Below are 43,789 nucleotides of genomic sequence, written 5' to 3'. Positions count from 1 at the left end.
CGCCATCGAGCTCAGCCCCGCTTATGTGGATGTCGCCATCCAACGCTGGCAGGCGTTCACAGGACAGGAGGCGAGGCTAGAGGGCAAGGCAGATGGAGAAGCGCTGACCTTTGCCGCTGTTGCCGCTGCCCGGGGCGTGACGCTGGCTGCCAATGCTAGCACTGTCCGCACCGCCCAGCAGGACAACCCCGCATGAGCGGTGGGACCGCCAGCTATACCGCCGAGGCGGGCCACCAGATGCAATATAGCTAGGCCTACTGCGTCCAGCTCATCCCGAGCGCACGACTGACGTCTGCACTGTGTGCAAAGCGGGGAGGTGGGCAAGCAACGATTCCACCGGCCGCACCGATGAACTCTGGCACTTTTGCAAGAGTGTGCTGCGATCACAGAAGTTGAGTATGGCATTTAGCTGTGAGGCTGTGGACGACGCTCTGATCAAAGCTAGGAACGCGATGTGATCGACTGCCTCCTCGGTAGCAGGCGGTCGTTCGAGCAGCATGCCGCCAAGCGAAGCCACGATCACATGCATTGCCTCGCCGTAACCTATGTCGCCCATAGGGCCATACGCAGAGCCAGCCAATTTCTACCCTGATCAGCGATCGGCCCTTAAGATACTCGCATGACGCGGACATCTTTCGATCGGGCATTGGGCCGCCCAAGGGTTACCTTCAGATCTGGCCGTCCGACATGCGGACGATTTCCGGGCGAATAGCACGTTGGCGCTGTCGTAGAGCTTTTCGGAATGCGCGCGGTGATTGTCCGAACTGGGCGGTGAAGGCGCGTGAAAAGACTGACGGGTAGGAAAAGCCACAGGCGACGGCAACCGCTTGGATTGGGCTTTCCTCGTAGAATAGCAAGTTGCGCGCTGCCTGAAGCCGAAGGCGCAAATAGAGCTGACCGGGTGACTGATTGAACTCGCGGACGCAGCAGCGTTCGAGTGTGCGGACCGAGATAGAGAGGATCGCGGCAATCTCGGAAGACGACAGCGGAAAGTCGAGATTGCTCTCCATCAAAGAGACGGTCCGCTGCGACAGCGACTGGTGGTCGCGTTCATCGTGCCCGTCATCCAATCTCTGCGGATGGATGTCTTCGCGCGGCGTGTGGACAAGCGCATTGGCGACCTCGCGCGCCAAAGCCTGGCCGGCGAGCCTGCCGATTAACGCTAGCACGAGATCGAGGGTAGCCACACCACCGGCGCAGAATGCGAGTTGCCCTTCGATGGAGAAAATCTGACTGCAGGTGCGCGCGCCTGGAAAGTGCTCCATGTAGGCAGGCACCGCCTCCCAATGGACCACCGCCTCGCGATTGCCCATCAGCCCGGCGGCTGCAATGGCGAAGGCGCCGGTATCAACGCCAACAATCATTGAGCCATGGCGGAACGCGTTGCGTAGCGCACCCCGGATCGCCGGCGACACATTCTGGGTAGGCAAGTTGCCTTCCAATACAACCAAGACATCGCAGCGGCGAAAATCGGCAAGCCCGTAGTCGGCTGGAACCCACATGCCGTTGCTTGCGCGCACCGGCCGCGCGGCATCCGAGATCATCTGCCATTCGAAGATCGTGCGACCACTATTCTGATTGGCGATGCGCAAGGCCTCAGTTGCCACGATCAGCGCGTTCATCGGAAATTCGGGCTGGAGCAAGAATCCGAAGCGGGGCTGGCGGCTATCGAGGTGATTTGAAACCGGAGCAGCCGTCATAGCAAGTCTTCAAATAAATTAAGCTTGACGCTGCATGATAAAAATCTGCCGCTTCAAGTCAATAATTGCCAAGGTATTTGGGGAACAATGCGTCAGAGCCGAGGTGGTCACCACGGCCCGCAGCATAATCAAAAACAGCTCGAACAGAGATGGTCGGCGCATGGCGGTGACCAATGGGAGATTGCTATGGTGATGAAACTGCTTGGAAATTCTGCGCCGCCGGTTAACCGACGCACGATGCTGAAATCGGCCGCCGCAACCGGCGCCGCCCTCGCTGTCCCATATTTTTGGACTGGGCGGGCCTCGGCCGCGGACCCACTGGAGATCGTACACTGGAGCTGGCTGTCAGCGTCCGATGGCGAAGTCTGGGCGAAGATGATCTCTAACTTCAACGATGCGCACAAGGACAAGGGCGTCCAGATACGCATGGAGGTTGTGCCTGAAGAGCAGTACGTCACCAAGGTTCTGGCAGCCTCTGCCACCGGCAAGGCCCCGGACTTCGGCTGGGGTACCGCGGGCAAGAGCGCTCAGCTGGCGCGCGACGAAGTCATCATTCCGCTTGACGACTTGATCCAGTCGTCCGGGCTTGATCTCGCAGACTTTAGCGAGAGTTCCATCACGGCGGCGCGTTACCCAAAATACGACAACAAGATCTTCATGATCCCGATGGATCTCATGAGCCTCCAGCCTGAGATCAACACCGATCACGTTAAGGAGGCCGGCCTAGACATCGGCAAGCCGCCAGCGGACGGCGCCACTCTAATGGAATGGGCGCGTGCCATGACCAAGCGCGAAGGCGACAAGGTCACGCGCTCGGGCATCATGATGACTGGGTCGGGCGTACAGCCGACCGTCACATGGGGCATCGTCGCCGAGCAGATGGGCTTCCAGCGTGCTAGCGATGACCTGAAGACGGCCTGCGTCAATCCTGAGGCTGGCAAGGCCGCTATGCAGTGGGTGCTCGACCTTTTCGACAAGGAGAAGGTTTCGACACGCGATGTCACCGATCGCTACAAGGCGTTCGGCACCGGACAGGGTTCGATCTTCTGGACCGGACCGTGGACGATAGCCGGCTACATCGGCCAGAACCTACCCTTCCAGACCACGCTGTTCCCCAAGATTGGCGACAAGAAGCACGCGACCTACTTCGAGGAAGGCGGCCTAGAGTTCTACAAACAGGCCGACACGGGTCGGCACGAAGCGACCATGCAGGCAGTTAAGTGGCTATCGGACAACAGTTTCCTGTGGACGACAGTTGGCCGCGGCGCCTCGCCTCGCAAATCGATCTTGGAGCGCCCGGACTACAAGACATCAGGCAGTCCGTGGGACAAGCGCGGTGCTTTCGTCGACGGTATGAGCATCGCCACCATCGGGGAAATCCCCGTCGTCAACGGACCCAACTTTACAATCTACTCGGGCGGCAACTTCCTGGCCAAGACGCTTGAAGGCGTGTGGAGCGGCCAGACCACGATCGACGCTGCCATGGAGCAAATCAAGACGCAGTGGCAGGCCGACCTCGACGAGGGTTGACCGAAGCTTCCCTTTTGACGGCATTCGCAGGACGGTGAGGCGCAGCCGAACGCGCGCAACCGTCTTGCAAATGTAACCGGGATACTTTCCATGACGATGGCTGCAATACGGACCGACGTCAGCATCAGCGCTGACATTGGACCCGAACGCTATGAGAGCGACCGCGCCGGCTATCTGCTGGTTGCATTCTTCGCAGTGCCGTTCTTCCTATTCAACATTCTGCCTGTGCTGTTTGGCATCTACATCTCGTTCACCCGCTGGAGCATTGTGGGTAAGCCGAAATGGGTGGGACTCGAGAACTTCACCCACGCCTTTTCTGATCAGTGGGTGGGCGCTGCGTTCCGCAACGTCTTCCTTTACGGGCTGATCATCGTGCCTTGCGTGACGGTGCTGGGCCTGCTCTTCGCGCTGTTTGTCAACAGCCGCTACCCGCTGGCGGGCCTGGCGCGGACACTATTCTTCGCGCCCACCGTCGTCTCGGCTACGGTGATCGGTCTGGTCTGGGTGTGGATGCTCGACACCCAGTACGGCGTGGTGAATTACTATCTTTCGTTCTTGGGTTTTAATGACATCCCGTGGCTGACCTCGACACGATTCTCGCTAATCGGTGTCAGTATCGCCTCCATCTGGTGGGATCTAGGCCTAGCGTTCGTGCTGTTCCTAGCCGCACTCCAAGACATCCCAGGTGAGATTATCGACGCGGCACGTGCCGATGGCGCAAACCGTATTCAACGCTTCAGGCATGTCGTGCTGCCGTATCTGCGCAATGTCATCAGCATGGTCGTGACGCTGCAGCTCATCGCAACGTTGCGAATCTTCAGCCAGGTTTATGTGATGACCAATGGCGGCCCGGCCAACTCCTCGGCCTCCCCGATCCACTACATCTATAACCTGGCCATCGTGCGCAACCTCTTTGGATACGCGTCGGCTGTGTCCCTACTGCTGTTCGCACTGATCTTGGCGATCACCGTCGTTCAGCGCTTCATCTTGAAGGAGCGTGGCTGATGGGCAGCTGGCTCGATGACAGGCTTGAGGCACGCGGCCTCGACCGCACCGATCTGTTCCTGTGGCCGCTCGGCATGGGCGTCGCGGTGCTCTGGGCGTTGCCCTTCATCTGGATGGTCTCGACGTCGCTGAAATATCCCGGCGACGTGATGACCCGCGATATCGAATGGCTGCCGCACCGCATAACTTTGGATAATTACATCAAGGTGTTCGACTATCCGGTTGTGCGCTGGGGCTTGAACAGCGTCATCCAAGCAACGGTTGCAACAGCGCTCTGTGTCCTGTTTGGAGCAATGGCGGGATATGCGCTAGCACGATTGCGTTTTCGCGGACGGGACACGCTATTTTACGTGTTCCTAGCGTCCTTGATGATTCCAGCGGAAGTCTCTGTCGTCCCATTGCTGCTCGGCTTTGTGAAACTTGGCTGGGCGAGCTCCTACCAAGCGCTGATCCTGCCATCGATCGGCAACGTCTTCAGCGTCTACATCTTCCGTCAGTTCTTCCTCGCCTTCCCCAAGGAATTAGAAGAGGCAGCCCGCATGGACGGCGCGGGTGTGTTCAACCTTTTCTTCCGCATTGCCTTGCCACTGGCGCGTGCCCCGGCCATCGCCGCCTCGGTCATCATCTTCACGCTGAACTGGAATAACTTCCTGTGGCCGCTGCTCGTCACTTTCGACGAGTCTATGAAGACGCTGCCAGTCGGCATAGCGGCCTTCACGCCAGTTGTCGGTACGCGCACACAGATCGAGGGCTACAGTGTCGCGATGGCGGCGGTGACCATCCTGTCGATCCCAAGCCTGCTGCTGTTCTGTTTCCTGCAGCGCTATTTCATCCAAGGTCTGTCGTCAGGGAGCGTCAAGCAATGACCACCTCTGGCCACGCACTTGTGGGTGTCACGGGTCCGCTCCCCAACGCGCATTTCATTAGCGGACACTGGTGTCCGGCAAGCGACGGTACCCGGTTCGAGACGATCGATCCGAGCACGGAGGCAGTGCTGGGCGAAGTGGCACGCGGCTCCGACGCCGACATTGATGCCGCAGTAGAGGCAGCGCATCACGCCTTCCACGGTGCCTGGCGGGCTATTTCGCCGGCCGATCGCGGCAAGCTCCTGCTGCGCGTTGCTGACCTGCTTGAAGCCGACATCGAGCGTTTCGCGACGATGGAAACGCTCGACGTTGGTAAGCCGCTCAAAGAATCGCGCAGCGATGTGCGGGGTGCCTGCGCTACGCTTCGCTACAATGCCGGTGCGGCTGACAAGATGGAAGGCGCGACTATCCCGCTCGGCCGCGATTTGGTCGATTTCACGATGCTCGAGCCCGTCGGTGTAACGGCGCATATCGTGCCATGGAACTATCCGCTCGGCATGGTGGCACGCTCGGTCGCGCCAGCGCTTGCCGCCGGCTGTACCGTGGTGGTGAAGCCTGCCGAACAGTCGCCGCTGACGGCATTGGCTTTTGCCGAACTTTGCCACCGTGCTGGCCTGCCCGACGGCGTCGTCAATGTGGTGACCGGCTACGGCCCCGAAGCTGGGGCGGCACTGGTCCGGCATCCGCTGGTGCGCGGTATTACTTTCACAGGTTCAGTCGAGACTGGCCGCAAGATCTATGCCGGTGCCGCCGCAGGGCTGAAACCTGTTGTCTTAGAACTCGGCGGCAAGAATCCGATGATCGTTTTCGAAGACGCCGATCTTGATCGTGCCGCGTTCGATGCACTCGACGGCGCATTCGGCAACAGCGGCCAAGTCTGCTCTTCCTCGTCGCGCTTCCTGCTGCACTGCTCGATTAGCGACGCATTCCTCGACAAGCTCGCGGCTGGGGCATCACGGTTGACGGTAGGAAAGGGCCTTGACGATCCAGATCTTGGTCCGCTCGTCTCGGCCGAGCAATACGACAAGGTGAGCGACTATCTTGAGGCCGGGCATGCGTCGGGCAGCCGGCTGGTGGTCGGCGGCGGCCGGCCGGAGGGGCTCGCTCGCGGCTACTTCGTGGCGCCAACGATCTTCGCCGACGTCGATGCAGTTCACCCGCTCGCCCGCGAGGAGATTTTCGGGCCCGTCGCTGTGTCGAGCACCTTCGACACAGCCAACGAGGCTTTGTCGCTGACCAACAGCCTTGGCTACGGCCTCGTCGCCGGCGTCTACACGCGCGATGTCTCGCGTGCACTCAGCATGGCGCGCGACATCGACGCCGGTTCAGTCTGGATCAACGGCTGGTTCATCGGTGGCGTGCAGGCGCCCACCGGCGGCATCAAAGACAGCGGCATCGGTCGCGAGCGCGGGCTGCCAGGTGTCCGCAACTATCTGTCCATGAAAAATATCGGCATTCGGCTCTAAGCCGCGCCGGCGCAAGTGTGAATGAAGGAACTTGGAATGACGACAATGATCAAGGACGTAGAACACTTTACGATCTTTCGGGACAAGGAGCATTGCGTCAACCAGATCGCGACGCGGCTATTGAAGAACGGCGACATTATCGCGGTCTTCAACGAAGAGCGCTTCCCCTTCCACCATGACAGCGGCCAGACGGTGATGACGCGCTCGAGCGATGGCGGAAAGACGTGGAGCGAGCCCAAGGTCGTGCTGCCCTGGTCGGAGACCACCGGCAATTGGGACTGCGGCATCTGCGAGACCAGCGATGGCACGCTAATCATCAACTATACTCTGACCGGCTTTTTCAAGCGCGGCCAACGTAACCTGCAGCCTTCCTGGTCCAGCGGTCCAATCACTAAGGAATGGGGCGACTGGAGCTGGGCGTTCAAAACCCAGGGATGGCTGGGCACGTATGTCATCAAGTCCAAGGACGGCGGCGAAACTTGGGGTCAGCCAATCCCAGTGAACGTGCGCCCGCTGAAACATGGCGGCTGTCGCTGCGGCGTTTGGGAATTACCAGACGGCGGCTTGTTGATGGGCCTTTATGGGCGCATCCGCGGATACGGCGAGGAAGGCGAAGGCGAATCTACCCGCTCGGCTTTGATGCGATCGGATGATGGTGGCGATAACTGGGAATATTACTCGACCCTTGGCTACGACCCGGCCAGCATCATCGACTATGAAGAACCGGGTCTGGTGCGGCTGAAGGACGGACGTCTCGTTTGCTTCATGCGGACCCACGTAAACCCGACCAGCGACGCCAAGAACATGGTGATGATCGTCTCGGAAGATGACGGATTTTCTTGGACGCCGCCGAAATGGACCAACATCTGGGGCTTTCCGCCCGAGCTGATCGCCCTGCAGGATGGGCGCTATCTGATGGTCTACGGGTATCGCAAGCCGCCTTACGGCACGCGAGGGATCATCTCAGAAGATGGGGTGACCTGGGACGTCAAGAACGAGTTCATCATCCGGGAGGGCGGGCTGCCGGACTATTCGGACAAGGCTAAGCCTGTTTCCAGCTTGGGCGGATCAGTCGGCGAACAGGGCTACGACGCGGGGCGGATCGACCCGAACCATCCTGGCATCTACCAGCACATCGGCTATCCCAGCGTGGTGCAGAACCATGACGGCTCGATTGCGTGCTCCTACCATGAGTGGACCGACGATCCGAAGCCGCTGCAATACCTGCGCTGCACGCGCTTCCGAGTTTGAGCGGACTGCCGTGCCGCAAATCGCGCTCAATACCGACGAGCAGGATCACGTCGTGATCTACAACGATGCGCATAGTTATTGTGCGCATCCTTACCTCACGGTCGCCGCCAATGGCGATTGGCTGATGGTGTTCACGCAATCGCGGTGCCGTGCGGGAGTTCTGCATCCGCCGCAGGACCCACTCTACTGCAATATGCTGATGCGATCGTCCGACGAGGGCCGCAGCTGGTCGGAGCCAAACCCTGTGCCAGGCTACGGCTGGCAAGGCGTCGAGTGCGCAGGACTAACGGTCCTGCAGTCGGGGACCATTCTCCTCAACCAATGGAAATTCGATTGGTATCCATTGGCCTATGCGGTCGCGCATCTGCCGTCCGGCAGCTACCTGACGTCGGATGACCTAATGGGACCGCAGGCAATGGCTGCTGAATTGTCCGACTGGTCGAGTGCGGCGTTAACGCTGGCAAAACGGTACCCTTGGGCGCGAAGCGGCGGTGAGACGTGGGTGCACCGTTCTGAAGATCACGGCGCGACGTTCACTCAATCGGTGCGCATCGACACCGCTCCTTTCAGTGGAGGCTACGGCATGCGCGGCGCGATCGAGATCGACGGCGCGATCGTGCTGCCGCTCTCGGATGTCCCGCACTATGCCAAGGTTTTCGTCGTGCGCTCCACAGACGGAGGTTTAACCTGGTCGATGCCGATCATGGTCGCGGCAGGCCAAGGCCACGAATTTGAAGAGCCGGCGCCGCTGCTCGCCGCGGATGGGGCAATCCTGATGCTGCTACGCGACAATGTCAGCCGCGACCTTCACTCGGTGCGCTCCACCGACGGCGGCCACTCGTGGAGCGATCCGACGGCGACCGGAATTGCCGACTATCCCGCACATTTGGTGCGGCTGGATAAGGGCCGTATCGCCGCAGTGACTGGGCGTCGTCGTGAGCCATTCGGCATCGCTCTGTATCTGTCAGAAGACGCTGGCGTAACCTGGAACGCAACGACTCCGCTCGTTGTCCGCTCCGACCTGCCAAATCGTGATCTCGGCTATCCCACCGCCGCGCTGCGGGCCGACGGCAGCCTGTTTGTTGCCTACTACGCTCAGGCCAGCGGCATCACTGGCCTCCATGCCACTGTAGTGCCGCAGTCGGCGCTGGTCTCAGTTCCAAGGACTCACTAATGGCCAAGGTCGAGCTCAAGGGTGTCACAAAGCGCTACGGGGAACTGGTCGTGCTCAAAGGCATCGACCTCACCGTGGAAGACGGAGAGTTTGTCGTTTTCGTCGGTCCATCCGGCTGCGGAAAGTCGACGCTACTGCGCATGGTCTGCGGGCTGGAGCCAATCAGCGGCGGCGTCGTGTCAATCGGTGGGAAGCCGATGCGCGGCGTCGCACCAGCTGAGCGTGGCGTCGCCATGGTGTTCCAAAGCTACGCGCTTTACCCCCACAAGACGGTCGCCGAGAACATGGCCTTCGCGCTGCAGATGCAGGGTATGCCGAAGGCCGAGCGTGATGCACGGGTGGCGGCTGTCGCGCAAACGCTGCAACTTACGCCGCTGCTTAAACGCCTGCCAAAGCAATTGTCAGGCGGCCAACGGCAGCGCGTCGCCATCGGTCGAGCCATCGTTCGCGAACCGCAAGTCTTTCTGTTCGACGAGCCACTCTCCAATCTCGATGCGGAACTGCGCGTACAGATGCGGCTCGAACTCGCCAAGCTGCATCGCGCGCTCGGCACGACAATGATTTACGTGACCCACGATCAGACGGAAGCCATGACACTTGCCGACAAAATTGTCGTGCTGCGCGACGGACTTGTCGAGCAAATCGGCACGCCGGCTGATATCTACGACGCGCCGAGCAACCGCTTTGTCGCGGGCTTCATGGGATCGCCCAAAATGAGCTTCCTCGACGCGCGGGTCGAGCGGCGCGACGGTGACCGGATTTGGCTCGCGGTTCCAGGCACGACCGGGGGGCTGGTCGAATTGCGCGTGGAAAGTCCGCAGGGAGTCCCTGACAGCTTAACGATCGGAGTGCGGCCAGAGCATTTTCGCTTGGCCAATTTGGGCGAGCCGGTGCTCCAAGCTGACGTCGAGTTCGTTGAGCGGCTGGGCGGCGAAAGCTTTCTGCACGCTCCTGCGCATCCAGCAGGCTCACTGATAATGCGTGTCGATACCCAGTCGGGCGTTCGTGGCGAACCTGGTCGCTACAGCGTCGGCGCCGACTGGGGTCGTAGCCATCTCTTCAGCGCAGACGGCGCCACGATTGCCCTGCAACGCAGCACCTGAACGGCCGAACCATGTGCCGAGTAAGCCTTGGCACGAACCGAACCAGAACTTGCTGGCACCTGCCGGACACGAGGAGAATGACCGTGGATTTTGACAGACTCAAGAAGCGGCTGGAAGGCTGTTATGTCACCATACCTACCGCCTTCGAGGAAGGTCCCGACTTTTCGGTCAGCCACAAGACGATCCGGGCCTATGTGCGGTTTTTAATTGATAACGGCCTCACTGCAGACACGGCTACGCTGTTAGCTGGTGGGGCCGCTGGCGATTTCTCGACGATGTCGTTCGAGGAGCGCATCAGCGTCGCCGAAACGGTTGCTGACGAGGCGGGGGGCAAGCTTCCGCTGGCGTTTGGTGGGCAGTCGACTAGCACGCTTGAATTGGTGCGACTTGCTAAGGCCGCGCAGTCGATGGGCTTTGATTTCCTGCAGGTATCGTGCCCGTTCTACTTCACTCATACCGAAGCAGATTTCGAGGAATTCGTGATGGCTGCTGTGGAGGCGGCGCCCGATATCGGCATCATTGTCTACAACACGTTTTGGACCTCGACCAATCTTTCCTTCGGCATGATCGACAGGCTCGCTAAAATGCCGAGCGTCGTCGGACTGAAATGGGCGACGCCGCGCACCGACGCGATGGAGTTCGAAGACGTGACCTCGAACTTTTCCGACCGGTTCACGATCATCGATAACAATCTGTTCTTCCCCTACTCGGCCATGCCGTCGCTCGGCGCGCGCGCCTTCGAAGTGCACCTGTGCAACTACTGGCCCGAATGGGGCATCAAACTGATCGAGGAGGTTCGCGCCGGCAACTATACGGAGATCGCTCGTATGATGGTCGACGAGGCAATGCCCTTCTACAAGCTCTGGGTCGACATCGAGAAGAACTATACCAGCGGCGACGGCTACCTTGACAAGCTTTGTATGGAATTGGTCGGCTTGCCATCTAGCCGCTGCCGTCCGCCGACACGTGACGTCCGCAATCTCTATCGCGACAAAACGCTTTCCATGATGCGCGCCGCTGGCGTGCCGCGCCTCATCGCCTGATCGCGCACTCCCGATTAACCTCTGCTGGAGCCTTCAATGACCCTGACCCGAGACCGCGCGCACGCGATCGCCGACAGCTTGTCGCCCAACGGCCTTGCCTTCATCGACGGTAAATTTACGGACGCGCAGCACGGCGCGACGTTCGATACGATCAACCCGGCGACAGCCACGCTGGTTGCCAAGGTCGCGCACTGCTCGGCGGCCGATGTCGATCGCGCCGTCGAGGCCGCCCGCCGGGCTTTCACCTCGGGCACGTGGTCACGCTGTGCGCCAGAGGACCGGAAGGCGGTGTTGCTCAAGCTGGCGCAGTTGGTGCGCGACAATGCCGATGAGCTTGCGGTGCTGGAAAGTATCGACAGCGGCAAGACGCTCACCGACTGTCTCAACGAGATCGGCCGCGAAGTGCCGAACTTCTTCCAATGGTATGCTGAACTCGCCGACAAGAGCTTCGGTAAGGTCGCGCCGACCGGCGAGAACGCACTAGCGCTGATCGTTAAAGAGCCGGCCGGCGTCGTCGGCCTGGTACTGCCGTGGAACTTTCCACTCTTGATGGCAGCTTGGAAGATGGCGCCAGCGCTTGCAGCAGGCTGCTCGGTGCTGGTCAAGCCGGCGGAACAGACTCCGCTCTCGGTGTTGCGGCTCGCGACTTTGGCGCAGGAGGCTGGCATTCCCGACGGTGTCCTCAACGTGCTCCCCGGTCTGGGCGAGACGACAGGTCAGGCGATCGGCCGCCACCGCGACATCGACATTGTATCGTTCACCGGGTCGACTGAAGTCGGCGGCTATTTCCTGCGCTATGCAGGCGAGAGCAATCTCAAGGTCGTCGGGCTGGAGATGGGTGGAAAAAGCCCGTTCATCATCCTCGACGACGCCGATCTTAGCGACGACCTCATCGAGCACGCTGCGATGTCGGCCTTCTGGAACGGCGGTCAGAACTGCTCTGCAAACATGCGTCAACTAGTCGATCGCACGCTCGCCGATGACTTTGCCGAGCGCGTGACGGCCCGTGCCCAAGCATTTGTGGTCGGCGATCCACTCGATCCGGCCACCCATATCGGCGCAATGGTTACGCAGGAGCACCAAGCGAGGGTGATGGGCTACATACAGACCGGCACGCGCGAGGGGGCGCGGTTGCTTGCCGGCGGCGAGGCCAGCGGACCAGGTTGTTTCATCTCGCCCGCAGTGTTCTCAGGCGTCAATCCGGGGATGACAATCGCGCGCGAGGAGATTTTCGGCCCTGTGCTCGGGATCGTGCCCGTCGGCGGTATGGACGAGGCGCTCCGCATCGCGTGCGATACCGACTACGGCCTGCATGCGACCGTGTTTACGCGTGACATCGACCGTGCCATCCACATGGCGCGCCGGTTGCCATGTGGCACGGTCTCGGTCAACGGTTTCTCGGAAGGTGACATCAAGACGCCGTTCGGCGGCTACAAGCGCTCGGGATCGCTGGCCCGTGACAATGGCACCGAGGCCGTCGACCAGTATGTCCAGACAAAGACGATCTGGATCAGCACACGCTTGCCAGGCAACGCCTGATGCGGATCGGCCTCCATGTTTCCCTAACAGATGAGCAGGCGCAGCGTCTGCGCCAGGGCGCGGTGGGCTGCGAAATCGTCAGGCCCGATGCTGGCGGCGCGGCTGATTGTGAGGTCATCTTCGGCAATCCGGAGCCGCTCGACGTCCAGGCCAATGCCGCGCTGCAGTGGATGCAACTTGAATCCGTTGGCTTCGGCGAATATGCCGACCTCGACTGGCAACGTGACGGCAAAGATGTGATCGTCACCAACCTAGCCGGCTTTTTCGCAGACCCGGTGGCCGAGACAGCTCTTGCCGGCATCCTAGCGTTCTATCGAGGCCTAGACCGTCTAATCCGTATTCAAGCAAGCCGCGATTGGCTCGGCGATACGCTTCGCCCCGACCTCAAGACTTTGCGCGGCGCACGAGTGCTAATGCTAGGGCGTGGTGCCATCAACTTGCGACTCGCGGACCTGCTTCAGCCTTTTGGCTGTACCATCGTGACGGTTGCGAGGCGGGAGGGTGTCGCCGGCCTCGATGCCGCGCTCGGCGACGCCGACATCATAGTCTGTACCGTGCCATCCACGCCACAGACCCGTGACCTGTTCAACCAAGCCCGCTTTGCAAGAGTGAAGCAAGGCGCGATTTTCTGCAATTTCGGCCGTGGCACACTGGTCGACGAAGCGGCCCTCGTTGAAGCGCTTTCAAGCGGCGTCCTCGGCGGAGCCGTGATTGACGTGAGCCGTGCCGAGCCGCTGCCGCAGGGCAATCCCCTGTGGAGCGCGCCGAACCTCATCCTAACCCAGCATACCGGCGGTGGCACAGGCGACGAGATTGATCGCAAGATCGATGTGTTTCTCGCCAATCTGGATCGGTTAAAGGCCGATCAGCCCCTGCACGGCGTCGTCGATTTTTCGAGAGGGTACTGATGCCGATCATCACCAATGTCCGCTGCGTATTACTGTCGTCACCCTATGCCGACGCAGACGACCCCGAGATCAAGGAATGCTTCCCAAACGGACCTAAGCGGACCATCGGCATGGTCGAGATCACGCTCGACAACGGCGTAACGGGCCTCGGCGAAGGTTATCTCGCAGTGTTCGCGCCGCTGGTGTTTAAATCGATCGTCGATCTCTGCGAGCCGCAGGTGCTAGGCAAGGATGGGTTCGACATCGATCGACGCGTGAAGGATCTGCGCAGCCTGTGCGACTACTGGTCCCTGCAGGGTGCCGCCCGCCACGTTATCGCTGCCTTCGAAATCGCACTGCAGGATGCTAAGTCAAAAAGCCTCGGCATGCCGGTTTATGAACTGCTCGGCGGTGCCAAGGCGCAGTCGATCCAGATATACGGCTCGGGCGGCTGCTGCGACGCTAAGCACCAGTTCATCCGAGAAATGGACCTTCTGGGCTCGCTTGGTATCGAGATCTATAAGATCCGGTCAGTTAAGAGAGACATCCTACGCACAGCCTGGGTGCTGGACGAAGCCGGGCGGCGCGGTATCAAGGTCGGCGTCGACATGTGCCAGAATCTTGCTGATCCCCCGCAGGCCGTTGACGACGTCGTTGCCTTCGTCGAGGCCGTGCATGCCATCACCGACCAGAGAATGGTGTTTGTGGAGGAGGCGCTGGGGCCTGATGTGCCGGAAGCCTTCAAGGAACTGCGCCGACGCATCGACGTGCCGGTGTGTGGCGGCGAGATCGTGACCACGCCCAAAGAGATGATCGAGCGCATCGACAACGACGTATACGATTTCGTGCAGCCAGATGCCTCGGTAATGGGCGGTATATCCGCGGTGATGGACGTTTTCGAAGCGGCGAAGCGCAAGGGTATCGACGTGGTCGTGCATGCCTGGGGCGGTGCAGCAGCGATCATGGCAAGCTATCACGCTGCCTTCGCAGCTGGTGGCAAGCTGGTTGAATACCCAATGCTCGACTTCCCGCTTGGTGCGGAGATGATCGGCGATCAGGGCCGCATTCAAAACGGTTATCTCCTACGCCCCACTGCACCAGGTCTGGGCCTGACGCTGACTCCCGATATTGAAAGTCGCTATCCGTTCGATGAAGCGGCGGTCTATTCCTGCGTGCTGACCGACTGGGGTCCACCGCCCGACGACTACTGGCGTACCTGAACACGCGCGAACTTCGCGCCGACGTTAAAAAGTTCGAAGTAGGCTTTGACCCCTCAGTGATAATGCTCGCTGCGCCTTCGGGATTGTTGGCCAGCAGGCATTATCCAAGAGGCTCTCGGGTATCGAGATCGAACGGCGCGCTGAGGCTGGTAGTGCACCCGAGCAATCAGCAAACCACCGTTTGCAGTTTGCTCACCCCGGCTTGGAAGCCAAGTCGGATCGGATGCACCGCCGCGAGCGCTGGTGGCTGTCTTGTCTACTCATCAGATCACTGGTGTTGCGTCCCGGCTACTTACCCCAACGGCAACCGGTGCTAGCTCTTCATGCGGGGATCGTACCGCTTGGGGGAAGTCGTGCCGCGTATATCCGATGATCTTCGGTTCTGGGCTGCGTTCTGGGTTCTGATGCTCACGCCAGTGATTGCCGCCTCAGGCTGCGTCTGGTGCGTGATCGTGCCGTGACAGAGGATCTCGGACAAGCCTTGGTCAGCTTGCTGGCCTCATCGATTGCAGACTTCATCGACCGGCCGAGTGCTGATGCCGAGGCGATCCGCACCAATGATGACGACTGCGGAGCGCTTGCCGCTTGCATCGCTGATCCTGCGCAGCGTGAGTATGTCTCAGCTCATCTCACCCTTGCACTTCGCCAGCTTGTCGATGCCATCCGCGAGAACGATCCGCAGGCCCTTGAGCAGGCACAGTGGTGGGCACGCGAGCAGCTTGAGACGATGAAGGCGCAGGCGCGCTGATCAATGATAGACCGCGGAAGCGCTGTCATACACCGAAGCGACCGTCTAACGAAGCTTCGGATATGCTAATTCCTAGAGCGACACGACCAATCTTCGCAGGTATCCCAGTTCCCGCATGACTTTCTCTCGACCCACTCTGCGCGCCCTTCAGGTCTCGGACAGCATAAGTCTGTCAAATTGGCTTGCCAACCCCAAGCTGGCTGCGGCGATGAATATCGCTCCGCAGCAATACACACCCGACGCAATGGCTCGCTACATTTTGAGCTTTGACGAACGTGTCCGCGTCGCAAGAGCAGTTGTCTCCGGAAGCAGCCAAGCAATCATCGGCATCCTCACGGTTACAATTGATGAGCGGCATAAGCTTGCAGTCTACAACCTGATGGTTGCTGAACCTGGCGAAGCTAAAGAGGCGGTTATCATCACGGCAACGATGGCGGCATTTGACTGGCTATTTGATGAGATGAGGGTCGAGAAGATCGCAACCCGTATCAGCGCTCATCGCGAGGGTTTGGCTGCTCTGATGGAGAAGCTGGGAATGCGACGCGAAGGCGTGTTGAAAGGCGAAGTGCTTTCGACGGATGGCACCACTCGTCTTGATCAGTTGGCGCATGGTCTGCTTGCTGTCGATTGGCCTCAGATCAGATCGGGCACAGTCGAAGAGCTCAAGCGGATGGGTTTTTAGCCCATGCCCGCAATTGAATGGACGACGCCAAATTTCATCCAGAAGTCGCTCGGCCCGGGATCGGACCTTTCTGCAATGCAGAGCTGGCTCGCGGACGCGGAACTGATGCGATCGCTTAATCTGCCCGCACGACATCTCGATCTTAACCAGCTCGCACGTTATGCGGCCACGTTCGATAACGAACGCAAGTATCTCATCGGCATTTACGAGAAAGCCCAGATGAGGTTGATTGGCTATCGAATATTAGAACTCAACCCAGCGCATCGTCGGGCTAATCTGCATCTTCTCATCGCGGAAGAGCAGTACCGATCGCGCCGCGCAACTGACGAAACGCAGGTTCCGTTCTACGACTTCGTCTTTGGCACGCTCAAGGTGAACAAACTCGTTGCCGAAATTGCTGCGTTCAACGAGCGTACCATTCGTCGAGCAGAAAGCAGCGGTTATCGTTTCGAGGCTCGACTTGAACGAGAGCTGCTCTCTCATGACGGCACTACCTTCGTCGATCAGGTTCGCATGGCCCTTTTCGCGGAGGATTGGGCGACAGCTCGCATTAAAACTTTGGAACGGCTCGCAAGTCATTGATCTGTGGCTGCAATATCACGGCTGACCAAATGCGCATGGCCCTTTTGTGAAACCGGTTTCGCATGACGGATAGATGATCTAGATCGAGTGCCTGCCGATCTGGCAGGTGGGGTTCTAAACATGCATTCGCGCCGTATCTCGGGCGCCAAGCTCTTCGCCGGCGTTTCTGTTCTGACACTTGCAACAGCAGCTTCATTTCTGAGCGCTTCGCCAGCTTCTGCTTCCTGCGATACGAACAATCCGGGAAGCGGGAACACAGTCACATGCAGCGGCTCAGCCATCGAAACGACTGGTGTTCTGGGAGCTGGTGTGAGCGGCGTGTCCGTCAACGTCAGTGGGACGGGTGGCATATCGACAGACGGCACCGCCATTGAGCTCGGCGATAACGCGGTGATCGATGCTGCCAATGGTAGCGTGATACAGAGCACTAATTCCAGTGACGCCATTCGGGTTGGTAGTAATGCCAACGTAACAGTGGGTGACGTATTCGCTAACGGAAAGTCTGTTTCCGGTCTGTCTGCTGGCGACGATTTGACCCTTCTGCTTCGTGAGGGCGGAACGATCTCGTCGTTAGGAAATGGAATATTTGCAGGTGCACGAAGTGACATTCGTATTGATGGCACAGTCGCAGTACGTAGCGACGAGATGGTATTTCCCGGGAAGCCAGCTGCTATCAACGTTGACGATGGCGCAGCGATAACAATTTCAGAGACCGGCAAAGTTCTTGCGGAGCAATATCTCGCAGATGGCATCTTAATCGATTACTCTGGAAACGCTGTTCCGGGTGCGCAGATCGCTACGATCAATGTCGATGGGGTGGTCTCTGCGAGTGGGTCCGGCATTGCAATTTCGGGCCCCTCTGGTGGGCCTGTGCCAATCCCCAGCGGAGCGAACCCGACTGCTTCGATAACGATTGGCGCAACCGGTGTTGTTACTTCAGGCAATGGCAGCGGGTTTGAGGAGGATTTGTCCCTACCAATCGATACGACCCTTACGGTCTTGGGTAGGTTGGGAGGCGGCACCGATACTCTGTCGTCGAGCCCAGTGGCGGCTATCCTCGGGAACGGAGATGATACGTTCGTTCTTGGAGCCTCCGGCGTCGTATCTGGGTTGGTCGACGCTGGCGAAGGCAATGAACTGATCGGTGATACGTTCGCTTTGGGTGGATCAAGCAACGGTTCATTTGACGCCGCACTGCTTGATCTTGATGGCACCAACAGCACCGCGCAGTATCGCGATTTCGAACTGTTCCAGAAAATCGACACTGGGTCGTTCACGCTTACCGGGTCCAACGCTGGTACTGGCGCCTTCTCCGTGCTCAACGGCGGTCTGTTCGTCGATGGCACGATGGGCAGCACGGCCTTCACCGTCGCGGATGGCGCCCGCCTCGGAGGCTCCGGCACGATAGGCAGCTTCGATGCTCTATCGGGTTCGGTGATTACCCCGGGATCGCGCGGCACGTTCGGAACGCTGAATGTCGCAGGCAATGCGACCTTCCGGACAGGCTCGACCTATGCCGTTGCGATTGACGGCCCGACCAACACCAACAGCCTTCTCAACGTTGCAGGCAATGTGCTGATCGAAGGCGGCACGGTTGACGTAAACGGCATCAACTACGTCTATTCGAACCCGGCGAACTTCACGATCATCAACGCTCAATCGGTAACTGGTCAGTTCACTAGCGTCGTCGACAACCTGCCGGATGTCGATGTTGTGGCACAGTATGATGCGACCACTGTCGCATTGGCGCTTACGCAGCAGGTGACCCCGACGCCTACACCGACGCCCACCCCCGAGCCCACTCCAACTCCTACGCCTGAACCGACGCCGACGCCGGGCTTCTCCAATAAGGCAAACGGCCCTGCCGCGGTCTACGGTGCGGGCAATGCCTCGATGGCGTTCTCCGAAACGCTGGGGCGTCGTGTGGCACTGCAAAGTGGGATCGGTGGTAATGCTGCGGCTGGCACGACCGTGCCGCTGGGCTTTGCCGAAGAGCCGAAGACCAAGACAAACGGTCTGACGCATTCCGGCACCTTCAACGCCGACATCGTGGGCGTGGCGCCGGTTGTCGATCAGGGCGGCCTGGCTGTCTGGATCTCGGGCTTCGGCGAAGACACCTCTGTCGACAGCCGCGGCTCATCCTTCGGCTATGACAGCCAGACGGGCGGTGTCGCAGGTGGCCTCGAATACACGACCTATGGAGCGGGCACGACCGTGTTTGGTGTAGCCATCGGCTACTCGCAGACCGATGTCGACGTGACCGATGGCGAAGCAGATGTCGATGCCGGCCATGTCGGCATCTATGCCAACCACACGCAAGGCAACCTCGCGCTGTCTGGTGCACTGTCCTACTCGTGGCTCAACTACGATCTGAGCCGTGACATCGCGGTCGGTGCAGACACGATCACGGCACGGGGTGATGCCGATGGCGATGCCATCTCAGGCTTTGCCGAAGCGTTCTATGACGTGGCGCCCTGGGCTGGCTTGAGCAACGTCAAGCTTGGGCCTGTGGCTCGTTTGCGTGGTGTCCATGCCTCGCGCGATGGCTACACGGAAGACGGTGCCGGCCTTCTCAACCTTTCCGTTGATGACGACGACACCGATCAGTTCTACGGCGCGATCGGCGCACGTCTTGGCTCGACCGTTCAGCTGGGCAGCATCACGGTCACGCCTGAGATCGAGCTGATGTATGAGCGCACACTCAGCGGCGAGGACGATACGAGCTTCGCAACGATCGCGGCTGCGGGTGCTGACTTCGACACGTCCGTCACAGGTGGCAACCGTGATCGCTTCCTGCTGGGTGCAGGGGCTGGCTTTGCCCTATCCGACAACCTGTCGGCCAACATCCGCTATGACGGCACGTTCGCCTCAGGCATCGACAGCCATCGCGGGGCGCTGGGCTTCACCTACAAGTTCTGAAGCTCAAGCCAGAGCAATTGAACAAGCCCCGCGCTAGCACAAGCTGACGCGGGGCTCTTGTTTGCAAGAGGATCCAGCCACGGCACGCGATGACGCTCCAGATGAGACTGCTCAGGACAGCGTGCCCGCCTTTATCTTCGAGCTGACCCGCGCCGCCAATGAGGTCGATTGCGTGAGCGGTCGGGAGCGGAGTGCCCTGCTTCGTCGCGCCGCGTCCACGATCCGTGAGTACCAAGAGGCGATGCTGGGCGATGTGGAGCGCGCGCAGCTGTCGAGCGTGGAGATGCTGATGGCTGCTGCGGAAACGCCGTTTGCCGGCTCGGACGAGGATGTGGCGACGTCGTTGCGATTGGCGGCCGGCCTGATCCGTGGCTATCGCGAGACGGCGCACAGGGCCAGGCACTAGGCTGAAACGTAGAAAAACGCCCCACTGCCGGCCGAAGCTGACGATGGGGCGTTGGGGGTGGGTGGCTCAGGCTTTTCACAAGAGTTCGTCGGCTGCTGTGCCCGTGTGAGCCCGTCGATCACCAATTGAGGTAGCGAAATGCTTGTCGCCCAGCGCGTGAACGAATTCATCACCAGTCAGCACCCTGCCGCAGTCTGTGATAAGTGCATCTGTGATGCCATGGGGTTCATGTCGAACGCGCACTCGGCTCAGATCACAGGCGCGCTTGGCACCACAAGTGACTTCGAGCGAGAACGCGGGATATGTGCAACCTGCAAGAATGATCGCACCGTCATCCGATCCGTCATAAAGTAAGCGTTCGCTGAAGACCCGAGCGTCGAAATCGGTAACATGGAGCCGGAAGGTAGCGCCTGACTGTAAAGCCTACCCCGTAGTCTCCAGAAGAGAAACGCAACGTTAGCCAAGCTCGTCGCCCTCTGTGTATTCCGCTCTTGCGTGGAGTACATTGGCCGCAGTTCGGAGAGGTCAGGCTGGCGCAATTAGATTGAATGTACCAAGCACGCAGAATGTCGAACACGGCTTGGTCTCTCACAACTGCTCTAACTTCGATCTTGCAGATACGAGGTGGAGCCGTTGTCGCTTCCACAGGCTTGTTGCTATGGAGCGCTGCACCGCTCTCGGCCCAGCAGGCCTTCGCGGGAACGGCGGGTGAAAATTCCTCGCTAGCTGCACCGTTTGCGATCACTGCGCAGGACGTAACCTACTCCGGCACCGACTCGGCGGGCAATGCGGCGCTCACCACGAACCAAGGCGAGACGGTCACCTTCGACGATGACAGCACAGCGGCAAATGCCACGATCATCAACAATTCGGGCGGTGCCACTTTTTTCAACGACCGCGCTTCAGGCGGGTCGGCGCTGATTACGGTCAATCGCGACAGCCGGCTTTCCTTCAACAGTGCGGCCAATGCGGCAGGTGCGAATGTCACCGTCAACGAGGGCGGCAGGACCACCTTCGCTGGCCAATCTAGTGCCGGTAATGCCGGGATCACGAATAACGGCACGCTCGCCTTTTCCGAACAGGCCACCGGCGGGCAGTCGGACATCACAAACAATGCGAGCGGCACTGTTTCCTTCAGCGGCGATGCGTCGAGCGGAAACGGGCGCATCACCAACAATGGCACGCTGAGCTTCACCGAACGCGCGCGAGCGGCGGGTGCCTTCATCGTCACCAACGAGGACGCGCAAACGACTTTCTCGGGCAACAGCAGCGCCGACACCGCCGCTTTCACCAACAACGGTTCGCTCGCTTTCTCCGAGCAAAGCTCGGCGGCGGATGCAAGCATCAACAATAATGGGACCGGCACGGTTGGTTTTTCCGGGAATGCGTCGGCCGGTACCAGCTTCATTGCCAATAGCGGCACGGTCGCGCTTACCGGCAATGCTTCAGCTGCGAGTGCGGAGATCGTCAACAACAAGACCGGCCGCCTGGTCGTGTCGGGCAATGCCACGCTCGGCGAGACCAGCATTAACAACGGCGGTGAGTTGGCGCTTTCCGGCAATGCGAGCGCAGGAAGTGCCAGCATCGTCACCGGGCCGGATGCCGTAACGCGCTTTTCAGAAAATGCCACAGGTGGGCTTGCGACGCTTCAGGCCGACGGCGGTGGTACGGTGGATTTTTCGGGCGTTTCTTCCGGCCAAGTCTCGGCAGGATCGATCGCAGGGCCGGGCACGTTCCGGCTTGGCGCCAATCGGCTGACGGTGGGCGGCAACAATGCGTCCACCACGGTGGACGGTGTGATCACCGATGGCGGCGCGGGCGGCTCGCTCGTCAAGACCGGCACCGGCACGCTGACACTTTCAGGCACGAACAGCTACAGGGGCGAAACGGTGGTTCGCGCGGGCACGCTGCAAACGGCGGCCACGAATACCCTGCCCTCGGACACCGCCGTTTCCGTCGAAAGTGCGGGCACGCTGGCGCTTGCTGGGTTCAATCAGCGCATCGGGTCGCTGAAAGGCGCAGGCACGGTGGATCTCTCAGCCGGCTCCATTCTTGCAACAGGCGCCAACAACGCGGATACCACGTTTTCCGGCACACTTGGCGGCTCGGGCGGACTCGTGAAACAGGGTGCCGGCCGCATGAGCCTCAGCGGCACCAGCACCTATTCCGGGGCGACCACGGTGGAAGCGGGCGAGCTTGCCGTGTCGGGATTGATCGCCTCGTCAAGCGTTGTGGTGCTCGCCGAAGGCATTCTGAGCGGGGCGGGCACTGTCGGCACGACGTCCGTGTCAGGCACGCTTTCGCGCCAGAGCGATGGCGAAACGCTGACGGTCGCGGGCGATCTTTCCTTCCCAGCGGGCTCGGTCTTCGCCGTGGCGCTGACGCCTGGTGCAGATGCCGATCTGGTAACAGTGCAGGGAACCGCGAGCCTCGACGGCGGGAAATTGGTGGTTTCGCCCGGCGCCGGCTTCACCGTGGCCGGCAGCCGCTTCCGCCTAATCTCGGCCGCATCCGTGACCGGCACATTCGCCGACGAGCCGGACGACACGCTGTTTCTATCCTTCGACGTAGATTATGGCGCAACGGCTGTGGATCTCGCTGTCGCGCGCAATGGACGAGAGTTGTCGAGCGTGGCGCAGACGCCGAACCAGCGCGCGGTTGGGCAGGCTTTGGAAGAATGGGGGTTGGGCGCCGTGCTCGACGCGCTTCTGCTCTCGGGCGATGAGGGCACGGCGCGCAACGGTCTCGATAGCCTTTCCGGCGAAATCTATGCCGATATCGCGAGCCGCGGCATCGAAGGCGATACGCTGTTGCGCGATCTCTTGAGCAGTCAAGCCGTGCTGCGGTCGGAACGGCTGCAGCTCTGGGCGAAACCGTTCGGCGCCGCAGCTGGGTTCGAGACCGACGGCAATGCCGCAGCATTCGATGCGACCCGGACCGGCGTTCTGGCAGGTGCAGATGTTGCGATCACACCCGACTGGCTCGTGGGGCTCGCAGGCGGCTACTCGCACAACCGGATCGATCTCGACGCGCGGGGCTCGGAGGCCGAGATCGACAGCTTCACGCTCGCGGCTTACGGGCAGGGGAAGATCGAGAACTGGAACCTTTCCTTCGGCGCGCTGCATTCCTGGCATGGCGTCGATGTTTCGCGCGAAGTCGCGCTGCCCGGGCTCTCGGAAGCGCTGTCGAGTGATTTCGATGCGCGGTCAGGCCAAGTCTGGGCCGGGGCCGGATATCCATTCAAGCTTTCCTTCGCGACGCTCGAACCCTTTACCGACCTGTCCTATGCCTGGTGGGACGGTGACGGCTGGAGCGAGAACGGTGTCGCAGGGCTCGCATCGGACGGGTCGCGCGTCGACGGCTTTGTCGGCACTCTGGGCCTGCGGGGCAGCACGGCATGGCGCGTGCGTGACAATCTCGAAGCGGCGTTCAGTGCGAATGCCGGCTGGCGCTTCGCCGCGATTGATGGCGAAGGTCAAGCCGTCCGCTTTGTCGGCGGCCCTTCGTTTTCGGTATCTGGACTTCCGGCCGATCGTAACGCACTGGCTTTGGGAGGCAAGTTGCGGCTCTCAAGTGGCGCTTGTTCGGCCGCGCTCGGCTATGACGGGATGTTCGGCGATGCGCTGCAGCAGCATACGATCTCAGCCAATCTGAACGGGCGGTTCTGACATCATCGGGCAAATGTAAACCACAAGGCTGGAAGGCATCGTACTTGGGTCTAAGATTAGTGCGTTGCTTAGAGACTCCCTGCGCCGCAATGCGATATGGCCTTCACTGAAGCCGTCCAGCCATAGCATGCGTTGATGGCGAAATGGGAACGGTGGCAGTCGCCTGCGAACTGTGTCGGATCGCAGCCTGCAACACACCCGAGCGCACCCGCATCGTCATAGCTCACGGCGTCTGGATGCGGTTCGTTCGTGCTCATCACTTGCAACGTTAGAGCGTCGGTGATGCCCGTCCAGTGTTTGGCCACCGGACGGGCTCTTTGCCAGCATCTCTTGCCTTGGGACCGTAAAGAGATGCGTTTGTCGGATAGCCCATCCCGTCTTACTGTAGGTCGTGCGCGTTACCCAGGCCAGGTGCAGCCGATTTGATGCAGAGGGGGGCCGATCTAAACGAGCACGCGAGCCTTTCGGATTTCAATTGCTCGCTCGAGTGCTGTGCCAACGCGCAGTCGTGCCTTTTCGCGCTTTTGGGGGGAAGCCGTCTTAACAAAAGACTCTCCAAGCGCATTGGCGAAGGCGGGGTCGAGAGAGGCGAACCAAATCGCTAGGTTTTCAATCATGAGATCGGACCGTTTGAATTGTTGATGAGATTAGTGGGACACGCGCGCCCTGCGGATCGTGTCGCCTTTCTCCAAGGCGTCTTCCACCAATCTGCGGACTTTGTTGCGTTCAGAGGGAAGTGCGTCTGCAATGAGTACTGATGCAAGGTCGGATGCGGATGCAGCATCGAGGGCTGCAAAGCCGAATGATAGGCGCATAGACATTGGGAAAACCGTGTTCGAGGTATAAGCACAATTCAGGCATCGCGAGAACGATCCAAAAATACTTTGGATGCGAACGCCGGCCCTACCATCACCCAGCGATCAGGATTGCCAGCCGAGGGCCCAATGCGGACAGGGATGCATATGAGGGCCGTCCGAGGGAACTATCGCGTAGAATGGGATTCCGTCATCGACCTTAGCTCGCCGGCTCCGCGTCCACCCTCGTCGGCGTCACCGAAGCTGTATCCTTCGCCGCAAGGACCAACGGCTGCGCGATGGTCTGTCCTGATATGCGTGGCGGCAGGACGTCCTTGAACTTCTCGGTCAAGGTGGCATGGATCTGTGCTTGAGCCTCGGGAGAGAAGCGTTCCAGGCTTTGTACGCATCCGAACGGCGCGGAGGCGTTGCGCATCGCTTCGAGGCTTCGCTTCAGCGCTGCCGGTCCGCGACCTTTGCGAATGTAAACAACAGATTTCTTCGCGCCAAACCTGACGCCATGCCTCTTGCGCTCAAGATGATTAGACAGGCCGACCTGCAGATATTGCGAGGTGTGGCGGAAGCGATGGTGAAGCTGGGCGCGTAGGACATCCGGCTTCTCGCTGTAGAAAGCCTCCGCGGTTGAACGGCGCAAGGGATGGGGACGATGATGGGCCAGCAGGAAGAGGCCGCGATGGCCTGCAAGCACTGCACCCCGCTCTGTGTCGCGACTGTAACGCGGACGCTCCCTGACAGTGCCGCCACGCAGATAGGCAAAAAGCTTGCGCGCAACAGAGCGTGGGCGCCACGCATCGGGCAGCGTCATGGTGCCGCCGATGACTGGAGCGCCGTCTTGAAAGAAGTCTTCCGGTTCGAGCGGCGCGTTCAGGAACATGTCGTCGTTACTGTAGACGAAGTGCTCCGCCAATCCGGGAATGCGCCACATCGCAGCTTCGATCGTCAGCGAATTGAAGGTTGGCCGAGGCACATCAAGGCCATCGAAGATCACGTCGTGTGAGACGAGCTGAAGCTGGTCGGCGCGACACAGGCCCGCTTCGATAAAGTCATCGAGAAACGTAAGCTTCTGGTTGTCGGTGACAACGTAGATCCGACGGAAGAAGGGCGCATATCTGATGATGGAGGCGATCAGATAGTAAATCTCGCCACTCTGGCGGAGTCGTGTCCCGCCTTTCCTGTAGCCCAGCTCCGTAGCAGCTTGTTCGCGTGAAACTAGGTGGCGCCGGTCCGAACCATCGACCCAAGTGATCACGAAATCGATGTCTGGCAAAACGGGTCTTTCAAAAAAGGCACGGCTGCTCTCGCCAAGTGAATGAAGCCCGCACACAGGCGCGGTCCGCGGATGTAAGCCGGCACATCTCCGTTTCCAAGGGTACCGTCAGGAAGCGCACGGATCTCCATCAAATGAGGCTAATCTCACTTAAGTTCTCGCCAGCAGCTCCCGCTCCTTTTCACCTGGTCCCCAGTGGTGAGCGGCACATACGAGCTATCAAACTCATTCACCCCTTCCGTACAGCCCTTACTCTCCTGACCCAAGGTTGAGGAGGAAAGGGCATGACGGAACAATTGATCTTCGTGGCAGTGCTCGTGGTCACTGTTCTCAGCGGCGCAGCAGCAATGGTGCTAGCACTTCGTTCACAACAGGCACCGTCACCGATACAGACAGTCGTTGCGCAGCGTTTGATCGAAGTGACTTTAATTGGCGCTGCAGCGCTTGCGGCGCTGCTTGGGCGTGGATGAAATCAGATATCCTTGATACGGAATCTTCACCACAAACAAGCAGTGTGCATTTGCCGGTGCGTAGCGTATCAGCCGGCCCACTTTGGCCCGGTTCGCTCTCACCAGCGGATCGGGCTTTTTGTTGTAGAGGAGGGGAGCACAACACGGTTGGGCACTGAAGAGATGAGGCGCCAACGGAGAAGGTTAGCTGCCAGTTCCCTTCCCTCTACCACCGCTCCGCCTCGTATCATTCTCTCGCGCTGATCGTCTTACTGCAGATACCGCAGAACTGCGGGGTTTATCGCCACAAGCTTGTGTTGGCGGTTACCGGTTAATAGGCACTTTCTCTTCTCTCTGCGCCTTCATTCTCCAAAGCTTGTGACCTTGGCATTTCCGACACAAGGTTTGGCTCATTGTCTTCACTAAAGAATTTGGCGCGACTGGTTGTGTCAGTTGGCTGGTGTCTCCGCTAGGCGGAGAATGCTGGAAGCGAACTCGGTGATTGTTTTGCTTGAGCTTTTTGCGTTCTCTTGCCCAAAGTAGACCTACGGAACAAAGTCCGCTCTGCGCCTCATTACGGCCGTTCGGACTATCCTGAAGCTGTCTCAAAACTGCCATCGGGAAATGGAGGTTTAAATGACGAACTTGGAGTAGGAAAGCGACGGTCCGCTTTTCATTAGAAGGTTGAACGAAGCGGACGTTCGTCTCTTGCTTCGAACCAAAGGCTTCCGGTCGATCGAGGAGCGGCGGGCTCAGTTTACGGACGATTATCTGACCCGGATTTCGGGTTTAAGTTTGAAGTTTTATCTGCTGAGGCGGTAACAGCTTCAAGGCCGCCGCCAGACCAATTTATGATGAAGCTTTCGAGACCAGTAACGTCGACGCTGAGACAACCGATTTGCCCCATCAAGGTGTCGAGTTCGTCGCGCAAAATTCCTATCGCAGCGTTTAATCCAGTCGCCCCTCCGGCTACCACGCCGTAAAGCATTGCTCGACCACAGAAGACGAAGTCTGCGCCTAAGCAGAGTGATGCCAGAACATCAGAGCCACGTCGAATGCCGCCATCCATCATGACAGGGATATTTGGACCTACTGCTGCGCGGATCGGCGATATCATGAGAGGTGCCGGGACACAGCGGTCGTATTGACGGCCGCCGTGGTTGGAGATGATGAGCCCATCCGCGCCCAGCGCTACGGCAGTTTCGGCGTCCTCTGGATGCATCACCCCCTTTACGATCAGGTGGCGTGGCCAAAGGTCCCGGAACAGCCGCAGGTGGTCCCAGGTCTGGACGCAGAAGGAGTGGCTGTTGGCGAATTCGGCCAGTTCCACTGCACTGCAGCCCTTTGGCGCGTAATGATCCCAGTTCGCCATACGGGGCAGGCCGCCGGTGCGGAGATAGCTCAGCGTCCATGCCGGATGGAGCAGCCCGTCCAGAACGACTTTCGGCGTAATTCGCAAGGGAAACTCGAAGCCGTTGCGCAGGTCACGCTCTCGCTTACCCGCGATCGGAATGTCGATGGTGATCACGAGTGCCTGGCATCCTGCGCGCTCGGCTCGGGATATGATATCCTTGGTGATCGATAGATCCATGGCACCATAGAGCTGATACCAGACGTTGTCCGGGGCGAGCTCGGCTGCTTCCTCGATCGAATCCACGCTGGTGCCGGACATGATGTAGGGAATGTTATGATCGCGCGCCGCGGCTGCGAGCGTGACGTCGGCGCGTGGCCGGAAAAGCCCAGCATAGCCCGTCGGCGCAATCCCGAACGGACTGTCATAGGTCCGACCAAACACGGACTTTCGCTGGCTGCGATCGGAGACGTCCACCATGTATCGCGGAAGGAACCGATAGGCCTCGAAGGCAGCCTCGTTCTCGCGCAGCCCGCGCTCGTCGCCTGCGCCGCCGTCGATCCAGTCGAACAGCATCCAGGGCAGGCGCTTCTTCGCGGCTAGGCGGAGATCGGAGATATTGATTGCGCTGACCATCGCCGCTTCTTTAAATCCTCAAATCACCTTGCCGGGATTGAGTGTGTTCCGTGGATCGAGCGCGCGCTTCAAGGTGCGCATGGTCTCGATTTCGGCCGGACTGCGGGAATGATGCAGATAGTCGCGCTTTAGGATGCCAATGCCATGCTCCGCGGATATCGAACCCTGATACCTAGCGATCAGACCGTATACCAAGTCTTTGAGGGAGCTGGCATGTTCGGGTGTCGGCAGGCCGGTCGTCACGTGGAGGTTGCCATCGCCAAGATGGCCGAGAACATGGAGGCCGAGTGAGGCGGGAATCTCGCTTTTCAGCGCAGCATCGACCTCGGCGACGAACTTATCCATCACCTTGAGCGGCAGGGAGATGTCGAAATCAATCATCACATTGAAGAAGTTCTGTTCCGCCTCGAAATCCTCCCGGATCTTCCAGAGCTCATCGCGCTGGCGCGACGACTGAGCGATCACGGCGTCGGCCACGTCTCCTGCTCCGAGCGCAGCAGAGATCACGTCTTCGAACAGGGCGCCATCGCTATCTGGCTCGAAGCCTTCTGCCTCGCACAGGCAGTAGAAGGAGGCGCCTGACCCAATCGGGCGTCTCTCGCCGTATAGTGCTTCGACGTTGAAGTCGAAGAATTCGGGCCACATGATCTCGAAGCTGGAAAGCGTGCCGCGCAGGTCGCGACGGAGCCTTGAAAGCGTCCGGGCAACGGCGGTGAAATCCGCGAAGGAAAGAAGCGCGGTGTTCCTCGTCACTGGTGCCGGATGGAGCCGGAGCGTCGCTCGCGTGATCACGCCCAGCGTTCCTTCAGAACCGATGAAGAGTTGCTTGAGGTCGTAACCTGTATTGTCCTTGCGAAACGGGATGAGATGCGAAAGCACAGTGCCGTCCGCCAGCACGCATTCGAGGCCCAGGACCATATCCCTTGTAACGCCGTAGCGCAGCGCTTGGAAACCGCCTGCATTGGTCGAAAGCGCGCCGCCGATCATGGCGCTTCCGCGTGCACCGAAGTCGAGGCCGAACCGAAGGCCGCTGGCGGCGCATCGTTCCTGAAGTGTCTGGATGACCACGCCGGCTCCCACCACCACCGTCAGACCAGCCTCGTCCGGCGTCTCGATATCATCGAGCCGTTCCAGTGAAAGCAGAATACTCCTTTCGTCCGAGCGGGTCGCCTGACTGAGATTGGTCCGCCCGCCCTCGGGTATGACCGCAATGCCGTTTCCATTGCACAAGGCGAGTACCGCGGACACTTCTGAGGTCGTTCCCGGTTTGACCAAAGCACGTGCCGGGGTGGGGACGTTGTTCCAGAAGTCCTGCGGCCGATCCCGCAGGGTCTCGCCCGAGACCACGTGGCGCTCCCCTACCAGGGAAGCCAGCTGAGGAAGCAGGTCGCTCATGTCGCCAAACCGTCGAGGCAGGATGCGATGTCGCCGACCAGCGCTCGTCCTGCGCTCTGGATGAATCCGATGTCGGACCCGATGGTGAAGAATGAATAGCCCATCTCCACCAGTTCGGGTACCCGCTCAAGCAAATAGATGTCGATGCCGACGGCCTTGCCCGCACCCCTGGCAGCGTTCGCCACGCGCCGGAGAGCTTCCGTCATGGTCTCGGCCGAGGGATTGCCGAGCGAACTCGAAAGGTCCGAAGGACCGACATAGAGAACGTCGAGGCCGGCAGTCGCAGCGATCGCTTCGACATTGTCCAAGCCGGTCGCGCTTTCGATTTGGAGAACGACGGTCGTCGCATCGTTGGCTCGCTGCAGGTAGTCGGCGAACTGGTCATAGAAGCCTGAGGCCCGCCACGGACCGATGCCTCTCTGGCCAAGGGGCGCATAACGGCAGACTGAAACGATCGCGCGTGCCTCCTCGACCGTCTCCACCATCGGCACCATCACGCCAGACGCGCCGGCATCGAGCGCTGTCTTGATATCCGACGCTGTCTGGGAGCGGGGTCGGAAAATCGACGGTGCGCCGTGCAGTTCGGTCGATGGCAGCAGGGTCGACAAGCTGCCTGCCTCGATTGGGGAGTGCTCGCCGTCCAGCAGCAGGAAATCAAACTTGAGCCGCGCCATGACTTCGATCACGCTGGGATTGGGCACCATCGCCCAAGCTCCGAAGACGGGGTTGCCACTGATCAGCCGCTGGCGGAAGGCGGAAGCGATTGCGAGGTTCTTGTTCACCGACAGCTCAGGGTGGGCGTGGGTCAATTCGGGGCTCTCATGTAACGGGTGTTCGTAAGGGTCGCGAAGAGCTTGAGGAGCCCCATCGCGACTATGATGTAGACGACGGAAATGACGAGCAGCGGCTCATAGGTCAGGTATGTTTGCTGGCGGACCTGTGCGGCCACCGAATAGATGTCCATGACGGTGATAGTAGCCACCAGAGGGGTCGCCTTGAGCTGAAGGATGGTCTCGCCAGCAAGCGTGGGCAACGCGCGGTGGAACGCCTGCGGGAACCATATCCGCCGGAACGAGTGCCATGGGCTCATGCCGAAGGAACGCGCGGCTTCGAGCTGCCCCTTCGGTACGCCGGCAAAGGCACCGCGGAACACCTCGCCTTCATAGGCGGCATAGGAAAGGGTCAGCGACAGGACTGCATAAGGCCATGCCTGTCGCAGATAGGGCCACAGGAAGGAGTCCCTGATCGCGGGAAACTGCGGAAAAAGCGACCCTAGGCCATAATAGAGCAACCAGAGCTGGAGAAGCAGCGGCGTCCCCCGGATGACCGTGCAAAATGCGCGCGCGGGAATGGAGAGCCAGCGCGGGCCGAAGACCTGGACGAGCCCGATCGGGATCGCGAGCAACATTCCTAGAAAGACGGTGGTCGCAAGGAGCAGCATCGTCGTGCCCAGGCCGCGGATCAGTTGCGGATACCAGTCCAGCAGCCAGTCCCAGCGCATCGCGTAGCCGGCATAGGCAAAGGCTACCGCCAGGATGACCCAGCCCCAGAGCCCGATCGTCGGCTCGGATCGGCCGGACGCGACCACGGGCGCCTGGGCGGCTGTCAGGTTTGTCTCGGACATCGTGCGCCGCCTAGGCCATGCCGCGCCGCGACCAGGCTTCGAGGCGGCGTGTCAGCAGGTTGGAAATCAGAGTAGCGAGCAGGTAGAGGCACGCCGCTGCCAGGAAGAAGGTGAAGTAGGACTTGGTGGCACCTGCAGCCTGTCGCGTGACCTGCGTCAGTTCTCCAAAGCCGAGCACAGCCAGCAGCGCCGTGTTCTTCATGGCGATCAACCACAGGTTCGACAGGCCCGGTATCGCGTTGGGAAGCATCGCGGGAAGCGTGATCCGGCGCAGGACCAAGGCGGGTGACATGCCGAAGGCGCGCGCGGCCTCGATCTGTCCGGACGGGACGGCAAGGATTGCCCCGCGGATCACCTCGGTCGCGTAGGCCCCGATCACGATGCCCAGAACGAAAATGCCCGCGGCCGCGCCGTTCACGTCGACAGGAGGATAGCCGACAAGGTCGAGCGTCTTGTTCAGCATATCGGTCCCGACGAAATAGACCACAAGGATCAAGATAAGCTCGGGGAGTGAGCGGACGATGGTCGTATAGAGCTCAAGCGACTGCCGGGCGAAGCGGTTGCCATAAAGCTTGCCAAAGCTTCCCAGCGTGCCGATGACCAGACCGAGCACAAAGGCACCGGCTGCGATCAGGAGAGAGCGGTAAAGCCCGACTAGGAGCGCCCATCCCCACCCCTGGGTCAGAAAAAGGTCGAGCTCCACTCCGAGGAAATCGGGAATGGTCGTCATGACTTGGATTCGCAGATGGAGGGGTGAATGGCGGGAAGCGGAGCTCCCCGCCACGGGCGATCATTTGCCGTAGATGTCGTAGTCGAAATACTTCTTGGTGATCTCGTCGTACGTCCCATTTGTGCGTAGGGCGGCGATTGCTGCGTTCAGACGATCCTTGATCTCCGTGTCGCCTTGGCGCAGACCCGCGCCGTAGCCCTCACCAAGGGTCTGGACGTCGCGCGGCAGGGTGCCCTTGGACGAGCAGCAGTTGCCGAGATCGGTCTTAAAGAACTCGTTCATCGCGATGCGACCGTCAAGCACGGCGTCGATGCGACCTGCTGCAAGATCCTGATAAGCTTCGTCCTGCGTGGCGTAGCCCCGGATCTCCGACGCGTTTTTTGCCAAGAACTTCTGGGCATAGGTCTGATAGCCGGTCGAGACCTGGACGCCGATGATCTTGCCGTCGAAATCCTCCGGCTCGATGCCGAAGTCGGCGTCCTTCGGCTCGACGACCTCGGTCTCGACTTCGTAATATTTGTCGGAGAAATCGATGACCTTACGGCGCTCGTCGTTGATGCGCAGGGAATTCAGGATGACGTCGATCTTCTTGCCGAGAAGGGCGGGGATGATGCCTTCCCATGCAACTGGCACGAGTTCGCATTCATACTTCGCCTCGGCGCAGAGCGCCTCGATGAAATCCGGCTCCCATCCGGTCCAGTTGCCCGAGGCAGCCGGAACCCAGAACGGTGGATAGGCCTCCGGCGAAAAGCCGACCTTCAGCTTCTCCGCCCAAGCGGAGGGTGCGGCGAGCATGGAAGCCGCGAGGATCGCAGCGCCGATAATCCGTTTCATTACTGTCTCCCATAGTCTGTTGAATGGTCTGATGTGCGCCCGACATTGCCGAGGAAGCGCGCGAGCCGCTCGGATTTGGGGTTGCCGAGGACTTGTGCGGGCAGGCCCTGTTCCTCGACGAGGCCGTCGCGAAGAAAGACGACGTGGTTCGCCACATCCCTCGCGAATCCCATCTCATGGGTCACGAGGATCATCGTGCGGCCCTCCTCGGCCAGACTGGTGATCACCTTGAGAACTTCGCCGACGAGTTCGGGGTCGAGCGCAGATGTCGGCTCGTCGAACAGCATGACCTTTGGTTGCACCGCCAGAGCCCGGGCGATCGCGCCGCGCTGCTGCTGGCCACCGGACAAGAAGGCCGGGTAAACGTTCGCCTTGTCCGCGAGGCCGACGCGGTCGAGAAGCTCCATCGCTTCCACTGTCGCTTTGTCGCGCGGGATACCGAGCACCCGCACGGGCACTTCGGTGACGTTCTCCAACAGGGTCATATGCGACCAGAGATTGAAGCTCTGGAAGACCATTGCAAGCTTTGTGCGGATCCGGCGGATCTGCGCATTCGAGGCTGCACCAAGGTGGCCGCGGCCATCCGGCGTCAGGCCGACTTCCTCACCATCGATACGAAGCGAACCAGCCGTCGGATGTTCCAGAAGGTTGAGGCAGCGCAGGAGAGTCGACTTGCCGGAACCGCTGCCGCCGATGATGGCGATCACGTCGCCCTTGCAAGCTGTGAGGTCGACGCCCTTCAATACTTCGAGGGAGCCGAAAGACTTGCGGATACCCTCGGCGCGAAGCGCCTCGGGTGAATGCGTGAGGGCCATGAGCCACGTTCCCGTTCGTGTTATGCACGAATTCAAGTTTCTTAACGGCTCATCTTACGCTTGCCGCTTCAGAGATAACCTGCAAAAAATCTATCGGTTAGACAAAACTGGCTCATGCGAAGAATCCGTCGATCAATTCCTTCCGGCAATTTGCTTTACGTGTTCGATGCCGCTGCGAAGTGGGAGAGCTTCACGCGCGCGGCGGACGAACTGAACGTCACGCCGGCAGCCGTCAGTCACGCGATCCGGCAATTAGAAACGGGGCTTGGTTTCAGCCTTTTCGTTCGACGGCACCGCCAACTGGCGTTGAGTCCGGACGGCGCGAAACTGCATCAGAGCATCGCTTTCGGCCTCGATCGGATCGAGGAGACGATCGACAGGATACAAGCCGCGCATGCGTCCTCAGCGATCAAGGTCTATGCGTCGATCACTCTAGGCACTTACTGGCTTTTGCCGCAACTCGCGAGCTATCCGGACGGCGCGACGCGCATCGAGATGCAGCTTTACAATTCGGACCGCACGCTCGAACTGCCCGATGACGGCATATCCTTGGCGATCACCAACGGGCGAACGAACTGGCCGGGCTACGAGGTCCATCCGTTCGCGCCGGAAGTCATCTCGCCAGTGTGCAGTCCGCAATATCTGCAGCGACACGGCCCGATATGCAGCCTGGAAGACCTGTCCGGTCATCGGTTGCTTCATCTCGACGATGGCTACCACGATGGCATCACATGGACGGGCTTTCTCGGGGGCTTCGGTATCAGACGGCCGTTGGCTCCCGAGGACATCACCCACAACAACTACATTCTCGTCATCCACGAGGCTCTGACGGGAGCCGGTGTCGGTCTGGGCTTTCACCATTCAATGGGCGACCTGCTCGAAAGCGGCGCATTAGTGCGGGCTGTCGACCTGACTGTCGAGACTTCGAGCGAGTTCCAGATCGTCGCGAAAGGGGAAAAGCAGAATGCTCAGCTCTTGTCCGTGCGAGACTGGCTGGTCGCGAGGCGCCGCCAGACAGCGACGCGGACGGGCGAGGAGAGAAGGAAACTGGTTGTCTGAACAGCGGTGGAATGTTCCAAGGCCTGAGCAAGGCAGTCAATCTAAGGACGTGGGATGGATCTTGGGATACGCGATCGTTGGGCGATCGTCTGTGCTTCCAGCAGGGGACTAGGCAAAGCGTGCGCGGTAGCGCTTGCAAGTGAGGGCGTACATCTGATTATCAACGGAACGAACCGTGCCGTGCTTTTGGAAACAGCTGCCGAGATAAGGGCCTTAAGCAGCGTCGAGGTCGTTCCTGTCGTGGCGGACGTTGCGACTAAAGAGGGAAGAGCAGCCCTTCATTCCGCATGCGGATCACCGGATATCCTAATCAACAATGCAGGGGGCCCGCCTGCAGGCAATTTCCGCTCTCTCTCCCGAGAGCAGTGGCTCGACGCGATCGAGATGAACATGCTGGCTCCCATCGAAATGACGAATGCCGTCGTCGATGGCATGATCGCACGCAGGTTCGGCCGGATCGTCAACATCACTTCATCGTCCGTGAAGGCGCCGATAAGCTACCTCGGCCTTTCAAACGGCGCACGTAGCGGCCTGACAGGGTTCATGGCGGGAGTGGCAACGGAAATCTCGCAGTTCAATGTGACTATCAACAATATCCTGCCGGGTTCGTTCGAGACCGACCGACTGCGAGAGAGCGCGAGACAGGTCGCAGTGACAGGACAGGAACCAGAGCAAGTCTTGGAACACTGGCGTGCCAGTGAGACATCTCGTCGATTTGGCAATCCCAGCGAATGCGGCGCCCTTTGCGCGTTCCTGTGCAGTGGTAGCTCCGGCTACATTACCAAGCAGAACATCATGATCGACGGGGGCTCGTACGCCGGAGCTTTTTGACCGAAAGTCTGCCAATCCTAGTCGGCATGCTTCATGCCCGAGGTATTTGCGGGTCGATCCAAGACCCTTATGTCATTCTTGAGTGCGGAGGCGTAATCCTTCTCAGTCGCTGCTCTAGCTGCCGCCGCGTCGCCCACCAGAAGCGCTTCGTAGATGGGGCCATGCCATTCCATCAGGTCGATCGTTCTCGGGCGCTGGCGTTCTGACCAGCGGTAAACCCATTCGACTTTGTGGAGAAGCGACTTATAAGTCTTCAGCTATCTCGTATGCCCGCACAGCTGAACGGTCGTGCGACGAAAATTTCAATCGGCGCCGGGGCGATCAACTTCCAGAGTGTCAAAGATTTGCTTTGTAGTGATCGTCAATTGTAAGCAGACGGTCGGCTTCCGGCCCAAATCCAGACTCAGCAACGCTTTCTGGGCAGAAAGACTTACTGCAGATCGATGATCGTTGCTGGGCTGACGGTTTGATAGGTCTTCGTGCCGCTCACCATGCCGGTTGCCGCACGAGGCTGACCGATCCCGGACTTCAGCCAGCATTCTTTCTTCGCGGCGACAAACGTGAAGGCCAACCGTCAGCTGCCCGGTTGGCTCTGGCGAGTGATGTCATGCTCAGTCTCGGACGATGCGTGGGCCACGCCCGACTTTAACGATCCCGTGCATGGCGAGCGCCTGAGACAGGAGTGGCCAAAAGAGTGCCAGGCCGATCCGCTCGGCTATCTTAAGACCGATCTTGATCGCCGGCCCTCAGGCCAGCCAGCGATTGCGTTGCTGCAGAGCTTGGTCGTTGCGAATGCAACTTCACCACTGATAAATCAGAGGCCGGTGTTTCAAAAGCTTACGAAGCTTTTGCTTTTTTCCATGGTTGAGCCCCGCTTTACCACCTCGCCTTCAACCAACAGTACACGCGGCTTGTCCGCAGGCGGCGAGCTCGAGAGAGCAATAAGCGACTCTGCGGCGCGACTACCCATCTCGTAGCTGGGAAGGACCAAAGTAGACAGCGATGGATGCGTATACCGTGCTAACTCCTGATCGTCATATCCCATGATCGACAGTTGGCGAGGCACCTCAATGCCGAGTTCTCTTGCCGCTTCCAATGCACCTATTGCCATAAGATCATTGCCACATAGGATCGCGGATGGTGGGCACCGTAGACTCATGAGGTCCATGGCGTGCTGATATCCACGCAGCGGAAGCCAGTCGCCGTTTCGGATCAGCTCTGTATCGAGTTCGATTCCTGCGGAGGCGAGCGCACGCTCATAGCCCCTCATGCGATCGATAGCTGCGTCCATCCACGGCTCACCGTTGATAAAGGCGATGCGACGATGGCCTAGCGCGATCAAATGCTCGGCCGCCTGCTGCCCGCCCTGCACTTCATTGGGTAGAACGGAAAGGTGCCAACGCGGCTTCGTGTAGCAATTGAGCAAGACGGTAGGCAGATCTTCAAGCCCCGCCGGCAGCGAAACCCGGCGAGTGAAGATGGTAGAATAGATTACACCTAGCACAGAACGATCGCGCCGGATCGCTTCAACGGTCGCCGCTTCCAGCTCGGGATTGGAGCGCGTCACATAGGTCGAGATTAGCATGCCTCGCCCGAAGGCGAAATCGCGCGCGCCGTCCAAGCTCACCACCGGATGTGGGCTCGTCGAGATTTCATCGACCATATAGGCGATCATGCGCCGCTCTTCTGTCCGTGCGGCTTCGCGGCGGATCGCTGGAAGCTCGTAACCAATCCGTCGCGCGGCATCGAGTACGCGTTCCTTGGTTTCGAGGGAGAGCCGCGCACCGGTCATACCATTAAGAACGAGCGAAACCGAAGACTGGGACACGCCGGCGAGCCGCGCCACGTCGGTCATGGTGGGGCGTCCTCTCTTACCCTCGCCCTCCGCGCCATTTCTGGCAGGTCGTGGCGCCTGATGCTCGCCACTTGAGACTTCCAACTTCTGAGGTTCTTCACGGCTTTGCTTGCTGTCCACCCTTCTCCCTTTCAGCTGTGCACTCGCCATTCGTATACCGCGGCGGGTTTTCCGCTTGACTGCTAATATTATTAGCCCGCAGATTAGACAATTGAAGCGGGAAGAGGATGCTTCAAAACAGGACTGTCAGGAGAAAACCTGACGCCATCGGGAAGAGGAAACAATCCAATGTCGCATTTCACACGCCGTGCATTCATGGCGGCGGCAGGCGCCGTCGCAGCAATCAGCATCTCAGCTAGCGCGGGGTTTGCTCAGTCGCCCAAGCTTGTGCAGAAAGATACCTATAAGGTCGGTTTTGCCCAAACCGAGTCGAACAATCCTTGGCGCATTGCCCAGACCAAGTCGATGCAGGACGAAGCTGCCAAGCTCGGCTATCAGCTTGTCTATACCGACGCCGCCGGCTCTGCCGCCAAGCAAGTGGCGGATGTCAATTCCATGATCGCGCAAGGGGTGGATCTGATTTTTCTCGCGCCGCGTGAGGAAAAGCCGCTGATCCCCGCCGTGATGGCCGCAAAAGCCGCTGGCATTCCCGTGATCCTACTCGACCGTAATGTCGATCCAAGCCTCGCCAAGCCCGGCGAGGATTATGTCACATTCATAGGCTCGGACTTCGTAGATGAAGGCAAACGCGTCGCCGAGTGGCTTCAGGAGAACAAGCAGGGTGGGGCCAAGATCATTGAGCTAGAGGGCACTACCGGCTCCTCCCCCGCCAACGACCGTAAGAAGGGTTTCGACGAGGCGCTTAAGGAAGGCTACACGGTCGTCGCCTCTCAGTCCGGTGACTTCGCTCGCGACAAGGGCCGCCAAGTAGCTGAGGCGCTGCTTCAGGCCCATCCTGATGCCGATGTGATCTATGCACACAATGACGAGATGGCGATGGGTGCGATCTCAGCATTAGAAGCCGCTGGCAAGACACCGGGCAAGGACGTCTGGGTGTTGTCCATCGACGGGGGCAAGGAAGCTGTGCAGGCTGTGGTGGACGGCAAGATTGCGGCTGTGGTCGAGTGCAACCCACGCTTTGGACCCAAGGCCTTTGAAACCATGGCACGCTACGCCAAGGGCGAGCAGATAGAGCCTTGGGTGAAGAACACTGACAAGTTTTACGACCCCAAGAACGCTAAAGACGAAGTGGCAAGCGCTTACTAAGTCGCTCAACTCCTCCGGCCGACCGACCGACTCGTCATGAGTCGGTCGGGCGTTATCCATCTTTTCCAGGCGTGCTTTTCAAAAGAGCCGCTTTGAGGAGTTCTGGGCCATGCTCCTGTCCATGAAGGACATCAACAAGAGTTTCTCCGGGGTCAGCGTGCTCCGAGACGCTTCCTTGGAAGTCGCGCCCGGCGAGGTGATGGCCCTGATTGGCCAGAACGGAGCCGGGAAATCCACAATGATCAAAATTCTGACCGGAGCCTACCGCAAGGATTCTGGCTCGATACAATTTGACGGCACGCAAGTAGACTTTTCTGCCCCAGCAGGGGCGCAAGCGGCGGGCATCGCGACAGTCTATCAGGAACTTAACCTTGCGCCCCATCGAACGGTGGCTGAAAACATCTTCCTATCGCGCGAGCCGCGCCGTTGGGGTTTGCTCGACCGACGACGAATGCGCGCTGAGGCGTCCCGTGTGCTCGCCCGCTTCAAACTTGAACTTGATGTGGACCGCCCACTGGAGGATTTCAGTGCGGCGACACGCCAAATGGTAGCGATCGCGCGCGGCGTCACGCAGAACGCCCGCCTGGTGATCATGGACGAGCCGACCTCCTCGCTAGACGAACGTGAGGTCGGCGTTCTGTTCGACACGATCCGCACGCTAAAGGCCGATGGCGTTTCCACTCTTTTCGTCAGCCACCGCCTAAGCGAGCTTTACGCCGTCTGTGACCGCGTCACTATCATGCGCGACGGACGCACTATCGGCCAGCATCCGATGAGCGAGATTTCCCGCGTCGAGCTGGTGCGCTCGATGCTTGGCCGCGAGTTGACCGCGTTTGCCACGCGCGCCAAGGACGAAGCGCGAGGCTCAGACCTCCCTGTGTTTCTTCACGCTGAAGATCTTCACGCCGGAACCCGCGTCCGCGGCGTTTCACTCCAAGTGCGTCGTGGCGAGATCGCCGGGCTCGCAGGTCTGCTTGGGGCAGGACGCACTGAAACTGCGCGGCTGATCTTTGGTGCTGACCCACGCGACGGCGGACGGGTCGCGGTTGAGGGTCGCGAAACCTCATATCGCGAACCGGTAGATGCGATCCGTGACGGTATCGGACTAGTATCGGAGGATCGCAAGGTCGAAGGCATTGTTCCTGAATTGAGCGTGCGCGAAAACATGACGCTCGCAATCCTTCCCAAGCTGCGCGTTGGCGGCGTGGTGGATCGTACCCGTGAGCGCGCAATCGTGGATCGCTTCATTAAAGCGCTCGGCGTTAAGTGCTCCTCACCCGAGCAGCCAATCCGGGAGCTTTCGGGCGGAAATCAACAAAAGGTGCTGCTCGCTCGCTGGCTTTGCACCGATCCCAACCTCTTAATCGTAGACGAGCCCACCCGGGGTATCGACGTTGGGGCGAAGGCTGAAATCCTCAAACTTCTTCGTGAGTTGGCCGATGACGGGCTGTCAGTCTTGATGATCTCTTCCGAGCTCGAGGAACTGATGGCGGCTGCCGACCACGTCACGGTTCTGAGTGACGGCCAATCGGTTGCTGTCCTCGCCGCCGACGAACTGAGCGAGGAACGCCTGATGACAGAAATGGCCCACCAGAACGAGATCGGCAGCGAGGGAGCCCGCGCAGCATGAGCGCGCTTGATACCGCACCTTCGTCAACGAATGGCGGCCCCGTCGAACGCCGCCTCAATGCTAGGCAGGCCACACTGCGCTTTTTGGGGCGCTATGGCACGCTTCTTGTGTTTGCGAGCCTGCTGCTCTTTAACGTCGTCTTCACGCCGAACTTCGTCGCTTGGAACACTCTGACCCTAAACCTCACCCAGGTTGCTACCGTAGTGATCGTTGCGATGGGTATGACGTTGGTGATCGCCACCGGTGGAATAGACCTCTCCGTGGGTTCGGTCATGGCGATCGCGGGTGCGCTCGCCCCGCTGATCTTCCTCGACCGAATTGTGCCGATCCCAAGTCACACGCTTGGTGTCGCCTTGGCACTTACTCTGCCGCTTCTAGCCGCTGCGTTGTGCGGTTGGTTCAATGGCTTTCTGATCACGCGCTACCGCATCCAGCCCATCGTCGCGACGCTTGTGCTGTTTATCGCCGGACGCGGCATCGCTCAGACTTTCACCAACAGCGAGTTGCAGACCTTCAACGAGCCGAGCTTTCAGTTCATTGGCAAGGGTTTTGTCTGGGGCGTGCCGGTGCAGGTGATCCTGATGGCTCTGGTCGTACTTGCGACGCACTATCTGGTCCGCCGCACCGCCCTCGGTCGCCAAATTCTTGCAGTAGGCGGGAATGAAAAGGCTGCGCGGCTTTCGGGCATCGATGCCGCTGGTGTGAAACGGTTGATTTATGTGATCAGCGGTGTGCTTGCGGGCATAGCCGGGATGGTCGTTGTCGCAATCAACAATGCCAGTGATGCAGCACGGGTGGGTACGTTGATGGAGCTTGATGCGATCGCCGCCGTTGCGGTCGGCGGAACGCTGCTTTCAGGCGGGCGAGCCAATGTGCTCGGAACGGTGCTCGGCGCCTTTGTACTCCAACTCGTGCGCACCACGCTTCTTGCCAACGGTGTGCCGGATGCAGCCGCGCTGGTAGTCAAGGCGGCGCTGATCATCGCCGCAGTCTGGCTGCAGTCGCGCGCCGAGCGCATCTAAGGAGGTTCGCCATGGCGCATATACTTCCATCCGCTCCCAGCTCGCTTCTCGGCCGCTTCATGCCTCGCTCCAACTTGGCCCTCGCCCGGCTCGGGGTGGTTCTGGCGCTGCTCGCGCTGATCTTGTTCGGAGCGCTTCGGTATGATGGCTTTGTCGGCCTGTTCAATATTCTGAGCTTCCTCAAATTTAATTCTATGTTCGCGTTGGTCGCTCTAGGCATGGCATTCGTGATCATGACCGGCGGTATCGACTTGTCGGTTGGCGCGGCTGCAGCACTTGCCAGCGTTGCCGCGGCTATCTGCTCAACCTACGGCAGTGCGGCCGGCATCCTCGGCGGGCTCAGCGCAGGCCTTGCAGTAGGCTTGATCAACGGTGTGGTGATCACTGGCCTGCGCATCCAACCCTTCATCGCGACTCTTGCAACCATGCTTGCCGCTAATGGCAGCGCGCTTCTGCTCGCTGGCAATCAGTCCGTTTCGATCGCCACCGACAACAACTTCATGGCCATCGGCCTCAACAACTTCCTTGGTCTGCCCATCCCCGTCTGGATCGTGGTCTTCGCCTATTTCGGCGGCTGGCTAACGCTGGAGCGCCTGCCCGTGGGACGTCGAATCCTTGCAATCGGCGATGGCGAGGCAACCGCTAAACTGATGGGGCTCCATGTGGAGCGGACCCTACTCGGCGTGTATCTTTTCTCTGGTCTTATGGCCGGCACGGCGGGCGTGATCCTCGCTTCTTCCTCCTTCGCCGGTCAGCCGACAGAGGGTATTGGCTGGGAATTGATCGCTATCGCCTCGGTCGTGGTCGGCGGTACACTTCTTACCGGTGGCGTCGGGTCGGTTGGCGCGACGCTTGCCGGAGCACTTCTACTCGGATTGGTTTTCACTGTTATCAATTTCGAGAACGGCAAGGGCTGGATCTCGCTTTCCTCGTCTTGGCAGCCAGTGATCCGCGGGCTTTTCCTGCTCGCGGTAGTGGTGCTGCAGGCCAAGCTCGCCGGCACTCGGCGCAACTCTCCATAACAAGCATAGCAAAGGAGCAACGCTCATGAACCTCGCTGTGAACCATGACACCATGAAGGACGAGGATGTCGCTACCCTTTATCGTGACGGCATCGTCGGCAAGAAAGCCGCGTTTTCGCGTCAATTTGCGGAGGCGATGCGCGAGGATATGATGACTGCCTTCTGGGCCGCCATCCAGCGCCCCGGCGGCGCGGTGGGGCGTGGTCCCCGCCGTTGGTATGTAGAAATCCATCCTGAGAATTTCGGCGGCTTTGTCGAACTGACTACCCATCCTTGGTTCGTGAAGATGTGCACCGAAGTCCTCGGCCCCGATTATAAGATCGTTGAGATCGGTTTTGACACTCCCTTTCAAGGCGCAAAGAACCAGCCTTGGCACCGCGACTTTCCCTCGCCAAAAGATTCATACGAAGACAAGCGTATCACCTCACTCGCTTTTAACTTGACCGGCGTGGACGTGACGGAAGATATGGGGCCTTTCGAGGTCGCCCCTGGCACCCAATTCCTGGACGGCCGCGAATGGAAGCACGAGATGTTTCCAGAGAAGGAAATCTGGCCACAATTCGCTGAAAAGGGCGTCAAGAAGTATCCGCAGATGGGCGACATCTCCTGTCGCTCCGCGCTCACTGTCCATCGTGGCACGGCGCACCCCTCGCCAATTTCACGCCCGGTATTGGTGATCGGTGTCGATGCGCCGGGTGCAGGCCACGACGCGCTGCACGACATGATGGTCACGCGCGACTTCTACGATGCGTTGCCTGCCCAGGTCAGAGACCACCTCGTTTGCAGCGTAGTTGATGAACTCATTCCGCCGACGCAAAAACACGACATCGAAGGTTTGGTGATGGGTACGGAGTAATTACTCTTCGAGGAGCACTCCTCTGCTTGAAGCACTTGGTATCGAGTCCGCTGCCACTCAGTTGTCGCGAGGAAAACAGGCATAGTGATAAGGTGCTTCGCCAAGGCTGATGCCATGGCGGAGCCATAGATAAAATATGTCAACGAGATGAGTGACAGTTGGCCAGGGCTAGAGAACCCGTGGCTCTACTAGTTCTTCGTACCCTTGCGTAGCCAAGCGCAACAATGTCGATCTGCCGCGTATAGGCCCCGCCTGCTATGATCGGGCATGTCTGACGATGTGCAAAATGAGCAGCTAGACGAGGGGCAGAGCGCTGGTGATCGGTCTCTCGCTATCACCTACCGTCCCTTGGCTTCGCTCATCCCTTATGCCCGCAACGCGCGCACGCATTCAGATGCGCAGGTGGCCGAGATCGCCGCTTCGATCCGCGAGTTCGGCTGGACAAACCCGGTTCTGGTGGATGGTGACAACGGCATCATCGCAGGCCATGGCCGGGTGATGGCAGCCCGCAAGCTTAGGATGAGGCAAGTGCCCGTGATCGAG

36 protein-coding genes and 1 pseudogene are annotated in these 43,789 nt (G+C 59.8%); 27 read left to right on the top strand and 10 right to left on the bottom strand.

All coding sequences use genetic code 11. From position 1 onward, the window contains the following. Positions 1–196 (top strand): annotated as a pseudogene (locus NGM99_RS20895) (hypothetical protein); the annotation flags it as partial. 472 nt (positions 197–668) lie between these two features. Here NGM99_RS20895 and NGM99_RS20890 read toward each other — a convergent pair. Beyond that, complete coding sequence (locus NGM99_RS20890) at positions 669–1,622, bottom strand: GlxA family transcriptional regulator (protein WP_252822592.1); 954 nt, start codon at positions 1,620–1,622, stop codon at positions 669–671. A gap of 102 nt (positions 1,623–1,724) precedes the next feature. Between NGM99_RS20890 and NGM99_RS20885 the strand changes: the two genes are divergently transcribed. The 17 genes from NGM99_RS20885 to NGM99_RS20805 all read left to right on the top strand — a co-directional run bounded on the left by NGM99_RS20885 (position 1,725) and on the right by NGM99_RS20805 (position 23,789). Further along, the gene (locus NGM99_RS20885) at positions 1,725–3,230 is read left to right on the top strand and encodes an extracellular solute-binding protein (RefSeq protein WP_252822590.1); all 1,506 of its coding nucleotides are present in this window, start codon (positions 1,725–1,727) and stop codon (positions 3,228–3,230) included. A gap of 90 nt (positions 3,231–3,320) precedes the next feature. Then, positions 3,321–4,235, top strand: a complete 915-nt coding sequence (locus tag NGM99_RS20880; RefSeq protein WP_252822588.1) for a carbohydrate ABC transporter permease — start codon at positions 3,321–3,323, stop codon at positions 4,233–4,235. Next, the gene (locus NGM99_RS20875; protein WP_252822586.1) at positions 4,235–5,101 is read left to right on the top strand and encodes a carbohydrate ABC transporter permease; all 867 of its coding nucleotides are present in this window, start codon (positions 4,235–4,237) and stop codon (positions 5,099–5,101) included. The genes NGM99_RS20880 and NGM99_RS20875 overlap by 1 nt, the downstream gene beginning before the upstream one ends. Then, the gene (locus NGM99_RS20870; RefSeq protein WP_252822584.1) at positions 5,098–6,567 is read left to right on the top strand and encodes an aldehyde dehydrogenase family protein; all 1,470 of its coding nucleotides are present in this window, start codon (positions 5,098–5,100) and stop codon (positions 6,565–6,567) included. Before NGM99_RS20875 ends, NGM99_RS20870 begins: the two co-directional genes overlap by 4 nt. A 36-nt stretch (positions 6,568–6,603) precedes the next feature. Then, positions 6,604–7,818, top strand: coding sequence for a sialidase family protein (locus NGM99_RS20865; RefSeq protein WP_252822582.1), 1,215 nt, complete (start codon positions 6,604–6,606; stop codon positions 7,816–7,818). 10 nt (positions 7,819–7,828) lie between these two features. Next, positions 7,829–8,992 carry an exo-alpha-sialidase gene (locus NGM99_RS20860; RefSeq protein WP_252822580.1) on the top strand — a complete coding sequence of 388 codons (1,164 nt, stop codon included), beginning with the start codon at positions 7,829–7,831 and terminating at the stop codon, positions 8,990–8,992. Continuing rightward, positions 8,992–10,095, top strand: coding sequence for an ABC transporter ATP-binding protein (locus NGM99_RS20855; RefSeq protein ID WP_252822578.1), 1,104 nt, complete (start codon positions 8,992–8,994; stop codon positions 10,093–10,095). The genes NGM99_RS20860 and NGM99_RS20855 overlap by 1 nt, the downstream gene beginning before the upstream one ends. Positions 10,096–10,172: 77 nt before the next feature. After that, complete coding sequence (locus tag NGM99_RS20850; RefSeq protein ID WP_252822576.1) at positions 10,173–11,138, top strand: dihydrodipicolinate synthase family protein; 966 nt, start codon at positions 10,173–10,175, stop codon at positions 11,136–11,138. A gap of 36 nt (positions 11,139–11,174) precedes the next feature. After that, positions 11,175–12,677, top strand: coding sequence for an aldehyde dehydrogenase (locus tag NGM99_RS20845; protein WP_252822574.1), 1,503 nt, complete (start codon positions 11,175–11,177; stop codon positions 12,675–12,677). After that, a complete protein-coding gene (locus NGM99_RS20840) occupies positions 12,677–13,585 on the top strand; it encodes a D-2-hydroxyacid dehydrogenase (protein ID WP_252822572.1) in 909 nt (302 codons plus the stop codon). Before NGM99_RS20845 ends, NGM99_RS20840 begins: the two co-directional genes overlap by 1 nt. Then, entirely contained in the window at positions 13,585–14,784 is a 1,200-nt protein-coding gene (locus NGM99_RS20835) for a mandelate racemase/muconate lactonizing enzyme family protein (protein ID WP_252822569.1), read from the top strand. The genes NGM99_RS20840 and NGM99_RS20835 overlap by 1 nt, the downstream gene beginning before the upstream one ends. Before the next feature lie 442 nt (positions 14,785–15,226). Beyond that, on the top strand, positions 15,227–15,532 hold the full coding sequence (locus NGM99_RS20830) for a hypothetical protein (protein ID WP_252821602.1): 306 nt from the start codon (positions 15,227–15,229) through the stop codon (positions 15,530–15,532). 115 nt (positions 15,533–15,647) lie between these two features. After that, entirely contained in the window at positions 15,648–16,214 is a 567-nt protein-coding gene (locus NGM99_RS20825; protein WP_252822568.1) for a GNAT family N-acetyltransferase, read from the top strand. Between the two features lie 3 nt (positions 16,215–16,217). Then, positions 16,218–16,796 carry a GNAT family N-acetyltransferase gene (locus NGM99_RS20820; RefSeq protein ID WP_252822566.1) on the top strand — a complete coding sequence of 193 codons (579 nt, stop codon included), beginning with the start codon at positions 16,218–16,220 and terminating at the stop codon, positions 16,794–16,796. Positions 16,797–16,916: 120 nt separating this feature from the next. Then, a complete protein-coding gene (locus NGM99_RS20815) occupies positions 16,917–19,715 on the top strand; it encodes an autotransporter family protein (RefSeq protein ID WP_252822564.1) in 2,799 nt (932 codons plus the stop codon). A 61-nt stretch (positions 19,716–19,776) separates the two neighbouring features. After that, positions 19,777–20,121, top strand: a complete 345-nt coding sequence (locus tag NGM99_RS20810) for a hypothetical protein (RefSeq protein WP_252822562.1) — start codon at positions 19,777–19,779, stop codon at positions 20,119–20,121. A 650-nt stretch (positions 20,122–20,771) separates the two neighbouring features. Then, positions 20,772–23,789: an autotransporter outer membrane beta-barrel domain-containing protein gene (locus tag NGM99_RS20805; protein WP_252822560.1), complete on the top strand. Its 3,018-nt coding sequence runs from the start codon at positions 20,772–20,774 to the stop codon at positions 23,787–23,789. 1,014 nt (positions 23,790–24,803) lie between these two features. On the opposite strand, the gene NGM99_RS20800 is transcribed toward NGM99_RS20805, so the two are convergent. Further along, the gene (locus tag NGM99_RS20800) at positions 24,804–25,871 is read right to left on the bottom strand and encodes a Stealth CR1 domain-containing protein (RefSeq protein WP_252822558.1); all 1,068 of its coding nucleotides are present in this window, start codon (positions 25,869–25,871) and stop codon (positions 24,804–24,806) included. Between the two features lie 284 nt (positions 25,872–26,155). On the opposite strand from NGM99_RS20800, the gene NGM99_RS20795 reads away from it, so the two are divergent. Continuing rightward, entirely contained in the window at positions 26,156–26,341 is a 186-nt protein-coding gene (locus NGM99_RS20795) for a hypothetical protein (RefSeq protein ID WP_252822556.1), read from the top strand. Between the two features lie 736 nt (positions 26,342–27,077). Here the strand turns inward: NGM99_RS20795 and NGM99_RS20790 are convergent. Genes NGM99_RS20790 through NGM99_RS20760 form a run of 7 tightly spaced genes read right to left on the bottom strand, consistent with a single transcriptional unit; the run spans position 27,078 to position 33,705 of the window. After that, positions 27,078–28,307, bottom strand: a complete 1,230-nt coding sequence (locus tag NGM99_RS20790; protein WP_252822554.1) for an alpha-hydroxy acid oxidase — start codon at positions 28,305–28,307, stop codon at positions 27,078–27,080. A gap of 18 nt (positions 28,308–28,325) precedes the next feature. After that, the gene (locus NGM99_RS20785) at positions 28,326–29,702 is read right to left on the bottom strand and encodes an FAD-binding oxidoreductase (protein ID WP_252822552.1); all 1,377 of its coding nucleotides are present in this window, start codon (positions 29,700–29,702) and stop codon (positions 28,326–28,328) included. Next, positions 29,699–30,511: an HpcH/HpaI aldolase family protein gene (locus tag NGM99_RS20780; protein WP_252822550.1), complete on the bottom strand. Its 813-nt coding sequence runs from the start codon at positions 30,509–30,511 to the stop codon at positions 29,699–29,701. The genes NGM99_RS20785 and NGM99_RS20780 overlap by 4 nt, the downstream gene beginning before the upstream one ends. Next, a complete protein-coding gene (locus NGM99_RS20775) occupies positions 30,508–31,326 on the bottom strand; it encodes an ABC transporter permease (protein WP_252822549.1) in 819 nt (272 codons plus the stop codon). Before NGM99_RS20775 ends, NGM99_RS20780 begins: the two co-directional genes overlap by 4 nt. 10 nt (positions 31,327–31,336) lie before the next feature. After that, positions 31,337–32,056: an ABC transporter permease gene (locus tag NGM99_RS20770; RefSeq protein ID WP_252822547.1), complete on the bottom strand. Its 720-nt coding sequence runs from the start codon at positions 32,054–32,056 to the stop codon at positions 31,337–31,339. Between the two features lie 60 nt (positions 32,057–32,116). Further along, positions 32,117–32,890, bottom strand: coding sequence for a transporter substrate-binding domain-containing protein (locus NGM99_RS20765; RefSeq protein WP_252822545.1), 774 nt, complete (start codon positions 32,888–32,890; stop codon positions 32,117–32,119). After that, positions 32,890–33,705 carry an ABC transporter ATP-binding protein gene (locus NGM99_RS20760; protein ID WP_252822543.1) on the bottom strand — a complete coding sequence of 272 codons (816 nt, stop codon included), beginning with the start codon at positions 33,703–33,705 and terminating at the stop codon, positions 32,890–32,892. The genes NGM99_RS20765 and NGM99_RS20760 overlap by 1 nt, the downstream gene beginning before the upstream one ends. Positions 33,706–33,819: 114 nt before the next feature. Between NGM99_RS20760 and NGM99_RS20755 the strand changes: the two genes are divergently transcribed. Beyond that, positions 33,820–34,764 carry a LysR substrate-binding domain-containing protein gene (locus NGM99_RS20755; protein WP_252822542.1) on the top strand — a complete coding sequence of 315 codons (945 nt, stop codon included), beginning with the start codon at positions 33,820–33,822 and terminating at the stop codon, positions 34,762–34,764. A 54-nt stretch (positions 34,765–34,818) separates the two neighbouring features. Next, on the top strand, positions 34,819–35,595 hold the full coding sequence (locus tag NGM99_RS20750; RefSeq protein ID WP_252822541.1) for an SDR family oxidoreductase: 777 nt from the start codon (positions 34,819–34,821) through the stop codon (positions 35,593–35,595). A gap of 829 nt (positions 35,596–36,424) precedes the next feature. On the opposite strand, the gene NGM99_RS20745 is transcribed toward NGM99_RS20750, so the two are convergent. Beyond that, positions 36,425–37,450: a LacI family DNA-binding transcriptional regulator gene (locus tag NGM99_RS20745; RefSeq protein WP_252822539.1), complete on the bottom strand. Its 1,026-nt coding sequence runs from the start codon at positions 37,448–37,450 to the stop codon at positions 36,425–36,427. A gap of 288 nt (positions 37,451–37,738) precedes the next feature. Between NGM99_RS20745 and NGM99_RS20740 the strand changes: the two genes are divergently transcribed. The 6 genes from NGM99_RS20740 to NGM99_RS20715 all read left to right on the top strand — a co-directional run. Further along, positions 37,739–38,716 carry an ABC transporter substrate-binding protein gene (locus NGM99_RS20740; protein ID WP_252822537.1) on the top strand — a complete coding sequence of 326 codons (978 nt, stop codon included), beginning with the start codon at positions 37,739–37,741 and terminating at the stop codon, positions 38,714–38,716. 109 nt (positions 38,717–38,825) lie between these two features. Then, on the top strand, positions 38,826–40,346 hold the full coding sequence (locus NGM99_RS20735) for a sugar ABC transporter ATP-binding protein (protein WP_252822535.1): 1,521 nt from the start codon (positions 38,826–38,828) through the stop codon (positions 40,344–40,346). Further along, entirely contained in the window at positions 40,343–41,368 is a 1,026-nt protein-coding gene (locus NGM99_RS20730; RefSeq protein WP_252822533.1) for an ABC transporter permease, read from the top strand. The genes NGM99_RS20735 and NGM99_RS20730 overlap by 4 nt, the downstream gene beginning before the upstream one ends. A 59-nt stretch (positions 41,369–41,427) precedes the next feature. After that, the gene (locus NGM99_RS20725; protein WP_252822593.1) at positions 41,428–42,390 is read left to right on the top strand and encodes an ABC transporter permease; all 963 of its coding nucleotides are present in this window, start codon (positions 41,428–41,430) and stop codon (positions 42,388–42,390) included. A gap of 25 nt (positions 42,391–42,415) precedes the next feature. Next, entirely contained in the window at positions 42,416–43,246 is an 831-nt protein-coding gene (locus tag NGM99_RS20720) for a phytanoyl-CoA dioxygenase family protein (protein WP_252822531.1), read from the top strand. A gap of 267 nt (positions 43,247–43,513) precedes the next feature. After that, on the top strand, positions 43,514–43,789 hold a 276-nt coding region (locus NGM99_RS20715), incomplete at its 3' end, for a ParB/Srx family N-terminal domain-containing protein (RefSeq protein WP_252822529.1).

This window comes from Mesorhizobium liriopis, from assembly GCF_024053505.1.
GTDB lineage: Bacteria > Pseudomonadota > Alphaproteobacteria > Rhizobiales > Rhizobiaceae > Mesorhizobium_B > Mesorhizobium_B liriopis.
This window is presented reverse-complemented; position numbering and strand designations above follow the sequence as displayed.

Bases quoted from the DNA above. Each gene is read 5' to 3' on its own strand.
- NGM99_RS20785 (WP_252822552.1), bottom strand. From the start codon at position 29,702: ATGAGCGACCTGCTTCCTCAGCTGGCTTCCCTGGTAGGGGAGCGCCAC.
- NGM99_RS20815 (WP_252822564.1), top strand. From the start codon at position 16,917: ATGCATTCGCGCCGTATCTCGGGCGCCAAGCTCTTCGCCGGCGTTTCT.
- NGM99_RS20870 (WP_252822584.1), top strand. From the start codon at position 5,098: ATGACCACCTCTGGCCACGCACTTGTGGGTGTCACGGGTCCGCTCCCC.
- NGM99_RS20820 (WP_252822566.1), top strand. From the start codon at position 16,218: ATGCCCGCAATTGAATGGACGACGCCAAATTTCATCCAGAAGTCGCTC.
- NGM99_RS20775 (WP_252822549.1), bottom strand. From the start codon at position 31,326: ATGTCCGAGACAAACCTGACAGCCGCCCAGGCGCCCGTGGTCGCGTCC.
- NGM99_RS20880 (WP_252822588.1), top strand. From the start codon at position 3,321: ATGACGATGGCTGCAATACGGACCGACGTCAGCATCAGCGCTGACATT.
- NGM99_RS20755 (WP_252822542.1), top strand. From the start codon at position 33,820: ATGCGAAGAATCCGTCGATCAATTCCTTCCGGCAATTTGCTTTACGTG.
- NGM99_RS20725 (WP_252822593.1), top strand. From the start codon at position 41,428: ATGCCTCGCTCCAACTTGGCCCTCGCCCGGCTCGGGGTGGTTCTGGCG.
- NGM99_RS20840 (WP_252822572.1), top strand. From the start codon at position 12,677: ATGCGGATCGGCCTCCATGTTTCCCTAACAGATGAGCAGGCGCAGCGT.
- NGM99_RS20875 (WP_252822586.1), top strand. From the start codon at position 4,235: ATGGGCAGCTGGCTCGATGACAGGCTTGAGGCACGCGGCCTCGACCGC.
- NGM99_RS20730 (WP_252822533.1), top strand. From the start codon at position 40,343: ATGAGCGCGCTTGATACCGCACCTTCGTCAACGAATGGCGGCCCCGTC.
- NGM99_RS20850 (WP_252822576.1), top strand. From the start codon at position 10,173: ATGACCGTGGATTTTGACAGACTCAAGAAGCGGCTGGAAGGCTGTTAT.
- NGM99_RS20760 (WP_252822543.1), bottom strand. From the start codon at position 33,705: ATGGCCCTCACGCATTCACCCGAGGCGCTTCGCGCCGAGGGTATCCGC.
- NGM99_RS20770 (WP_252822547.1), bottom strand. From the start codon at position 32,056: ATGACGACCATTCCCGATTTCCTCGGAGTGGAGCTCGACCTTTTTCTG.
- NGM99_RS20865 (WP_252822582.1), top strand. From the start codon at position 6,604: ATGACGACAATGATCAAGGACGTAGAACACTTTACGATCTTTCGGGAC.
- NGM99_RS20765 (WP_252822545.1), bottom strand. From the start codon at position 32,890: ATGAAACGGATTATCGGCGCTGCGATCCTCGCGGCTTCCATGCTCGCC.
- NGM99_RS20750 (WP_252822541.1), top strand. From the start codon at position 34,819: ATGGATCTTGGGATACGCGATCGTTGGGCGATCGTCTGTGCTTCCAGC.
- NGM99_RS20825 (WP_252822568.1), top strand. From the start codon at position 15,648: ATGACTTTCTCTCGACCCACTCTGCGCGCCCTTCAGGTCTCGGACAGC.
- NGM99_RS20845 (WP_252822574.1), top strand. From the start codon at position 11,175: ATGACCCTGACCCGAGACCGCGCGCACGCGATCGCCGACAGCTTGTCG.
- NGM99_RS20790 (WP_252822554.1), bottom strand. From the start codon at position 28,307: ATGGTCAGCGCAATCAATATCTCCGATCTCCGCCTAGCCGCGAAGAAG.
- NGM99_RS20795 (WP_252822556.1), top strand. From the start codon at position 26,156: ATGACGGAACAATTGATCTTCGTGGCAGTGCTCGTGGTCACTGTTCTC.
- NGM99_RS20720 (WP_252822531.1), top strand. From the start codon at position 42,416: ATGAACCTCGCTGTGAACCATGACACCATGAAGGACGAGGATGTCGCT.
- NGM99_RS20740 (WP_252822537.1), top strand. From the start codon at position 37,739: ATGTCGCATTTCACACGCCGTGCATTCATGGCGGCGGCAGGCGCCGTC.
- NGM99_RS20890 (WP_252822592.1), bottom strand. From the start codon at position 1,622: ATGAACGCGCTGATCGTGGCAACTGAGGCCTTGCGCATCGCCAATCAG.
- NGM99_RS20745 (WP_252822539.1), bottom strand. From the start codon at position 37,450: ATGACCGACGTGGCGCGGCTCGCCGGCGTGTCCCAGTCTTCGGTTTCG.
- NGM99_RS20855 (WP_252822578.1), top strand. From the start codon at position 8,992: ATGGCCAAGGTCGAGCTCAAGGGTGTCACAAAGCGCTACGGGGAACTG.
- NGM99_RS20735 (WP_252822535.1), top strand. From the start codon at position 38,826: ATGCTCCTGTCCATGAAGGACATCAACAAGAGTTTCTCCGGGGTCAGC.
- NGM99_RS20835 (WP_252822569.1), top strand. From the start codon at position 13,585: ATGCCGATCATCACCAATGTCCGCTGCGTATTACTGTCGTCACCCTAT.